This is a genomic window from Desulforadius tongensis, from assembly GCF_016907915.1.
Taxonomy (GTDB): Bacteria; Bacillota; Desulfotomaculia; order Desulfotomaculales; family Desulfohalotomaculaceae; genus Desulforadius; species Desulforadius tongensis.
Genome location: NZ_JAFBCW010000026.1, coordinates 1 through 41,837, shown reverse-complemented (window position 1 = coordinate 41,837; position 41,837 = coordinate 1). Strand labels below are relative to the sequence as shown.

General features: G+C 44.1%; 38 protein-coding genes and 9 tRNA genes. 35 read left to right on the top strand and 12 right to left on the bottom strand.

Translation table 11 applies throughout. The features are described from left to right. The first annotated feature begins 775 nt into the window (after positions 1 to 775). The 5 genes from JOC37_RS10305 to JOC37_RS10285 all read left to right on the top strand — a co-directional run bounded on the left by JOC37_RS10305 (position 776) and on the right by JOC37_RS10285 (position 7,925). Complete coding sequence (locus JOC37_RS10305) at positions 776 to 1,210, top strand: HD domain-containing protein (RefSeq protein WP_204618630.1); 435 nt, start codon at positions 776 to 778, stop codon at positions 1,208 to 1,210. 69 nt (positions 1,211 to 1,279) lie between these two features. Next, positions 1,280 to 3,148 (top strand): methyl-accepting chemotaxis protein, encoded by a 1,869-nt coding sequence (locus JOC37_RS10300; RefSeq protein ID WP_204618628.1) that lies wholly within the window; start codon positions 1,280 to 1,282, stop codon positions 3,146 to 3,148. A gap of 200 nt (positions 3,149 to 3,348) precedes the next feature. Beyond that, entirely contained in the window at positions 3,349 to 5,280 is a 1,932-nt protein-coding gene (locus JOC37_RS10295) for a [Fe-Fe] hydrogenase large subunit C-terminal domain-containing protein (protein ID WP_204618626.1), read from the top strand. 125 nt (positions 5,281 to 5,405) lie between these two features. Next, on the top strand, positions 5,406 to 6,473 hold the full coding sequence (locus JOC37_RS10290; protein WP_204618624.1) for a GerAB/ArcD/ProY family transporter: 1,068 nt from the start codon (positions 5,406 to 5,408) through the stop codon (positions 6,471 to 6,473). Between the two features lie 27 nt (positions 6,474 to 6,500). Continuing rightward, the gene (locus tag JOC37_RS10285) at positions 6,501 to 7,925 is read left to right on the top strand and encodes a tRNA nucleotidyltransferase/poly(A) polymerase-related protein (RefSeq protein ID WP_204618622.1); all 1,425 of its coding nucleotides are present in this window, start codon (positions 6,501 to 6,503) and stop codon (positions 7,923 to 7,925) included. A gap of 217 nt (positions 7,926 to 8,142) precedes the next feature. Here JOC37_RS10285 and JOC37_RS10280 read toward each other — a convergent pair whose 3' ends face one another. Beyond that, positions 8,143 to 8,400, bottom strand: coding sequence for a ribbon-helix-helix domain-containing protein (locus tag JOC37_RS10280; protein ID WP_204618620.1), 258 nt, complete (start codon positions 8,398 to 8,400; stop codon positions 8,143 to 8,145). Between the two features lie 187 nt (positions 8,401 to 8,587). On the opposite strand from JOC37_RS10280, the gene fni reads away from it, so the two are divergent. Then, positions 8,588 to 9,664: a type 2 isopentenyl-diphosphate Delta-isomerase gene (fni, locus tag JOC37_RS10275; RefSeq protein ID WP_204618619.1), complete on the top strand. Its 1,077-nt coding sequence runs from the start codon at positions 8,588 to 8,590 to the stop codon at positions 9,662 to 9,664. Positions 9,665 to 9,708: 44 nt separating this feature from the next. On the opposite strand, the gene fbp is transcribed toward fni, so the two are convergent. Next, positions 9,709 to 10,803 carry a fructose-1,6-bisphosphate aldolase/phosphatase gene (gene fbp, locus JOC37_RS10270; RefSeq protein ID WP_204618617.1) on the bottom strand — a complete coding sequence of 365 codons (1,095 nt, stop codon included), beginning with the start codon at positions 10,801 to 10,803 and terminating at the stop codon, positions 9,709 to 9,711. A gap of 170 nt (positions 10,804 to 10,973) precedes the next feature. On the opposite strand from fbp, the gene JOC37_RS10265 reads away from it, so the two are divergent. Continuing rightward, positions 10,974 to 11,822, top strand: a complete 849-nt coding sequence (locus tag JOC37_RS10265; RefSeq protein ID WP_204618615.1) for a DegV family protein — start codon at positions 10,974 to 10,976, stop codon at positions 11,820 to 11,822. A gap of 89 nt (positions 11,823 to 11,911) precedes the next feature. Here JOC37_RS10265 and JOC37_RS10260 read toward each other — a convergent pair whose 3' ends face one another. From JOC37_RS10260 to JOC37_RS10250, 3 genes are all read right to left on the bottom strand, one after another. Continuing rightward, positions 11,912 to 12,157, bottom strand: a complete 246-nt coding sequence (locus JOC37_RS10260; RefSeq protein WP_204618613.1) for a hypothetical protein — start codon at positions 12,155 to 12,157, stop codon at positions 11,912 to 11,914. Between the two features lie 155 nt (positions 12,158 to 12,312). Further along, entirely contained in the window at positions 12,313 to 12,969 is a 657-nt protein-coding gene (locus JOC37_RS10255; protein WP_204618611.1) for a hypothetical protein, read from the bottom strand. Between the two features lie 93 nt (positions 12,970 to 13,062). Next, positions 13,063 to 14,643 carry an ABC transporter substrate-binding protein gene (locus JOC37_RS10250; RefSeq protein WP_204618609.1) on the bottom strand — a complete coding sequence of 527 codons (1,581 nt, stop codon included), beginning with the start codon at positions 14,641 to 14,643 and terminating at the stop codon, positions 13,063 to 13,065. A 150-nt stretch (positions 14,644 to 14,793) separates the two neighbouring features. Here JOC37_RS10250 and JOC37_RS10245 point away from each other — a divergent pair, with 150 nt between their 5' ends. Continuing rightward, the gene (locus tag JOC37_RS10245; RefSeq protein WP_204618607.1) at positions 14,794 to 15,651 is read left to right on the top strand and encodes a TIM barrel protein; all 858 of its coding nucleotides are present in this window, start codon (positions 14,794 to 14,796) and stop codon (positions 15,649 to 15,651) included. Between the two features lie 59 nt (positions 15,652 to 15,710). Here JOC37_RS10245 and JOC37_RS10240 read toward each other — a convergent pair whose 3' ends face one another. Beyond that, positions 15,711 to 16,202: a general stress protein gene (locus JOC37_RS10240; RefSeq protein WP_204618605.1), complete on the bottom strand. Its 492-nt coding sequence runs from the start codon at positions 16,200 to 16,202 to the stop codon at positions 15,711 to 15,713. 162 nt (positions 16,203 to 16,364) lie between these two features. On the opposite strand from JOC37_RS10240, the gene JOC37_RS10235 reads away from it, so the two are divergent. From JOC37_RS10235 to JOC37_RS10200, 8 genes are all read left to right on the top strand, one after another. Then, positions 16,365 to 16,823, top strand: a complete 459-nt coding sequence (locus JOC37_RS10235; RefSeq protein WP_204618603.1) for a pyruvoyl-dependent arginine decarboxylase — start codon at positions 16,365 to 16,367, stop codon at positions 16,821 to 16,823. 13 nt (positions 16,824 to 16,836) lie between these two features. Continuing rightward, positions 16,837 to 17,688, top strand: coding sequence for a polyamine aminopropyltransferase (speE, locus tag JOC37_RS10230; protein ID WP_274380955.1), 852 nt, complete (start codon positions 16,837 to 16,839; stop codon positions 17,686 to 17,688). Positions 17,689 to 17,778: 90 nt separating this feature from the next. Further along, on the top strand, positions 17,779 to 18,645 hold the full coding sequence (gene speB, locus JOC37_RS10225; RefSeq protein ID WP_204618601.1) for an agmatinase: 867 nt from the start codon (positions 17,779 to 17,781) through the stop codon (positions 18,643 to 18,645). Between the two features lie 73 nt (positions 18,646 to 18,718). Further along, positions 18,719 to 18,794, top strand: a tRNA-Asp gene (locus JOC37_RS10220). Between the two features lie 4 nt (positions 18,795 to 18,798). After that, positions 18,799 to 18,874 (top strand) — tRNA-Phe (locus JOC37_RS10215). A 10-nt stretch (positions 18,875 to 18,884) separates the two neighbouring features. Continuing rightward, positions 18,885 to 18,959, top strand: a tRNA-Gly gene (locus tag JOC37_RS10210). Between the two features lie 235 nt (positions 18,960 to 19,194). Next, positions 19,195 to 19,283, top strand: a tRNA-Leu gene (locus JOC37_RS10205). Between the two features lie 9 nt (positions 19,284 to 19,292). Beyond that, positions 19,293 to 19,368: transfer RNA gene (locus JOC37_RS10200), tRNA-Cys, on the top strand. A gap of 66 nt (positions 19,369 to 19,434) precedes the next feature. Here the strand turns inward: JOC37_RS10200 and JOC37_RS10195 are convergent. Beyond that, positions 19,435 to 21,015: a methyl-accepting chemotaxis protein gene (locus tag JOC37_RS10195; protein ID WP_204618599.1), complete on the bottom strand. Its 1,581-nt coding sequence runs from the start codon at positions 21,013 to 21,015 to the stop codon at positions 19,435 to 19,437. A gap of 196 nt (positions 21,016 to 21,211) precedes the next feature. Here JOC37_RS10195 and JOC37_RS10190 point away from each other — a divergent pair, with 196 nt between their 5' ends. Next, the gene (locus JOC37_RS10190; protein WP_204618597.1) at positions 21,212 to 21,664 is read left to right on the top strand and encodes a hypothetical protein; all 453 of its coding nucleotides are present in this window, start codon (positions 21,212 to 21,214) and stop codon (positions 21,662 to 21,664) included. 99 nt (positions 21,665 to 21,763) lie between these two features. Here the strand turns inward: JOC37_RS10190 and JOC37_RS10185 are convergent, their stop codons facing one another. Then, on the bottom strand, positions 21,764 to 22,378 hold the full coding sequence (locus tag JOC37_RS10185) for a YigZ family protein (protein ID WP_204618595.1): 615 nt from the start codon (positions 22,376 to 22,378) through the stop codon (positions 21,764 to 21,766). Between the two features lie 133 nt (positions 22,379 to 22,511). On the opposite strand from JOC37_RS10185, the gene JOC37_RS10180 reads away from it, so the two are divergent. Beyond that, the gene (locus tag JOC37_RS10180) at positions 22,512 to 23,753 is read left to right on the top strand and encodes an HD domain-containing phosphohydrolase (RefSeq protein WP_204618593.1); all 1,242 of its coding nucleotides are present in this window, start codon (positions 22,512 to 22,514) and stop codon (positions 23,751 to 23,753) included. A gap of 285 nt (positions 23,754 to 24,038) precedes the next feature. Here JOC37_RS10180 and JOC37_RS10175 read toward each other — a convergent pair whose 3' ends face one another. After that, positions 24,039 to 24,443, bottom strand: a complete 405-nt coding sequence (locus JOC37_RS10175) for a RidA family protein (protein ID WP_204618591.1) — start codon at positions 24,441 to 24,443, stop codon at positions 24,039 to 24,041. 160 nt (positions 24,444 to 24,603) lie between these two features. Here JOC37_RS10175 and JOC37_RS10170 point away from each other — a divergent pair, with 160 nt between their 5' ends. From JOC37_RS10170 to JOC37_RS10130, 10 genes are all read left to right on the top strand, one after another. Next, positions 24,604 to 25,983: a tryptophanase gene (locus JOC37_RS10170; RefSeq protein WP_420797295.1), complete on the top strand. Its 1,380-nt coding sequence runs from the start codon at positions 24,604 to 24,606 to the stop codon at positions 25,981 to 25,983. A gap of 45 nt (positions 25,984 to 26,028) precedes the next feature. Continuing rightward, on the top strand, positions 26,029 to 27,348 hold the full coding sequence (locus JOC37_RS10165; RefSeq protein WP_204618587.1) for a sodium-dependent transporter: 1,320 nt from the start codon (positions 26,029 to 26,031) through the stop codon (positions 27,346 to 27,348). A 29-nt stretch (positions 27,349 to 27,377) separates the two neighbouring features. Further along, a complete protein-coding gene (locus JOC37_RS13500) occupies positions 27,378 to 27,512 on the top strand; it encodes a hypothetical protein (protein ID WP_274380954.1) in 135 nt (44 codons plus the stop codon). Between the two features lie 91 nt (positions 27,513 to 27,603). Then, positions 27,604 to 28,479 (top strand): Hsp33 family molecular chaperone HslO, encoded by an 876-nt coding sequence (gene hslO, locus JOC37_RS10160; RefSeq protein ID WP_204618585.1) that lies wholly within the window; start codon positions 27,604 to 27,606, stop codon positions 28,477 to 28,479. Between the two features lie 207 nt (positions 28,480 to 28,686). Next, positions 28,687 to 28,762 (top strand) — tRNA-Asp (locus JOC37_RS10155). 4 nt (positions 28,763 to 28,766) lie between these two features. Continuing rightward, a tRNA-Gly gene (locus tag JOC37_RS10150) sits at positions 28,767 to 28,841 on the top strand. A gap of 53 nt (positions 28,842 to 28,894) precedes the next feature. After that, positions 28,895 to 28,970, top strand: a tRNA-Asp gene (locus JOC37_RS10145). Between the two features lie 4 nt (positions 28,971 to 28,974). After that, positions 28,975 to 29,049, top strand: a tRNA-Gly gene (locus JOC37_RS10140). 82 nt (positions 29,050 to 29,131) lie between these two features. Further along, entirely contained in the window at positions 29,132 to 30,010 is an 879-nt protein-coding gene (locus tag JOC37_RS10135; protein ID WP_204618584.1) for an RluA family pseudouridine synthase, read from the top strand. Between the two features lie 21 nt (positions 30,011 to 30,031). After that, complete coding sequence (locus tag JOC37_RS10130; RefSeq protein ID WP_204618582.1) at positions 30,032 to 30,610, top strand: hypothetical protein; 579 nt, start codon at positions 30,032 to 30,034, stop codon at positions 30,608 to 30,610. Here JOC37_RS10130 and JOC37_RS10125 read toward each other — a convergent pair. Beyond that, a complete protein-coding gene (locus tag JOC37_RS10125; RefSeq protein WP_204618580.1) occupies positions 30,588 to 31,862 on the bottom strand; it encodes an ATP-binding protein in 1,275 nt (424 codons plus the stop codon). The genes JOC37_RS10130 and JOC37_RS10125 overlap by 23 nt on opposite strands. Positions 31,863 to 32,208: 346 nt before the next feature. Between JOC37_RS10125 and JOC37_RS10120 the strand changes: the two genes are divergently transcribed. The 7 genes from JOC37_RS10120 (at position 32,209) to trpB (ending at position 40,013) form a co-directional block, all read left to right on the top strand. Next, entirely contained in the window at positions 32,209 to 33,249 is a 1,041-nt protein-coding gene (locus tag JOC37_RS10120; RefSeq protein ID WP_204618578.1) for an extracellular solute-binding protein, read from the top strand. Positions 33,250 to 33,365: 116 nt separating this feature from the next. After that, on the top strand, positions 33,366 to 34,847 hold the full coding sequence (locus JOC37_RS10115; RefSeq protein ID WP_204618576.1) for an ABC transporter permease: 1,482 nt from the start codon (positions 33,366 to 33,368) through the stop codon (positions 34,845 to 34,847). An 11-nt stretch (positions 34,848 to 34,858) separates the two neighbouring features. Next, complete coding sequence (locus JOC37_RS10110; protein ID WP_204618574.1) at positions 34,859 to 35,890, top strand: ABC transporter ATP-binding protein; 1,032 nt, start codon at positions 34,859 to 34,861, stop codon at positions 35,888 to 35,890. 169 nt (positions 35,891 to 36,059) lie between these two features. Next, complete coding sequence (locus tag JOC37_RS10105) at positions 36,060 to 36,635, top strand: spore coat associated protein CotJA (RefSeq protein ID WP_238480870.1); 576 nt, start codon at positions 36,060 to 36,062, stop codon at positions 36,633 to 36,635. Positions 36,636 to 36,656: 21 nt separating this feature from the next. Next, positions 36,657 to 36,914, top strand: a complete 258-nt coding sequence (locus JOC37_RS10100; RefSeq protein ID WP_204618572.1) for a spore coat protein CotJB — start codon at positions 36,657 to 36,659, stop codon at positions 36,912 to 36,914. A gap of 14 nt (positions 36,915 to 36,928) precedes the next feature. After that, complete coding sequence (locus JOC37_RS10095) at positions 36,929 to 37,501, top strand: manganese catalase family protein (protein ID WP_204618570.1); 573 nt, start codon at positions 36,929 to 36,931, stop codon at positions 37,499 to 37,501. Between the two features lie 1,336 nt (positions 37,502 to 38,837). Further along, entirely contained in the window at positions 38,838 to 40,013 is a 1,176-nt protein-coding gene (gene trpB, locus JOC37_RS10090) for a tryptophan synthase subunit beta (RefSeq protein WP_204618568.1), read from the top strand. A gap of 51 nt (positions 40,014 to 40,064) precedes the next feature. Here the strand turns inward: trpB and JOC37_RS10085 are convergent, their stop codons facing one another. Next, positions 40,065 to 40,928 (bottom strand): helix-turn-helix domain-containing protein, encoded by an 864-nt coding sequence (locus tag JOC37_RS10085; protein WP_204618567.1) that lies wholly within the window; start codon positions 40,926 to 40,928, stop codon positions 40,065 to 40,067. 30 nt (positions 40,929 to 40,958) lie between these two features. Further along, a complete protein-coding gene (locus JOC37_RS10080) occupies positions 40,959 to 41,546 on the bottom strand; it encodes a hypothetical protein (RefSeq protein WP_204618565.1) in 588 nt (195 codons plus the stop codon). Between the last annotated feature and the right edge of the window lie 291 nt (positions 41,547 to 41,837).

Sequence of the window (41,837 nt, the reverse complement as noted above, 5' to 3'; positions counted from 1 at the left end):
TGTACGTCGTCTACGGTACGGCAATCCTTGGTCAGTTCTCTTATGGTTTTGTCCTGCAAGTTTTGCATAAATGGTCATCTCCTTTATTTGTAATTATTACCATTTACACAAAACTTTTTACATTCTATTCTTCCAATTTCATACTTTCTTTATCAATATCAGTTTTTCTTTCAACGTTAGCAGTTTCTTTCCTGTAACTGCTTCTTTTGGTGTATTTTTCTCTCCATCACTGTATCCTTCCATAACCAAAACAATCAGTACAGTTAACTTCCCAATCATAAACCTACAAGGAAAGACAGCAAAAATCTTCTGCAAGGTTGCTTAAAGTTCGCCCAAATAACCAACAATTATGCCTGGAATAATCGAAATTGTTAGTGCGACAGCCTATATAAATAGTTTGATCATTAGATATAAAATGTCCATAAAAAAATTACGCCTTTCCGCTTTACTAGACTATATCATATGAGAGAGGACGGGGGTTAATGATTTTAACAACTTATTTAATCTAACCTTGTTAAACAATGCTCTGATTTTAATATTAAAGATTTTAATTATGCATTCAGACAACCTGTTGTCTTCAGCTTTTGTTATAATGTTAAAAATAGATATAGTGAGGTGATAACTATTGAATATATAGCGCATTCAGAAAATAGTCAGGGAAAAGACACTCGCTATTGGACCGCTTAATAGCAGTGGCTGAACTTACATTGCAGTTTGCACAATCATTTGGGGTAAAAGTGCCGGGGCGGTATTTTCTCTGCCGTTTCTAGAAATATTGTCTTTTCCAATAATTGCCCAGCACGGTGGTCTGCCAGATCGATATGAACTGGTAGACTTAATTAATAAAAAGAAAGATGACAGTGCAGTTAAAAAATTGCTGCAGCTGGTATGCGAAAATATCCCTAATATAAAGCCTGCATACAAGCTGAATTTGCCGGAACACATCAAGAAATCTTACACTTCATTGGAATTATTTTTACGCATGCTGTTTTCTGCGCTGGTGGATGCTGACTGCTTGGATACCGAAGCCCACTTTGATACAGATAAATACAATAGAGGATTGAAACAAAGTGTCTGTGGTTTCATCTGGTGGAAGCGGGCCGGTAGCACCGGGGTAACCACCCCGGTGAGGATTGAAACACTATTCCAGTATTTACAATTAGCAGCAATTACCATCATAAGAACTGTTAACCGAAAGAGGATTTATTAGCTAAACGGAGAATAACTTCAATTCAAGAAAAATAGTTTTAATTCAAAATAATTATTGGGGGTTGCATAGATGGCTTACAACAGATTATCACTAAAGTATAAACTCCTGTTTTTAATGGTATTAATGTCAGCTATTCCATCGATAATAATTTTTTCTATCCTGTACCAAAAGGCCGAGTCCGGGTTAGAACGGGAACTTAATGCCCAGCTGGAAAGGGCTGTTTCAGCTGCTAACCGTCAATTGGAAGAAAAATCGAATGAATTGCTGAATTTGGCCCGGTGGTACGTTCAAGAACAAGAACTGACATCAGCATTTAAAAATAATGACCGGGCTTTGTTAGCGGAAAAGGCCAAACCAATTTATGAGCGGTTAAAAAGAGAACACCAGGTAGATGTTTTTGAATTTGGGGATAAAAAAGGGGTAGTATTTTTTAGGGCCCACAACCCCGGCAAGTTCGGTGATGACAAGAGCAGCAATGATTCTATCCGGGCATCCCTACAGGGGAAAGAGGCTGCAGGTTTGGAGTTCGGCAGCAGCGGCCTGGCGATGCGGGCTTTGGTACCCGTTAAATCAGAGGGAAGGGTTATCGGTACTTTTCAATTGGGGCTTGACAGCCGCTTTTTAAATGAAATTGAAGAGTCTGTTTCCGCTGGCGTGGCTTTATACAACCGGGATGTGCTTATCAGTACTTCCAGCGAAGAAAATAAAGATAAAATCGGTCGGTCCTTGGAAGATAAGTCCATTTATCAGCGGGTATCTAACGGAGAAACTGTCCGGACTGTGGAACAGAATTATATGAAGGTTTACATTCCTTTAAAAAATGCCACCGGTGAAAAAGTTATCGGCATGCTGGGTATTGAGGAGGATATATCATCCCTTCAGAAGATAAAAGAACGTTTTTGGTTGACTTCCATCACGGTTGTGGTTATTGCCATTCTTGTGGCTGTTGTTATTTCTGTTATCTTTAGCAGAAAAATTGCCGGCCAGGTACAGGCAGCAACTGAATTTGCTGAAGAGATCGCCCAGGGGAATTTAACTGTAGAACGGCTGAATAACAGCTCAAAGGACGAAATAGGTGTTCTCAGCAGTGCATTGAATAAAATGAAAGCCAACCTGGAAGAAATGGCCTTTAGTATTAATGAAAAGTCCAATAATTTATCGGCTTTTGCGGAAGAGCTTTCTGCCAACACCGAGGAGACTTCTGCCAATGCCAGTGAAATTTCGTCTATTATGACGGAAGTGGCCACCACCATGGAACAGGTGGCACAAAACAGTCAAACGATAAAGGAATCGGCAGATGAAACGGTTGGTGAAGCTGAAAAGGGCCAGCAAAATATGGCTGTAGTGCATGAGCAGATGAACGATATCAGCCGGTCAACCTACAACACTGCCGCTGTAATACAAGGGTTAAATAAAACCACCGCTAAAATCGGTGAGATTGTTTCCAGTATCACTCAAATTGCAGACCAAACAAATTTATTGGCCTTGAATGCTGCCATTGAAGCGGCCAGGGCGGGGGAACACGGTAAAGGCTTTGCAGTGGTGGCGGAGGAAGTTAGAAAACTGGCTGAAATGTCTTCCAAATCTACCACAGAGATTCAGGAACTGCTGAGCAGTGTTCAAGCAGAAAGTAATAAAGCCGGGGAGGTGATGAGAGAAACTGTAAACAAAGTGCAATCAGGTGTAGAAATAGTGAATAATACAGCCCAATCATTTGAACAGATAATTGACAAAGTTAAAATACTGGCAGATGAAATTGAAGAAATTGCCTCGGGAACCAAGCAGGTTTCCGCTGCCGTTCAAAATGCTACCGGAATAACAGAAGAATCCACCGCGGCCATGCAGGAAATTGCTTCTGCGGTAGAAACGTTAACCCAGTGGACAAATGAACTGCAGCAAATGGCTGCTCGGTTTCAAATTAATAGCGAGTATAAGTAGGGTTGCAGCCCGCCGCGGACACTGGTAAGTGAAACCCGGTGGGCTTTTAAATTTATATAACCCGTGAATAGCAGGGTATAATAGTAGGAATAAAAAGTTTTTATAGAAACTTTGTAGGAATTTGGAGATTGGTGTTTAATTTTAAAATGACTAAAATAACTCAAAATTTTGAATTTCAATGGGGGAGGACGGGGTTTTTAGTGATTGATGGTATTGTCTATACAGAAAAAGAAAAATGTAAGGAATGTTCTGCCTGTTTGCAGGTGTGTGAAACCAAATCCATTGCCTTTAATAATGGTGTAGGGGAAGTTATTAAAGAAAGCTGTATTAACTGCGGTCTGTGTACAACTGTTTGTTCAAAAGGAGCTAAAAAATATATCAAAGGTGTTGAAAATGTTAAGCAGCTTTTAAAAAGAGACCGCTGTGCCATTGTTCTGGCCCCTTCATATGTGATAGTGGCGGAGAAAAAATATCACTGTACCCCGGAACAGTTTTGTGCTGCACTGAAAAAATTGGGATTTAAACTGGTGTACGAATCTGCTTTTGGAGCCGATGTGGTTACCAAGGTTTACTTGGACTATATTGATAAGCAGATAAAAACAAAAGGAAAAGAAAATACCCATGTAATTACCAGCCCATGCCCGTCATTGATGAACTATATTGAAAAACATACACCGGAACTAATTGATGAATTTGCACCAATATTAAGCCCCATGGCAGCCCAGGCAGTGCTGGCCAGGCATTGGAACCAAGGCAGTATTAGTATTGTTGGTGCCAGCCCCTGTGTTGCCAAAAAATCAGAATTGTTGGATGAAAAGCTGGGGCTCTTTGATGAAGTGTTAACCTTTGAAGAATTAATAGAACTGATAGATGAGAGGAAAATTACACCCGCTGTTTTAAACGAAACAGAATTTGACGGTATACAGGCCTTTTACGGTGCCGGTTTCCCTATTTCCGGCGGCCTGACAAAGACACTGGAGTTGTTTTCCGATGCCCTGCAGATAAATCCCATTGGCAGTGATGTTTTAATTATAGAAGGTGAAAGCAGAACTATTGAGTTTTTAAACCATATGGCCGGGCGAAAAAAAGCCGGGAGTTTAAAGGGCTATCCTACCCTGATTGATATTTTGTACTGCGAGGGGTGTATTGTAGGTAAAGCCATGGGGGTTGAATGTGACCTGTTAGAAGCCAAAGGTATTGTAGCCGGCTACACCCAAAAACGTTTTGAAAAGGCCCAGCGGCAGGGCTTGCTTAGAAAGTATAAAGATTATAAGGTACTGGTCAAGAATACTGTGCAGGCCCCGGAGTTTCAAAAGTGGGTGCAGACGGTGGAAGAACTGATCAGCAGCAATAAATTTACCAGAACATGGGAGAACAGACTTTGTCATAAAAAAATCCCCTCTGAAAGTGAAATTAAAGCGATATTGGAGCAGGACGGTAAGTTTACCAAAGAGGATGAACTGAACTGCAGGGCCTGTGGGTACAGAACCTGCCGGGAACGGGCGATGGCGGTGTACAACGGTGAAAACACCCCGGGGGGCTGCATTATCTATCAAAAAGAATGGGCACAAAAAATGCGCGATGAGGCCGAGAAAACAAATAAAGTGCTGCTGGAGAATACCGAGTCCTTAATAACTGTTATTGATGAAATAGCCACAGGTAATCAAAGTAATGCCGAAATGAGTACTAAACTGCTTAATTACGTGGAAAGTCAAGCAGAAGAAATAAAACAATTGCGGAATAAACTGGCTTCGATAATAAAAATCTTTGATTATTTCACAGAAATTACCAACAGTATTTCGGAAATTACCGGGCAGACCAAGCTGCTCAGTTTTAATGCTCAAATTGAAGCAGCCCGGGCAGGTGAAGCCGGTAGGGGGTTTGCCGTGGTAGCGGAAGAAGTGGGCAAGCTGTCTGAGGATACCAGCGAGAAGCTTAAAAATGTAGAAGATTACCGCCGGAATGTGGCCGCAATACAAGCGGAGTTGAATCAGCTGATAGTTCAACTGACAAAAGAATCGGAGCAGGTGAGAGAATTGGCCAATTCCCAGGCGGCGGTGGCAGAGCAAATTGCTGCCTCTTCTGAGGAGTTATATGCCTCTGCAGAAAATTTAAAGACAATAACTAGATGACATCAAAGATAAAACTCTGCCTGAATGTGTACAGCCCTGTGGATTTTTTTCGCAGGGCTTAATTATTTAGTAGTATTCTGTTTGAATGCGGGAAATGACTAATATTTAGGAGGGTTTAAACGTCAATGATGCGAATTTCCCGGGTTCAATTAATAACGTTAGTAGCCAGCAGTGTTATTGCCAACGGGATTCTTTCCCTACCCCAGGTGGCTGCCGGTATTGGCGGGCCGGGGGGGTGGTTGGTGGTGGTGGCAGTTGGTCTTTACAGTGTAATTCAAATTTTATTTTTAGCGCTGGTATGCCGGCGTTTTCCCAACGTTAATTTTATTGATTTAACTAAAAAGGTGTTGGGGGGCTTTACCGGTACTATAATAGCAGTTCTGTTGATAATTTATTTTACCTTGTTGGCCAGCCTTGTAGCCAGGGGAGTAGCAAATGCGGGCAATACCACCGTTTATACCAGCACCCCTCCACTGGTATTGATGGGAGTAATGGTATTGATTTCTGTTTATGCGGTATATCATGGTTTGGAAGTGCTGGCCCGGGTTAACTTAATTTTATTTGTGATTAAGATGTTAATTTTTTTCCCTGTAATGCTGGTGATTTTACCGCAGGTGGACTGGGGAAATTTATTACCCCTGTGGGAGAGGGGAACGATTTCCTGGGTGGAAGGATTATTGAACATTCAATCTTCCTTTGCCGGGTTTATTATCTTTGCCTTTGCTTACCCGCACCTGCAGAACCCAAAAGGGGGAGTGCTGGCTGGGATTTATGCACTGGTATCTGTTACAATAGTTTATACAATTGTGACTGTATTGGCTATTTTAGTTTTCAGTTCCGAGGAAGTTGCCCGGATGAACTGGCCTGTTATTTTCTTAATTCGCGTAGTGGCAGTACCGGTTGATGCGCCGTATATGGCCTTTTGGGTAGCCAGTGCTTTTAGTGTTATATCTTCCAGTATTTTTATGGCCTGCTATACATTGGAAAAATTATTCAAACTGCGGGATTATAGATATTTTTTACCGCCCCTGGCAGTGATAGTGATAGCCGTGGCTTTAATACCGAAAAGTAATCTGGAAACAGCGACCTTTGCTGTAAACCTTGCTTATTTGGGAGCTTCCTTTGAGTGGGTATTACCCATGGTACTGCTGGTTATGGCGGTGATTGGTAATAAAAGAGAAACACCTGCCTAGTAATAACATTAATTTGGGGGAACTGTGGTGAAAAATTTAATGGCTATTTTACAAAACGCACTGGACGCGTATCAAGCCACCGGTTATGTTGTGGGGGGCTTTGTCCGGGATATGCTGCTGGGAAAAACCAGTGATGATATTGACATAGCCGTCAATAAAAATGTTTTGGAGGTAGCCCGTTCTGCAGCCGGTGCTTTGGGGGGCAGATACATACTGCTGGATGAAAAGAACAAGGCAGCCAGGGTAGTGGTTAAAAACAGAAAAGTTGTTCAAATAGACTTTACAGCCCTGAAGGGTAAAACCATTGAAGAAGACGCTGCCCGCCGGGACTTTACTATCAATGCAATGGCCATACCGGTTAACAAAACAATAACCCCAATGCAGATTATAGATCCCTTAAACGGCAGGGCAGATATACGGCAAAAAAATATTAAAATGACCGCTGAAAAAGCATTTTCAGATGATCCCCTGCGTGTTTTAAGAGCCTTTCGTTTAGCTGCCCGGCTGAATTTTAAAATAGATGATCTTACGTTAAGTGCCATGGCCGGCAGTGTGGATAAGCTGCGGCAGGTGAGCGGCGAAAGAATACTGGAAGAGTTAAGTAAAATACTGGAGAACAAAAACAGCTGCCAATATATTAAACTGGCTGATGATAAGGTGAATTTATGGAGCGTCCTATTTCCCCGGGTTGCAGAAATGAAAAATACGGCACAAAATTGTTATCACCGGGATAATGTGTGGGAGCACAGTTTAAAAACACTGCATTACTTAGAAAAAATAATTAACCAGGGGCAGCTGCCTAAAGATATACTGGAGGAAATAGAAAATAAATTAAACCGGAGCTTGGCAGCAAACCGGTCCCACTGGGTAATTCTAAAGCTGGCCTGCCTTTTACACGATGTGGGCAAAACAGCTGCTTCTACCCGGCAGGGCGGCAGAATAATCTTCTACCGGCACGAAAAAGAGGGAGTTCGTTACGCGGCCTCCTTTGCTGACCGGGTGCGGTTGAGCAATATAGAAAAGCGGGTTTTGACTTTACTGGTGGAAAATCATATGCGGCCGTTGGAGTTATTTAACCAATCCAAGGTTACCGGGGCAGCCCGATATCGTTTGTTTAAAAAACTGGATGGTTACATATACCACTGTCTCTTGCTGTCGCTGGCAGATGTCAGCAGCACCTATGCTTCCACCGGTAATTTTAATGGTTTAAAAGCCTACCGGGATTACATTATAAAGATGTTTAATTTAGTAATTAATCAGCGGGAAAAATACGTAAACCCGCCCAAGCTGGTGGACGGCAGTGATTTAAAACAGTACTTGGGTTTGCGCCCGTCTAAAAAAATCGGTCAGCTGCTGGATGAAATTACCGGGGCCCAAATTGACGGGGTGGTAAAAACCAGGGAAGAGGCCCTGCGGTATGCCCGGGAGATATTAATAAAATTAATGAAATAGAAGGCCGCTTCGTGGGAGGAAACGGCCTTTAAAAATTTGTCCTGGAATTCTTTTATTTACAATTTACAATATCTTTTAACGGATATTATATAATGCAACCGAACAGCTGTGACTTTCCCCATTTATCACCCCCCGTCTGTCTAGTAAAGATATATGTTGGCGGGCAGCGGTTTATACTGAAAATATATAATTAATGCTCAGGTTTTATATGTCAGGCTTACCTTTTATAACCTCCCAATTCCAGCAGGGAATGGTAATACTCCATTTCCTGGGACGGATTTTCTGCCGGGCTGGAAACGGTTTTGCTGCTTTTAATCAAAGTGCTGGAACTCATATCTTTGCGAATTAAAAAACGTATGTATTTGCTGCGGTTGGTTTCTTCAAAGGTGTTCCGGTTAATTTCGGCAATTCGTTGATCCAGATAATCAACCATCTCTGTGGGTAAGCTGATGGTAATGGTTTTGTGTTTTCTCATTAATTTCCTCCTTTCGTTTTGTTTGTAAAATGCCCTTACCGGTTCTTTACCTAAGTTATATGAAGGTATCCCACCGGAAAATAACCCTTATTATAAGAAAGGTAAATTATTTTTGAAATGACAAAGACTTGTTATTATAGTGCGGAAAAGATAAAATAGTTGCAGATTAAAGAAAGGGGTTCGCCGTTTGAGACAGTCCCGCAAAATTGACCATATTAAAAACGCCCTTAACAAACCCGACCTGGCAGAGGCGGGGTTTAAGGATGTGCACCTGCTGCACAAATCTATACCGGAAGTTAACTGGGATGAAATTGACACTTCGTGTATATTCCTGGGGAAAAGACTTGCAGCCCCGTTGGTGATTAACGCTATGACCGGCGGGCACCCCGCGGTGAAAGAAATAAATAAAAACTTGGCCAGGGCGGCCAGAGAAACGGGAGTGGCTATAGCCCTGGGTTCTCAAAAGGCTGCTTTGGAAAATACCGGTGTCATTGATACCTTTCAAGTGGTAAGAAAAGAAAATCCCGGTGGCGTGGTGATAGCCAATTTAAGTGCCCACTGCACAGTGGATGAAGCCCAAAGGGCAATAGAGATGGTAGAAGCAGATGCCCTCCAGCTGCATGTAAATGTTCCCCAGGAACTGGCCATGGCCGAAGGGGACAGGAACTTTCGCGGTATTGCTTCCAATATATCAGCCCTGGTGCGGCAGATAGACATTCCGGTAATTGTTAAAGAAGTGGGTTTTGGCATGTCTATGGAAACCGTTCAGCAAATTTATCAGGCCGGAGTAAGGATAGTTGACATCAGCGGGCGGGGAGGAACCAATTTTATTACCATTGAAGAAGAGCGCTGTAAGGAAAATTCCCGTCAATTTATGGGAGATGTCAGTGACTGGGGTATTACTACTGTAACCAGTATAGTAGAAGCTAAGGAACTGAATTTGCCCGTGAAAATAGTTGCATCGGGAGGGCTGCGTACCTCTTACGATATTAGTAAATCCATCGCTCTGGGTGCGGATTTAACCGGTATTTCCAGGCCCTTTTTACAAACCTTAATAGAACAGGGCAGTGAGGGTTTGGTTAATCATATACAACAGCTGATCAACGGTTTGCGTAGAATAATGATGATGTGTGGGGCGGCTGGTATTCAGGCACTGCAGCAGGTACCGGTTGTAATTACCGGTAACAGTGCCCAGTGGCTGAAGGCCAGGGGTATTGATATTGGTAAGTATGCCCGTAAAAATGAACTGCAGGTAAAAGACTAAAACAACAGGGGTTTTGGGGGCCCCTGTTGTTTTTAAATTAACATTTACCTTAAATCTTTAAACCTTTCTTTTAACTTTTCCAGTACCTGGGGCATGGTGGTGTATTCCATTTCATCCAGGTGCAGGCGGTGGGGTTCAAAGGGCCCCAGGCGGCGGATATAATTGGCCAGTTCGTTGGCCTTTTGACGAGCTAAATCGAAAGCGGTATCGGCAAAGAAATCCTGCGGGCCGTGCAGTTTGCCGTCTGCCAATTGAAAACCTAAGGCCACCACCCGGGGCGGACCGTCAAACCTGGTGGGTGCACAATCTTTAAGCCCCACCGGCATTAATGGCCCGCTGTGGGATCCCCGCATCCAACCGGATACCATGTGGGGGCTGGCGAAGGGTTCTAAAACTTCTCCCACTGCCGGCAGTCCGCTTTGGCAGCGTACTATCAGCACCGGGTCGTCCTTGCCCACGTAACGCCCGGCCATCAAATTAAGACGCTGGGTGGAAGAAGAGGCGGCAATTTCCCCGGTTTTTTTATGAAAGACCCGTTTAATGCAGTAATGTCCCGGTGCTCCGATGAGCACCAGCATGTCATAAATATCCTCCGGGGCGGAAAAAGTAACCTCGCGGTTTTTTATTAAATCTCTAACTTCAAATTCAAACCCGTCATGCATGTTGGGGTCAATAACCAGTCCGATGGTATTGAAGGGGTCGGCAAACATCTTGTATAAAGGTAAATTCCAAGCGCCCGGTTCAGTTTTATCAGCCATAAAAATGATAATGGGTTCACTCTTTCGTTCTTCAAACTGCATTTCTGCCACACCCGGTCCCATTCCCTTGATATTGCCGGAAAACGCGTCGGATAATAAATCCTGGCCGGCACCGTAGAGCTTCAGCTTACGGGCCACATCGGTGCAGGCAACAAAGGTATCCCATGCCAGTTGATGGATTTTCCCGGCATTGCACCCCAGTTGGTGAGTCATGATTAAATTTATGTCATCACCAACATGTGTAACATAATAATCAATTAATTCCGGTCGCCCGTCAAGCATGGCCTTAGCCTTGGCCAGCAGTTCCGGGTGTACGCTTGAGTGTCCCACGTATCCACCTACATCTGCTTTAATTACAGAAACGGTAATTTCCTTACCCATGCAGAACCTCCCTTGCCAGATTATACTATTATATATAATTACGTGCGGAATACTAAAAAATGACTGTCAGCAGCAGGGATAATTAAATGAATTTTTAAAATATTAAAATGACAAAGGAAAAAGAACTTTTATGTCGAAGTAATCCCTGTTTAATAAGGAGTGAATATATAATGTCTAAAATAGCTATTGTTACTGACAGTACCTGTGACATTGCAAAAGAACAAATAGAAAAATATGGAATTAAGCTGCTGCCCCTTAAAATTGTCTACCAAGACAGGCAGTATATTGACCGGGTAGAAATACAGCCCGAAGAGGTATATGAGAATTTTGAGCGGGAAATTCCCAAAACATCCATGCCTTCACCCGGTGAGGCCATTAGTTTGTTTGAAAAGCTAGCTCAAGAAGGTTTTACCGATGTGATATGCATACACATTTCCAGCGGCCTTAGTGGTACATACCAAATGGTTAAGTCTGTTGCCCGGCAGATGAAGGATATTATTAATATAGAAGTGATAGACTCCAAGGCTTTGTCCATGGGCATGGGTTTTTTAGTGCTGGAAGCCAAGAAACTGGTACAGTCAGGAATGGACTTCGATGAAGTGGTAGAAAGAGTGCGTAAATTGCAAAAGAAGATCAAAGTGTTTTTTGTGGTCAAAACCCTGGAATATTTAAGAAAAGGCGGCAGAATCGGTTACGTTGCCGGAACAATTGGTGAGATGTTAAATGTAAAGCCGATTATATCCATTAATGAAGAAGGTAAGTATTATACTTATGACAAAGTTAGAGGCAGAAAACGATCCCTCAATAAGATAGTAGAAATTGTTAAAGAGTATGCTAAAGGCAAAAAGCTGAAATTTGCTGTTATGCACGGCGGTGCTTTAGAAGAGGCAAAAAGTGTATTAGACAAACTGCAGCTGCCTAACCTGGATTTAGCAGCCTTTGGACAGATCGGCCCGTCAATGATAGTACACACCGGTCCCGGTTTGATTGGTGTTGTTTTTTATGAAGACGACGAATAAAACAAGCGGTTATATGCACGATGAGCATCAATTTCCCGATTGCCGTTTCGAACCTTGAAAAAACCGGAGTATACCCCGGTTTTTTTTCGTTATGATACCTTTGGCACCTTTTCAGGTACCTGTTTTTGACGCTTGTTAATTGTATCTTCGGCATAATCAGTGGCAATTAAATACAGGCTGACCCATAAATCGTGTTCATTACTTTTGCCTTTCAGTTCGTTGGCCACGTCCTTAAATTTTTTTTCCACCCGGTCCTTAAACATAGAAAATTCCGATAAAAAATCAATGATGTCCTTTTGATTATATGCTGCTCCCTCACGTAAAGCCTTGGCCACAGTGTTCACCCCCTTGTAAACTATCTGTTCAAAGTTATTAACCATATTATAAATTTTCAGTAAAATTTTGTTAAGGGGTGTGAATTGTCAGATACATACCAGTTTTGAAGATATGTGCTGAAATAACAGCAAACGGGGCCGGGGCCCCGTTTGTGCTACTGTCGATACTGCTGTCCGAATTGTAAACCATAGCCGGTGGTGCCAAATTGATTGGTACCAATTTGGCCGTACTGCTGTTGGCTCCACTGGCCGTAAGGCTGCTGCTGCACTGCCAGTTGATTGTACTGGCTGAAAGGCTTTTGCTGCTGTTGCTGCTGATTGAATTGCTGCTGTTGGTTCCACTGGCCGTAGGGCTGCTGCTGCACTGCCAGTTGATTATACTGGCTGAAAGGCTTTTGCTGCTGTTGCTGCTGGCTGAATTGCTGCTGTTGTCCCCACTGACTGTAAGGCTGCTGCTGGTTAAATTGCTGTTGGTTCCACTGGCTGTAAGGCTGCTGTTGCTGCTGCGTTCCCGGTTGGTTGTACTGGCCGAAGGGCTGCTGCTGGCCAACTTGCTGCTGCTGTCCTAACTGCTGGGTTATTTGTTGGGTTTGACTGGCCAGCTGGCTTAGGCTTTGGTTGGCCTGCTGGCATATTTGATTGATTTGCTGCAGCTTTTGGCTGGCGGTTCCTTCCATTTGCCCCATCTGCTGAAGCTGCTGGGCGTTGTTCTGCTCCGTTTGAGACAATTGGCTGGCCATTTGAGAAATACTGTTTAAATTTTGGCGCAGGCTGTTCAACTGCTGCTGTACCTGCTGCATTTGTTGTTGCATGCTGCTACCTCCCTAAATTTAAAATGATTGGTATAGCTAACAATATTATGTGTTAATGGAAAGAGTATATAAGCGCCATTTATTGGTAAATTATCAGGATTTATATATCCCGTACAGGTAGTATCCACCGGTGGGCTGGAGCTTGAAGTTTTTAACATTTTTTGTGATCAGTGCGCTGTCATAACCGTAATTAAATAAAATCCAGGGTGCGTCTTGTAAAATGATTTGCTGGGCATGGTAATATATGCGCTGCCTCAATTTGGGATCTGTAACCTGACGGGCGCTGGCCAGCATTCTGTCCACCTGGGGGTTGGAATACCCGGCCGGGTTCAAACCCCGTTTAATTTGTGGTGTGGTTAATAAAGTATACAAAAAATTGTCCGGATCCCCGTTATCTCCTACCCAACCGTATAAAAAACAATCTCCCTCCCGGCGTTTTAAAGCCCTTTTGTACTCCGGCCAGGGATAAACTTTAATCTTAACATTAATACCGGCCAACGCCAGTTGCTTTTTTATGGCCTGGGCCAGTTTTTCGCCCCCTGCCGGGTTATAAGGTCTTGGACCTTGATAAGTAATTAAAGTTAAATTCATGCCGCCGGCATAGCCGTTTTGCTCCAACAGTTTTTTACATTCATCAATATTGTAGGGATACTGGGTCAGTTTTTTACTGTGCCCCGGTATGCCTGCAGGAATATAACTTTCCGCCGGGAGAATGGAACCGTTGTATAATTCCTGCACCAGCTTTTCACGGTTAACGGCCATGGTCACGGCCCGGCGCAGGCGGCTGGAATTAAATGGTGCTTTATCTGTATAAAACCCTAAATAATTGATGGAAGCACTGGTTTGCTGTACCGGTACTGTATTTTTTAACTGCTTGGCAGAAAGCTTTGGTAAATAAATGTTGTCCACAATATCAACCCTGCCGGTGGCCAGTTTTTTTAACCTTTCCCGGTTATCCGCTTCCGCTTGAAACAGTACTTTTTTAATGAACGGCGCCTGTTTCCAGTGGTTTTCATTGGCCGTCAGCACCAACCGTTCATCCTGCCACTTCTGCAGCTGAAAAGGACCGGTGCCCACCGGGCTGCGGCCGAAATCCAGCCCCAATTTCTTAACAGCGGTGGGGCTGACCATGGGTGCAGCCCAGGGCATGGCTAAATTCTGCAAAAAAGGCGCGTAAGGATACTTTAATACAAACTTAACTGTGTAATCGTTTAAAACTTCAACCTTGTCCACCATACCAAAAACCATTTCCGAATAGGGCATAATTTCCTTTCCGGCCATAACCCGCTCCACAGAAAACTTTACAGCTTGGGCATTAAAAGGCGTATTGTCGTGAAATTTAACCCCGCGGCGCAGGTGGAATATCCATACCCTGCCATCCTGCTCCACCTGCCACCCGGTGGCCAGGGCTGGTTCCACTTCCACAGAACCGGGCTTGTATTTAACCAGCCCTTCAAAGATGTTATTAATTATCTTTGCCGATTGCGGGTCTGCTGCCATGGCGGGGTCCAGGGTAATCCACTGCCGGTCTGTTAAAATAATCAGGCTGTCTTGGGCTGTATTTTTAGCCGGCGGCGCGGTGGTATTAACAACACCGTTTTTTTCCAGGGCAGCAATAAAAAAGAGAAAAGCCAGCAGCAAAACTAACCGGCGCAGCCATTTTATTTTTAACATAAGCCAACCTCCCGGATGTTTTAGGTTTTACAATATATATTATTCCAATTTCTACCTATTACCTGCCGGCGGTGATAATATTACAAAAACATTGTTATTTTTACCATTATTACGTTATGATATAAGAATAACAGTTTGGAGGTTTTTAACATGGCTATAAAATTTGGTGCAGCCGGAAATTCAGATTCCTTTTATGAACAGGGGAATAAAAGTTCTTTAAAAATGCCGGCCTGGCTGGCGGAAATGGGATTGACCGCTTACGAGTACCAGTGTTCCCGGGGAGTACGAATAAAAGAAGACTTTGCCCGCCGGCTGGGGGAAGAAGCCCGGGCTAATAATATAACTTTAAGCATTCATGCGCCGTATTATATAAACCTGAGCACAGAAGACCCTCAAATAAAAGAAAAAACCAAAGGACACATATTAAAATCCCTGCGGGCGGCTCTCTGGATGGGTGCCACCACTGTGGTGCTGCACCCCGGCGGCACGGGAAAAGACCGGGAAGCAAGTTACCGGCGGGCTAAATCCACCTTGGCGGAAGTGTTAAAAGAAGCGGCAGAGGAAGGGCTGGGGCATATAAAAGTGGCCCCGGAGACAATGGGTAAAGTTAACCAAATGGGCTCACTGGATGAAATTTTAGATCTCTGTACAGTGGCAGATAATGTGGTACCCTGTGTGGATTTTGGCCATTTACATGCTGTAACCCAGGGCAGCCTAACTGATAAAGAAAGTTTTGCCGGAGTGCTGGATAAAATAAGTGCTGTTTTAGGAGAACAAGCTCTGAAAAACCTGCATATTCATTTTAGCCCCATAGAGTTTACCAAGGGAGGGGAAAAGAAACATCGTACCACATTGGAAACGGATTTTGGCCCCCATTTTACTCCGCTGGCGGAATTAATAATTGAAAGAAACATGGAACCGGTAATAATCTGCGAATCCAGCGGCCGCCAGGCGGAAGATGCCCTTGTGTATAAAAGAATTTACGATGAGATAAAGAGAAAACGGTGAGCGTTTACCAATGGTGCTGAAAACATAAGCCGGGATTTTTCCCGGCTTTAAATAAAACCTTACCCGTGCACCTCTACCTTTTCACCTTCATACCTGCGCAGCGTTTCTGCTGCCTGGTTTACCCGGCTTTGGTCAGTTTGAACCGCCACCAAAGTGTGTCCCTGTTTAACCTTTTCTTCGTATTCCCTACTTTCAGCTGCCGGGATGCCGAAGTCAATCAGTCCCCCTGCCAGGCCGCCGGTTGCGGCACCGGACAGCATACCGGCCAACGGGCCTGCTGCCAGCAGTGGTCCAAGGCCTGGGATGGCCAGTGCCCCGGCACCCACTGCCAAACCGGCCAGTGCTCCCAGGGCGCCGCCGGTGGTAGCACCGTCACCAACGCTGTCACCGCCGGTGAATTGACCGTTATCTAAAGCCCCTTCATCCTGCCTATGTTCCTCTTCCTTTGCCACTACAGAAATTTCCTGGTCAAAACCCTGCTGGCGCAGTTCATTTACTGCTCTTTCAGCCTGCTCCCTGTTGGGGAAAGTACCTACTACAGTTTTACTCATAAACAACCTCCTCTATGGGTAATTTAAAATAAATTTCATAAATTATATTGCCACGCTAAAGCTTTAACTATTCCGTACAAAAAACAGTTTATTTTTTTACATCATCTGATATAATATGATGGTGGTTTCATAGAAAATTGGTATAAGAGAGGGGTTTTTCCAATGCTGCCTACACCAAAAAAATATTTTGTAACCGCTGCTAGCGCAGAAGGGCGCAGTAAATTAACTGCCTTTGACAATGCACTTCTCAAAGCGAAAATTGGCAATGTTAACCTGTTGCGTGTCAGCAGTATTTTGCCCCCCAGTGCAGAATACGATCCAGATTTGGTGCTGCCACCCGGTTCCCTGGTACCCACTGCTTACGGTTATATTATCAGCGATGTACCCGGTGAAACCATTGCTGCTGCGGTGGGTGTGGGGCTTTCTAAAGATACCTTTGGTGTGATTATGGAATTCTCAGGTAAGTGCACCAGAGAAGAAGCCAGCAGGGCCATTGAGAACATGCTGAAAGAAGCCTTTGAAACCAGGGGTATGGAGCTGGTGGATATGAAAATTACGGCGGTGGAGCACAAGGTAGAAAAGATAGGCTGCTGCCTGGCGGCAGTACCGCTTTGGTATTAAAGGAGGTATTTAATTGTTCGATCAAAAAAAACATGTTTTTGATTTGTGGGCCACTGAAGATCAAACACCAACCATGCGCTTAAGCTTGCAGGCTGCCCGTACCCTGCATACCGAGCAAACACCCTATCAACACCTGGCAGTGGTTGATACACTGCCCTTTGGGCGGGTGCTGTTTTTAGACGGAATTATTCAAACCACGATTAAAGATGAGTTTGTTTACCATGAAATGATTACTCACCCGGCTTTAAACACCCATGGTAATCCCAAACAAGCCCTGGTTATCGGTGGTGGCGATGGTGGTACCATTAGAGAAATAATTAAATATCCTACCATAGAAAAGGCAACCCTGGTAGAGATTGATGCCAGAGTGGTGGAAAATGCCCGGGAATACCTGCCGGAAATCAGCTGTGCCTTGGACGATCCAAAGGTGGAAGTTCGTTATGAAGATGGCATAAAACACGTGCAGGAACGTAAAAACACTTACGACATAATATGTGTAGATTCCACCGACCCCATTGGCCCGGCGGTGGGGTTATTTGCCAAGGAATTTTACCAAAACATTTATGAAGCGCTAACTGAAGACGGAATTTTTGTAGCTCAAACCGAATCTCCCTGGTTTAACCAGGAATTAATTCGGAGAGTACACAAAGATATATCCAGTATCTTTCCCATTACCCGGGTAATGCTGGCCTTTATTCCTTCTTATCCCGGCGGCATGTGGACATTTACCATGGGTTCCAAAAAGCACGATCCGCTGGAGTTTGTGGCGGACAAGTTTCCCGGTTATGAAACCCGTTATTACACTCCGGAAATTCATAAAGCGGCATTCCAACTGCCGCCCTTTGTACAAGAGCTGCTGAAATAAAAATCAAGTTTGGGCCCTTGGGGGGCCCAAACTAGCAATAATTATTAATTGAGCAGTTTAAAAAGTTACAGCTAAAAGGAGAGATTTTATATGCTGCCGCTGGTGGAAAAATGTACAGATTTTATGGGTAGCACATCCAATTATCAAGAGGCCTCGCTGGTACTGCTGGGTGCCCCCATGGACTTTACCACCAGTTTTCGTCCCGGTACCCGCCAGGGCCCGCAGCAAATCCGGGCGGTATCTTACGGCTTGGAAGAATACAGCGTTTACCTGGATAAAGATTTAGCAGATTATAAATATTTTGATGCCGGTGACGTTGCCATACCCTTTGGGCATGTTGCCGAAAGCTTAAGACGAATTGGGGAGACGATTGGTCAGGTAATGGATGACGGTAAACTGCCCCTTTTAATGGGGGGCGAACACCTGGTAAGTCTGCCCGCTGTTGAGCAGGCAGCCAAAAGGTATGATCGTTTGGCGCTGCTGCATTTTGATGCCCATGCCGACCTGCGGGAAGACTACCTGGGTGAGACATATTCCCATGCCACCGTAATACGCCGGGCCATTGATTTTGTCGGTGGGGAGAATGTGTATCAATTTGGTATCCGCTCCGGCACCAGGGAAGAGTTTGCCTTTGCTCGGCAGCATACCCACATGTACATAGATCAACTGCTGGAACCTTTGAGCAGGGTGCTGCCAGAACTGCAAAATCGTCCTGTTTATGTAACACTGGATATTGATGTTGTGGATCCGGCTTATGCACCGGGTACCGGCACACCGGAACCGGGCGGCTGTACTGCTGGGGAAATAATAAGGGCTGTGCATATGCTAAAGGGTTTAAATCTGGTGGGCTTTGACTTGGTAGAAGTAAGCCCGGTGTACGACCAATCGGAACGTACCGCGCTGCTGGCAGCTAAACTGGTGCGGGAAATAATACTGCAGTTTGGCAGCAAAAAATAAAATATTACTAATTGACAAGTAATCTTACTTTTTGTATACTAATGTATGTCAGCGATGATGCTGGCAGTGAAGCGGAGCTGTGGTGTAGTGGTTAACATGCCGGCCTGTCAAGCCGGAGATCGCGGGTTCAAGTCCCGTCAGCTCCGCCATCTTGCCACGGTAGCTCAGTCGGTAGAGCAGAGGACTGAAAATCCTCGTGTCGGCGGTTCGATTCCGTCCCGTGGCACCATTAAAAATATGCGGAAGTAGCTCAGTGGTAGAGCATCGCCTTGCCAAGGCGAGGGCCGCGGGTTCGAATCCCGTCTTCCGCTCCATTAAAAACTACCTAATACAAGGTAGTTTTTTTATCCCCCCTTAACAGATACAAAAAAAATACCCGGCAGGGGCCGGGGGATGGCTATTAATGCTGACAGCAACTATTCTAGCACTATCGACAAAAATCGTCAATAATTTTGATTTTACAAAACCTTTTATTAGCTAAAAATTCTACTTGACTAAAGAGAAAATTTTTGTTAAACTAAATACTGCTTGGTGGCTGATAAATTTCCTGCCGGAGTGGCGGAATTGGCAGACGCACAGGACTTAAAATCCTGGGGTGAGCAATCACCGTATCGGTTCAAGTCCGATCTCCGGCACCATCTAAATCTGGCGACGTAGCCAAGTGGCTAAGGCGGAGGACTGCAAATCCTTTATTCCCCGGTTCGAATCCGGGCGTCGCCTCCATTAAAAAACCTTCAGCATGCTGAAGGTTTTTTTGCATTTAATAACATTTTAAAGCGGTACCGTTAATCATTTATTTATGGCATATTCAGAAACAAAGGTGTTCAGCTCTTCGGCAATTTTGGTTAGGCTTTGAGCGGCAGAAGCTACCTGCTGCATAGCCTCGCTGCTCTGCTCGGTGGATTGGGCCAGGTCTTGAATACCAGCATTGTTTTGTTCAGACACCTGAGCCATCTTGTGGGCCATATCGGTGCTGATATGGGCCTGCTCTAAAATTTCTTCCACTGCCCTGCCGGACACTTCAATGGCTTCGACTCCTTCTTCCACTTCAATGGTTCCCCGGGCCATGGCATCTGCGGCCAGTGTGGTTTCCAGCTGAATTTGTTTAATTATTTCTTCAATGCTGCCGGCAGCAGAAGATGACTGCTCCGCCAGTTTTCTAACCTCATCGGCCACCACTGCAAACCCCCGGCCGTGTTCTCCCGCCCTGGCAGCTTCAATGGCGGCATTTAAAGCCAACATGTTGGTTTGTTCTGCAATATTGTTGATGGTATCAATTATTTGGCCGATCTCTGCTGATTTATTGTTCAAACTTCTTACAGTTTCAGCCCCTTTATTAACGGTGGATTTAATACTATTAATTTTGGTCACTATATTCTTTCTGTTATCCATAATCCTTTCGGCAGCTGCTTTAACTTTTTCTGCTGCCTGCAGTGCCATACCTGCGCTGGCGGACTCCTGTTCTGCTGAAGCAGCTAATTGGGCAGATGTTGAAGATATAGACTGTATGGAAGCGGAAACCTCTTCGCTGACGGCGGACAGCTGCTGCCCCTGGGAGGACAGGCTGTGGGCATAATCCGACATTTTGGTCATTATTTCTTTTAATTTGCCGGTCATGCTGTTAAAGGCGTGACCCAGCCGGCCCAGCTCATCCCCTGTGTTTTCATCTATCTGTACATCCAAGCTGCCGGCTTCAATTCGTTCTACACAGTTAATTAGCGAAGCTATTGGTGTAGTGATGATTTTTTTGGTAAAGAAAATCAGTGCCAGGATGCCCAAAACCACAAGAACGGCGGAACCGAAAATAATATATTTTAAAGCGTAATTGATCATGGCATTTTCAAATTCTTTGGAAGCTCCCACATACCAAATACCGATAATATTGCCGCTGCTGTCCCTTATCGGTGTATAAGCCGTTTGGTAAATTTTGCCTACAACATTGGCTTCGCCGTAATAATCTTTACCCTTTTTTAAAACCGTTTCCGCCACTAAGTCTGAAACGGTGGTGCCCACGGCACGGCTGCCGTCATCTTTTATAACATTGGTGGTAATGCGGGTGCTGCCCAGAAAAATAGTTACCGTGTCACCGGTTAACTGGCCGATTTTGTCTACAACAGCATAGTTTTTGTTCATCAGAATGTCGCCTTTATAAAGCTTGTCTCCTTCAACATGCCAAGGACCTGGATACCATTCATCAATTAATTCTTTCCCCATGGCCAGGTCGCTCTTTGCTTTTTCCATGGCCGCGATGCTTGTTTCCTTTTTGATGACGCTGTACATTAAGATACCCATGGTCCCGGAGAAAGCGAGCATTACGCCGAGAAACAAAACTCCGAATTTAAACTTTAATCCACCATAGCTTTTTACCATGGCTTCATCACCTCCCGGTTGTAATTTAAACATTATATATATATTACAATATATAGAAATAGTGTGTAAATAAATTTATATCAAAACATTCAGACAAATATCCCGTCCCGGTCATTATTACACATAACAGCAAAAAGGATTATTTAGTATTAAGTTGAATATATAGTTTAGTACTCAGTGAGGTGGGTGAAGCAGCATGTTTGAACCAACACGTTTTGACGTACTGAAAGAAATGGTACAAAACAATAAAATAAAGATTAAATTAGACCGGCGCAAGAGTATTGAACACTACAATGAAAAAATTTATAAAGGAGAAATAAAATTATCCAAGTTCCTGCTCAGATTGCGCACATTGTCCACCATGGCCGGTTATTCTTTAATTATCGGCCTGTACTGCATATTTTTTGTGAGCCCGTGGCTGTACGGCCTGTTAATTACAATTTCAGCAGTGTATGTGCGCTATATGGTGTGGAAGTATCTGAAAAACACAGCCATCAATTACACCCGGGAGGAGATACTTAAATCCGAGGAAAATTTAAAAGACCTCTACCAAAAATCTGCTTTTGTACTGCAGAACACAGAGACGGGTAAGATTGCCCGGCACCCGGAAAAGTGGACGGTGGTACTGCCCCAAAAAACGGCAAATTGATAAAGCAAGGGCTTGATTACCCAAGCCCTTACAGGGTGGTTGGCCTTGGCGGAGAGGCGGGCAATCTTTTTCATGTTCTGGCAGGGATGCGGTGCACAGTTATATGTAAGATAACGGCCCTTCCTCAATATTAATTTGTGCAGCGGTGGCCTCGATTAGCTTTTGAGTTAAACTCTTTGCGGCATCGGGCAGCAGGTAAAACTGCATTTTGACCTGCTGGAGGTACTGGATATGGAGTTGTTTTGCCCCGGCATTTTCCACCTCGCGTTTTACCAAGCCTATCCAGTGATAGTCCATGGTGATGTTCAACTGCCGGTGCAGTAGTTTTTCTACTATTCCCGCTGTTTCAATACCCTTTACCGCCGCTTCTGAATACGCCCGCACTAAACCACCGGCGCCAAGCATTATTCCCCCGAAATACCTGGTAACCACCAGTGCCGTTTTAGACAATCCTTTGCGGTTGATTACTTCTAATACCGGCCTGCCGGCCGTACCGCTGGGCTCGCCGTCATCGCTGAAACGCTGAACCTGCTCGTTGATGACATAAGCAAACACATTGTGGGTGGCGGTACTGTGTTCAGTGCGAATTTGTTCTATAAATGCATTGGCTTCATCCTCATTATCAACCGGGGAAGCAGATGTGATAAAACGAGACTTTTTAATGATAATTTCTGTTTGAACCGGCTGTTGTAAAGTTAAATAGCTGTTTTTCATATTCTTTTCCCTCCCAGTAAATATTAAAATACTTAAGTTTATTAAAGCAAGGGTAAACTTCCAGCCCCGGCAGTATTCCGCAACAAGATAAATAACATAAATTGTTATTAACCCCAATAGAGGTGGGAATTTGGTGAAAGATTTGAATATCGATTATTATAAACTGTTATTTGCCCTGTCCACAGCCTTGGATTTTACCGGAAAGGGATTAATGAAACACCATATCAGAGTTGCTTTAATAGCCCAGCAAATAGCCCGGAAAATAGGGCTTAATGAAAATGAAACCAGTGAAGTGGTTTGCGCTTCGCTATTGCATGATATTGGAACCATTAACTTTACTGAAAAGGCCAGGTTGGTGGATTTTGAAGTTCAAAACACTTATGACCACTGTATGCGCGGTGAGCGGCTTGTAAATTCTTCACCGCTGCTCAAGCCTCTATCTGTGGTTATACTTTGCCATCATGACCGGTGGGATGGTAAAAATAAAACCGGGCTGGCCGGGGAAAGCATACCTTTGGCCAGCAGGATAATTCACCTGGCCGACCGGGTAGACGTGTTAATTGACAGCGGCCGGTACATACTGCAGCAGAGGGATGAAATTATAAAAAAAATTACTTCTCTGGCCGGGGTTTTTTTTGATCCCCAGCTTGTACTGGCACTGGTGGACCTGGCCCGGAGGGAGAGTTTCTGGCTGGATTTAACCGGCGGTAATTATGAAAGAATACTGCTCAGCCGGATTAAGCCGGGCAGAAAAAATGTCAGCATGGAGGAACTTTTAAGTGTCGGTGAGGTTTTTGCCCGGGTAATTGACGGCAAGAGCCGCTTTACTCATGTGCATTCCCGGTTGGTATCCCTGGTGGCCGGGGAGATGGCCGAATTGGCCGGTTTTTCCCGCGATCACTGCCGGGCCATGCGGGTGGCTGGGCTGCTGCACGATTTGGGAAAACTGGCGGTGCCGGAATCAATATTGGAAAAACCCGGCCGGTTGACGCCAGAAGAGTACAATATTATAAAATGCCATACCTATTACACCTATCGTATTTTAGAAATGGTGGAAGGGTTTGAGGAAATAAACCTGTGGGCTTCCTATCATCACGAATGTTTAAATGGCAGGGGTTATCCCTTTGGCATAGATGGTAAAAAATTAAGTGCAGAATCCAGAATAATGGCTGTCAGCGACATTTTTTCCGCCCTGGTGGAGGACAGGCCCTACCGGTTGGGTTTGTCCCGGCATAAAGTAGAACAAATATTACTGGAAAAAGTTAAAGCGGGGGATTTAGATGCTAAATGGGTGAACCTGCTTTTGGAAAACTATAATCAATTGCATGAACTTAAAGAAGCCTGCAGTATGGATATCAATAAAACAAGGTGCTAAAAGGCCCTATGGTACAAATATATACCATAGGGCCTTTTTAAGTTACCCTGAAAAATGCTGCGGTTCTAAGCTGGTGGCTTTTGTAACGTTCGCTTAAATTCCTTCGCCGGCCAAACTTAGCGCTCGGTCTGCCGGCTGCGCACACGTTCCCGGCATATTCGCCTTCCCTGGCTCAAATGCCGGTGCCGCACTTCCTGTGCGGCCCCTGCCTCCACCGGCATCCCTCCCTTAGTTTGGCAGCGGCTCATCCATAAACGCTCACTTGTACAAAAGGCCACCTGCTTTTCATCCTCTGCTGGGGTGTTCCGGTGGAATAAAGGCCACAGCTTCAATTTCTACCAAAACATCCTTCGGCAGCCGGGCCACTTCCACACAGGCCCGGGCCGGTGGGGATTCCCTAAAATACTGGCTGTAAACCTCATTAAGTTCACTAAACTGATCCATGTTTTTAATAAATACCGTTGTTTTAACTACGTTTTTTAGCGAACATCCGGCTTGTTTTAAAATTGCTTCTACATTTTTTAAAGATTGGTGGGTCTGTGCCTGGATGGTGTTGGCGATATTACCGCTGGCGGGATCAACCGGCAGCTGTCCGGATACAAATACCATTGAGCCAAATTTAACGGCTTGGGAGTAAGGTCCGATGGCGGCCGGGGCCTGGTCAGTTTGAATTATTTTGTGCTCGTGCATAATTGTTTTACCTCCCATAATCTTAATAATTTAATGTTAATATTTACACTTGTTTTGAAGATTATTAAACGCTTTTGTTCAATAAAATGCATTGGAAGTGAGCGCTGGGGAATTATAATAATAAATTCTTCTTTTAACAGGAGGGAGCAGCGTGAGTGAAATTAGACCTATACCGGAACCTTTTAGAATTAAAATGGTAGAACCAATCAAGAGAATATCCCGCCGGGAGAGGGAAGCCGCTTTGGAGCGAGCGGGATATAACTTATTTTTATTAAGAGGAGAAGAAGTGTACATTGACCTCTTAACAGACAGCGGTACCGGTGCCATGAGTGATTACCAGTGGGCCGGCCTGATGCAGGGAGACGAGGCTTATTCCGGCAGCAGAAACTTTTACAATCTTAAAAATGCTGTTAAAGATATTTTTGGCTACAATTTTACCATTCCCACTCACCAGGGTAGGGGTGCGGAGCAGGTTTTGTTTCCCATTTTAATTAAAAAACCGGGACAGTATGTAATAAGCAATATGCACTTTGATACAACCAAAGCCCATGTGGAATTGGCCGGCGGCCGGGCTGTAAACATGGTAATTGAAGATGCCTTTGACACTGAGAAATACCATCCATTTAAGGGTGATTTTGATTTAGAAAAATTAGAAGCTTTTATTAATGAACAAGGTGCAGAAAAAATTGCCTTTATCGTAATTACCATTACCTGTAATAGTGCCGGTGGACAGCCTGTATCCATGAATAATATTAGAAAAGTAAGTGAAATTGCCAAAAAATACAATATAAGGATATTTATAGATGCGGCTAGATTTGCTGAAAATGCTTTCTTTATAAAAGAGAGAGAAGAGGGTTATGCCGATAAATCCATTAAGGAAATAATCAAGGAAATGTTCAGCTATGTTGAAGGTTTTACCATGAGTGCTAAAAAGGATGCCATTGTTAACATTGGTGGACTTTTAGGTATAAAAGAAGATGAGGAACTATATAACCAAGCCTGCTCCCGGGTGGTGCCGATGGAAGGTTTTGTAACCTATGGGGGACTGGCGGGAAGAGATATGGAAGCGCTGGCCAGGGGACTTTATGAAGGGATTGATTACCAATACCTTGAGTACAGAATTGGACATGTTAAATATTTGGGAGAAAGGCTGAGGGAAGGGGGAATTCCTATTCAATACCCCACCGGCGGCCATGCTGTATTTGTAGATGCTAAAAAAATTCTCCCTCATATACCGTACTATCAATTTCCGGCCCAGGCGTTGGCAAACGAGCTGTACCTGGATGCTGGGGTACGGGGCGTAGAGATTGGTTCATTTTTGCTGGGCAGAGACCCTGATACCGGTGAAAACCTGGAATCACCGCTGGAATTACTGAGACTGACTATTCCCCGCCGGGTATACACCTACACCCATTTGGATATAGTTGCAGACGGATTAATAAACATTAAAGAAAAGGCCGGCACTTTAAAAGGCCTGGAGTTTACCTATGAGCCTAAAATTTTAAGACACTTCACTGCCAGGTTAAGGCCTGTTCAGTAAGGAACCAGCAAAGGTAACTGCTTAACCGGGAAAAGAGGGGATAATATGACTGAAGAGCGTGAAACTTGGTCTGGTAAAACGGGATTTATATTGGCCTGTATTGGCGCTGCCATGGGTTTGGGCAGTATCTGGATGTTTCCCTGGCGGATAGGGCAATTTGGTGGGGCCGCCTTTTTGGTTCCTTACCTGGTTTTTACTTTTGTGCTGGGCGTAACGGGATTGATGGGGGAATTTGCCTTTGGTAGAAGCCAGCAAAAGGGGGCCATTGGTTCTTACGAAAAGGTGTTTGAAGAAAGGGGCATGAAAGGCAGCACCGGTGCGGCGCTGGGAATTATTCCGGTGCTGGGGGTCAGCGGGGTATTTGTGTTCTACCTTATTGTAGTGGGGTGGATACTCAAATACCTGGTGCTGTCCATTACCGGGGCCTTTAACACCATGGATATACCAGCCTTTTTTGGCACTTTTGCCGGAAAACCGGAAAGCATTTTGTGGCATTTTATAGCGCTGGTGGTAACCCTGGTTATTATCAGAATGGGAGTTAAAGATGGTATTGAAACGGCAAATAAATATATGATGCCGGCCCTGTTTATAATTTTAGCTATCTTGATGGTTAGATCTTTAACTCTTCCCGGTTCCCAGGAAGGAGTAAGTTTCTTATTTGTACCGGATTGGTCCTACTTGGGTAAGCCCATTACCTGGGTTATGGCACTGGGACAGGCCTTTTTCACCGTTTCCCTGGGGGGTGCTGCCATGCTGGTTTATGGCAGCTACTTAAAAGAAAGTGAAGACATACCTTCATCGGCGCTGAACACAGCATTTTACACCACCATAGCATCATTACTTGCGGCGCTGGTAACTATTCCGGCAGCCTTTGCCTTTAACCTTGATGTTCAGGCCGGTCCCCCGCTGCTTTTTATTACAGTGCCCTTTATATTTAAAATGATGCCCGGAGGGTATATCTTTGGTATTCTGTTCTTTGTTGCAGTTGTATTTGCTGCCCTTTCCTCAGCCCTTAATTTAATGGAAGTACCGGTAGAGGCAATAATAGATCGTACCGGGTGGGGCAGAACTAAAAGTGCTTTTATTGTAACAATTGTAGGATTCCTTATTGGTATACCCCTGGATATTAACCTGAATCTCTTTGGCAGCTTTGCAGATGTGGTTACCATTTACATCGTTCCCTTTGGGGCGGTATTGTCTGCGATAGTTTTCTTCTGGATTTATGGGGCAAAGAGAGCCAGAGAACAGGTGAACAAAGGTGCGGCCAGGCCCCTGGGGGAGTGGTGGGAAGTGTTGGCAAAATACATCTTCACCGGAGTGGCTGTTTTTATACTGGTAATGGGTATCGTTATGGGAGGTATTTAAAAATATAAAATCATTGAGGAGGAATTAAAATGGCTAAAAGAACGCAAGATAATAAAGCTTTGGGGCAGGGAAAGACGGTTGAGCTGATGGGAGAAAAGTACAATCGAAAAACCGAAAACCTTAGACATACATCCCCGGCAATGTCCTGCGGTTCAATCCCCTGAACAACACAGGCCAAGGCAGAACACAAAGCTGCCTTGGCTTTTTTATTTTTTTACACCAGTGGTATAATGTAGCGGAAAGGATGTGAGAATTATGCAGGATTATTTGATAAAAGCTGTGGGCAGTGACGAGCAATTTAGAGTCTATGCCTGTGTTTCCACTAATTTAGTTGAAGAGGCCCGCCGGCGTCATAACACCTGGCCCATTGCCACCTCTGCCCTGGGACGTACAATGACCGCCGCGCTGCTGCTGGGGGCCAACATGAAAGGGGAAGACCTAATAACCATCAGGGTACTGGGGGATGGGCCGCTGGGGGCCATAGTGGTTACAGCTGATGCCCGTGGCAATGTGCGGGGTTATGTACAGAATCCCCAGGTACACCTGCCCAGTGTAAAGGGGAAACTGGCAGTGGGGGCTGCCGTTGGTAAGGGAACGCTGTCTATCAGCAGAGATTTGGGCCTTAAAGAGCCCTTCACCGGAACGGTGCAGCTGGTATCGGGAGAAATAGGAGAAGACTTGGCCGCCTATTTATTAAAGTCTGAACAGACCCCGTCGGCTGTGTCACTGGGTGTGCTGGTGGAAACAGATAACAGTGTACGGGCGGCGGGAGGATTAATACTGCAGCTTATGCCCGGGGCAGGGGAAGATGTGCTGCAGAAATTAGAACAGGGCTTAGCATCAATGCCCCCCGTGAGCAGTCTTGTTGACCGGGGTGCCACACCGGAGGATATGGTTGACATGCTGACTAAAGAACTTTCGGTTAAGGTGCTGGATAAATCCCCGGTGCAATTTTCCTGCAGCTGCAGCCGGGAAAGGTTGGAAAGGGTTTTAATCAGCATGGGCAGGGAAGAACTTACCAGCATGATAGAAGAACAGGGAGAGGCAGAACTGCAGTGCCATTTTTGTGCTCAAAAGTACCATTTCAGTAAAAGTGACTTGCAAAAGATATTGGCCGAGGCTGAAAAGTAAGCAAAAACAGGAACGGTTTTGTGATAGGGGTAAGGCCACAGCGAACTGCTGTGGCCTTACCCGGTGAATGCAGATTAATATTTCCCGGGTTTTATCCGGAGAACTAAGAAAAAAATTATTAATGTGTTAAAAAAACTGTTGACTTTTAGTTCTAAATAGTGTAAATTAATAGTTGCCGCTGGAACAGCACAACTGATTAAACAATGTGGAGCTGTGGTGTAGTGGTTAACATGCCGGCCTGTCAAGCCGGAGATCGCGGGTTCAAGTCCCGTCAGCTCCGCCATCATGCGGAAGTAGCTCAGTGGTAGAGCATCGCCTTGCCAAGGCGAGGGCCGCGGGTTCGAATCCCGTCTTCCGCTCCAGTTGATTTTTTGGTTAAGATAATGTAAAATGAAAAGGTAATTGACTTGAAGGTGGAGCTGTGGTGTAGTGGTTAACATGCCGGCCTGTCAAGCCGGAGATCGCGGGTTCAAGTCCCGTCAGCTCCGCCACCGTGCGGAAGTAGCTCAGTGGTAGAGCATCGCCTTGCCAAGGCGAGGGCCGCGGGTTCGAATCCCGTCTTCCGCTCCAGTAAGACCAGGGTAGGAAAGCCTGGTCTTTTTTGTTATGTATTGACAATTATAAGTTATAATTATTTTTCGAGGTGAAAATTTTGAAAATAACCCACAGGGTTACCGAGGATCAATCAGGGTACAGTGCAGAAAAACTGCTGCGCAAAAAACTGGGTTTTTCTCAGACTATGATACGCCGGTTAAAGAGATGCTCCGGTGTATGTTTAAACGGCCGGCCCGTTTACCTGAAACAGCGGCTGAAAGAAGGAGACATATTAAGTATTGACATTCAATTAACCCCAAATACCGGTATCGAACCCCAGCCCATACCCATGGACATTATTTACGAAGACCGGCACCTGCTGGTGGTGAATAAGCCCCCGCATATGCTGGTACACCCGTTAAAGCACGAACCCTACAATACGCTGGCCAATGCAGTGCTGCACCATTACCGTAAAAACAATATTGAAGGAACTTTTCACCCGGTATCACGTTTAGACCGGAACACCTCCGGCCTGGTGGTGATAGCAAAGCATCCTTATGCCGGGTTCCGCCTGTCACAGCAGCTGCACAGCATTGATTTTCAACGGGAGTATTTGGCGGTGGTGCACGGCATGTTAAAGCAGCTGCAGGCTGTAATTGCCCTGCCCATTGCACGCTGCCGGGACAGTAAAATAAAACACACGGTGGACTGCGGTGGAAGAAAAGCGGTAACCCGCTATCAAGTGGAGAAGTATTGTGGGAATAACACGGTGGTAAAGCTGCAGTTAGAAACGGGGCGTACCCACCAAATAAGAGTACATATGAGCCACATTGGACATCCGCTGCTGGGGGACAGCCTTTACGGGGGACTGAATGAGGGGATAAACAGGCAGGCCCTGCACTGTTACCGGGTAAGTTTAACTCACCCGGTAACTGGTGCATTACTTTCATTACAATCGCCACTGCCGCGGGATATACAAAACCTGCTTAATTATTGATGGCTGTGATATAATAAAACCATGACTAAAAAGACTGTGGACTATAAGAAATTATACAACCTTACTGGTGATGTTACCCCGCTGCAGGGTGACTGCGGGAATTTGTGCCGCAGCATATGCTGTCAACCGGACAAAGAAAACACATTGGGGATGTACCTTTTTCCCGGGGAAGAAGTGATGTTTACCGGGAAAGAAGATTGGTTGCGGTGGGAACGGCGTCACCCGGTGGAAGACGAATTCCCACCTTCATGGAGTTACCCGGTGTATTTCGTGCGCTGTACCAAACCCTGCCCCAGGGAAAAAAGGCCGCTCAGCTGCCGTTTATTTCCCCTTGCACCTCACCTGCTGGGAGATGATACCCTGCTGTTGATTTACGAAACACTGCCATTACCCTATTCCTGCCCGCTGATAACAGAGAAAATACCATTAAGAAAGGACTTTATAAAGGCAGTGGCCCAGTGCTGGCAGGAATTATTGAAAGATCAGCGAATTTATGACCTGGTGAAAATGGATTCCAAAGAACGGGAACAGGAAGATCACCGGCCGTATATTGTATGGGAAGGTACGATAAAAAAGATTAAAGCTGTTGATGCTGATTAAGTCGATGAAATTCACTGCCTGTCAAATAATCAATAAACTGCCTTGCCGTCCTGCCTGAACGGCCGCTGTGATTTAGTGCCCATTGCAGTGCCCGCCTGTGCAGTTCTTCTTTTTTAATTCTTAACCCCCGCTGTTTTGCCAATCCTTCCACTATTTCCAAATATTGTTTTTGACCCGGGGCCGAAAAGGTTACCACCAGGCCGAAGCGGTCGGATAGAGAAAGTTTTTCCTGCATGGTGTCTGCTGCGTGTACATCATCCTGCTGACGTTCACTAAAACTTTCTCTAATCAAATGCCGCCGGTTAGAGGTGGCATATATCAGAACATTTTTGGGCCTGGCTTCTACGCCGCCTTCTAGTACGGCCTTTAAAGTTTTGTACTCCACTTCGAAATCCTCAAAGGATAAATCATCAACAAACAAAATAAAATACTGGGCGCGATTACTTAATTTATTAATAATGACCGGGAAATCGGACAGGTATTGTTTGGGTATTTCTATTAGGCGTAAGCCTTTTTCTCCGTATGCATTTGCCAATGCCTTTACAGTGGATGATTTACCGGTACCGCGGTCGCCGTATAATAGAACATTGTTGGCTGTTTTCCCGGATAAAAATGCTTCTGTATTGTCCAGCACCGTTTGTCTTTCACGCTGGTAGCCGATGAGGTCTGTAAGTTTAACCGGGTCGGGGCTGTTTACTCCTACAATGCTGCACCGTTCTCCATCCCAACGTAAAGTATGATAACGGCCGAATATGCCCGCTCCCGCTGCAGAGTAGTAGTCTATTAAAGAGTGAACACAATTTTCCCAGCTTTTGGCTGCAACCAGGGATTGGATTATTTTTTTAGTAAAACTAAAAATTTGTTCTGATTTATTATTTTCAGTAAACATTTCATCCCAAGGTACCGGTGATGCTATATCCAATTGGAACAAGTGATGTAAAATCTGCAGATCATGTTCAGCTGCTCTGTACAGCGATGGGCTGATGTGCCGGCCGAAGGCGGCCTGGCGGGTAAAGGGGTTATCGTGATATAAAATTAAATTTAAAAGATGATTTTGCCAGCCGTTTTTTACAAATAAAAAATTTTTTTCTGCGGCCAGTGTCAGTTTATAATATAACTCTCCATAGGCACTTTCTTTATTGCTGCTGCCGGAATCTAAAAAGTTAAGCATTGCCTGCATAACGCTGTCCTCCAGTAATTGACGAAAGACAGTGAGCTTTTTAACTTCACTGCTCAATCTGCTGCTGTTCATAGTGTCATGTCACTCCCAAAATTATTACTTTCCATATTAGTATTTTCATCATAATATGAACCCCTGCAGGGGTCAATTAGGATGGTTAAGTTATAAGAAGCAGTTCAATGTTTCTTAATTTAAGTGCTGGTTAAATTAATCCGTTCAGTGATATATGCAGGTAAAAAAGTTTATTTTGATATTATTTCCGTTGTTATGGCGGGGTTAATAAGGCTTCTGGCTTTAAAATGCATACCGGTTTATTTGCGAACTAAGCTGCTAAAACGGCATCCCATTGACAATGATAACCGTTATCATTATACTGATAACAGTTATCAATTATATGACAGCTAAGGGGGATGCACAAATGAAAAAAGCAAAGGGTTTAATTTTATTTTTAGTCATGTCTATGCTGCTGCTCATTGCGGTGGGATGCGGTGAACAGCTGCAGGGGAAAACGAAAGAAGCCGGTGAGTTGGTGGTTTACTCGGCCAGGAAAGAAAAGTTTGTTAAGCCATTACTGGATGCCTTTGAGGCTGAAACAGGAATTAAGGTCAAGCTGCTGACCGGTGATGAGGCTTCGGTAAACAAAATTTTAGAAGAGATGAATAACCCGCAGGCAGACATCTTTTTCTCCAATGATACAGGGGCTATGGAATACTTAAGGCTCCAGGGGGCATTAGCGCCAAATGATTCAAAGGCCCTAGAGGTAATTGATGCTAAGTTCAGAGCTGACGACGGCTCGTGGGTGGGATTGTCAGCTCGCTCCCGGGTTTTGATGTATAACAAGGATTTAATTACTGAGGAAGAAATGCCAAAGAGACTGGAAGAGATAGCTGATCCTAAATGGAAGGGACAATTTGCCATTACCCGTGGTGGTAACGGTTCTATGGTGGCTCACGTGGCCGCGCTAAGGGCTGTTTGGGGCGATGAAAAAACCAAAAAATGGTTGTCAGATATTGCAGAGAATGCCGGTGCAATTACAAAAGGACATACCGATATTAGGAAGGCAGTTGGTGCCGGGGAATTTAAGTTTGGTTTAGTAAACAACTATTATTACCACCAGCAGCTGTATGAAGATAAGGATAACAATGTAGGGGTTATATATCCCGATCAGGATGGAATGGGTGTATTTGTTAATGCGGCCGGGGTAGCGTTGATAAAAGGTGGGCCCAATATGGATAATGCTAAGAAATTTATTGATTTCCTTTTGCAGCCGGAACAAATGAAAGTGTTTGCTTATAACAGTAAAGAAGTGCCTTTACACCCGGATGTTGAAGCAATACCGGAGGCCAAGAAAATTAATGAATATAAAATAATGGATATGCCGCTGAAGGAAATTGGACCTGTTTGGAACGACGCTAAACAACTAATTGAAGAATCGGGTTTGGCCCTTGAAATTAAATAATACAGAGAAAGGAGCGGCAGGAAGGCCCAAAAACATTGGGCCTTCCTGCATCTGACATGATTGGAAAAAAGGCTGCACCAATGTTGTACCTGGGCACTTCAGTCATAGGGGCGGCAATGTTTATACCCATCCTATATGTAATTGTTAGGGCCGCCCAGAGTGGCATTGAGCGCTGGATGAGGCTGTTAGATACCAGGGTGCCGGAATTGTTGTGGAGTACTTTGACTATGACATTGACAGTAACCCTTATGGCCGGCATTATTGGGGTGGTTTTGGCCTGGTTGGTAAACCGGACCGATCTGCCTGGCAGAAGGTTTTGGAGTTGGGTTTTGGCTTTACCGCTGGTTATTCCGCCCTATGTGGGAGCAATCAGTTACATAATTATATTTGGCCCCAGGGGGTTACTGCATGACTGGTTGGGAAACCCGCTGTTCGATTTATTTACCTTTGGTCCCACAGCATTTGTTTTAACTGGATTTACCTACCCGTATGTGTATTTAATTGTCAGTGCTGCCCTAAAAAGAATGAATACAAATTTTGAAGAAGCAGCTCGCTGCTGCGGTCTGAACGCTGGAAAAACTTTTTTAAAAGTAATTCTGCCTGCTTTACGACCTGCCATTGGTGCCGGAAGCATTTTAGTGGCACTGTATATATTGTCTGATTTTGGTGCAGTGGCAATGATGCGTTATCCCACTTTTACCGCAGCTATTTACTTTCAAATGGGAAGTTTTGATCGTTCCGGGGCAGCTATCTTAAGTTTTATATTAATAGCCATAACGCTGGTGTTTCTCTGGTTGGAAAGTAAATCAAGAGAAAAAATGAAATTTTACCAAACGGAGAGAAATTATCGTACCGGCAAAATATATGGTTTGGGCAGGTGGAAATGGCCTGCTTTGGTTTTGGTCAATTTAGCAGTTTTTAGTTTTGTAGTACTGCCTTTGGGGGTAATTGCATACTGGGGTTGGATAGGAATTGCCAAAGGAGTACTGGATGTTCAATTCTTCCGGTATATGTGGAATAGTTTTTCCATATCCGCACTGGCAGCGGTAATTTGCATGCTGCTTTCACTGCCATTAATTTATTTGAAATCCAGATATCCATCCCGGTTAAGTTTAATAGTGGATAAAATAAGCTATGCCGGTTATGCTTTGCCCGGCGTTATTGTAGCCCTAGGGGTGGTATTTGTTTACATAAAATATATACCTTTTCTTTATGGGACGGCGGCTATGTTAATTACTGCGTATATTTTGCGTTTTTTACCCCAGGCCATGCAGGCCGGGGATTCGGCAATGAGTCTTATATCTCCCCGGTTGGATGAAGCAGCGCTAAGCCTGGGCAAACGGCCCTGGCAGGTAATTATTCAGGTGATAATACCTTTAGTAAAACCGGGGGTATTGGCCGGCGGGGCTTTGGTATTTGTCAGTTCAATTAAAGAACTGCCGGCTACTCTTTTGTTAAGGCCGGCGGGATTGGATACTTTGGCGGTACGAATTTGGATTGAGGCCAGCGAGGGTTTTTATGAACTGGCAGCCCCCAGTGCGCTGCTGATACTGCTGGTGTCTATCCTGCCGCTGCGGTGGGTATTGAGTAAATATTAGGTGGTGTGATAATGAGTGTAATAAAGATGGATAATGTTACAAAACGATATAACGGCAGCCCAAAGCCCGCGGTAAAATACTTTAGCGTTATGGTGGAAAAAGGTGAAATTTTAGCCTTGTTGGGGCCCAGTGGGTGTGGTAAAACTACTACTCTGCGCTTAATTGCCGGGTTTGAGACACTGGATGAAGGTGCAATTTATATCAACGGTAAGGTTGTGTCTTCTAAGGATGTTTACATTCCAGTGGAGAAAAGGGGCATAGGAATGGTTTTTCAGGATTATGCTCTGTTTCCTCATTTAACGGTTGGTGAGAATATAATTTTTGGTTTAAAGCAGGGCAAACAAAAGCGTAAAGAAAGATTGCAGCAGCTTCTTGAACTGGTAAATTTAGAGGGTTATGAAAACCGTTTTCCCCACCAGTTATCCGGGGGGCAGCAGCAGAGGGTTGCACTGGCCAGGGCGCTGGCAAGGGACCCGGTTGTGTTATTGATGGATGAACCCTTTAGCAATCTGGATGCCGAACTTAGGTATGAAATGAGAGAAGAGATAAAGCAGATAGTAAAATCTACCGGGGTTACCACTGTTTTAGTTACCCACGATCAGCAGGATGCACTGTCTGTGGCAGATAAGATGGTGATTATGAACCAGGGAGTTATTGAACAGTATGGTACTCCTTATGAAATCTATCATAACCCCATAAGCAAATTTGTGGCTGGATTTTTAGTTAAGTCTAACTTACTGCCGGCAAAAGTGCAGAATAATATTCTGGAAACGCCCTTAGGTAAATTCCCGTTACCGGGGGAATGTAAAGCCCAACATGGCTGGCTGTCTATTGGCAGGGACCAGATAATTATTGAAGAGCAGGGTAAATTTAATGCTCAAGTGGCTGCCTGTAATTTTGCAGGACAATATACCGAAGTACGACTAAAAGTTGACGGTTTAAGCGGGGAATTGATTTGCTATCAAAGTGCTTCGGTTCCACTATACGTTAATCAATGGGTAAGATTTAGTGTTAAAAGTTATCAATATATTGCCGGTGGTTAAACATTGACATTTTCTATTTTCGAATCCTCAATTTGAGGATTTTTTTATTGGTGGACTTTTTAAAGGGGCTGTTTGGGCTTAACTATTTTGTTGAAAGAGAATATTTGCTGCATGTGGCAAATGATGGCATTGGTTCATAGTATATAAAAAAGTCGAAGGAGGTTGCATTATGAAGATTATCTTCAAACCCGGACCAAACGGGGATAAAGAAGAGCATTTTAAAAAGCCTAAAGCAGCCCCGGAACCCCCCGCAGCAGAACCGGTACAGCTTGAACCGGTGAAAGAAGAACAAGCTGAAAAAATGACAGAAACGGATCAAGAAATAAAGTCAAATGACGAGCAGATGAATACAGAACCACAGGAAGCAAAAGAACAATGTTACCCTGGCTGCCCAGAATATCCAGATTACCCGGATCATTGCCCGGGATGTCCTGATTACCCTGAGCACCCCGGCTGCCCGGAATATCCTGACTACCCTGATTACCCGGATGACCCCTGCCAGGGCCCCGGTTATAAGTGTGCGCCTTACCCCTATCCCGGTTACTACTATCCATTGCAGTGCCTGGGTTATGCGCACATTCCCTGGCAGGTATACGGGCGCACCTATTCACCGTGTGAAGCACAGAAAAAGGGAACGCTTTTCCCAGAACTGTACAGTCCTTATTACCCCGACAGAAAACCTCCGGTGGTACCTATACCGTACTGTAATAAAAGACCGCCAATGCTGCGTAAAAAGCAGCGCTAAATAAGGAGGGAATGCTGCGTTATGCATATGAGATGTAAGGAACTGCTCAGCGAACTTATGGAGTGGAGTTTTGTTCAGTTAGAATTAGGGCTTTATTTAGATACCCATCCGGAAGATCTTGAGGCTTATAATGACTATATAAATGCTTGTGATAAAGTTAATCATTTAAAACGGGAATATGAAGCATACTGTGGAGCGCTAAGTGTCTGCGGTTATACCCCGGTACAGTACCCCTGGGGATGGATTGAAACGCCCTGGCCATGGGAAATTGAATACTAGGAGGGACTTACCCTATGTGGATATATGAGAAAAAACTACAATACCCCATCCGGGTAAGTAAACCCGATGTGAAAATGGCTAAATATTTACTTACCCAATATGGCGGGCCGGACGGTGAACTGTCTGCCGCCTTGCGCTATATGAACCAGCGCTACAGCATGCCGACAAAAAAAGCTAAAGGGCTGCTTACCGACATTGGGACCGAAGAACTGGCTCACCTGGAAATGATTGCTACCATGATATATAAACTGCTTAAAGATGTACCACTGGAAGTTTTAAAACGGGAAGGCTTAGGTGGGCACTATGCAGTGCACAACAGTGCTTTATTTTACGTGGATCCCAACGGGGTACCTTGGACCGCTACCTATATTCAGGCCCAGGGGGACCCGGTGTCCGATTTAACTGAAGATATGGCAGCGGAACAAAAAGCCCGCCAGGCCTACGAACAGCTAATTCAACTTACCGACGACCCGCTGTTAAAAGATGGTTTGAGATTTTTGAGAGAGAGAGAAGTGGTGCACTTCCAGCGCTTTGGCGAAGCATTGAACGATGTACAGGGATTTTTGAACAGTAAAAAATATTACTAATTTAATGCAAAAATCTATTTTAAAACGCAAAAAATTTTCCGTCGACCTGCAATAGCGAGAAAAACTTCCGGGGGCGACGGAAAATTTTATTATTTTTTACTGGTGTGGGAAGGTATTTGGCCAATTATTCAAGAATTTGCTGTATAAAAGGCATATTTTCAGAATTTTTGGCTAAAGAAACGCCCTGAAATGGCCGAATTTTAACAATTAATAAAGAAAAAATGGGTTTGTAGTCATTTTTTTGTTAAAGAAGGTGACTTTAAATGAAAGGGAAATATCTAAAATGTAAATTGGGAAGGTGATGTTTTTTAATGGAATTATTTAATATTTCGCTTTTATGGCAATTATTTAATATTCTCACGATTATTTTACTGATATTCCTTTTATACAGCATATATCGGAAAGTAATAAATGGACTAAAACTTCGACGCAAGCGAGAAGAAGCGATAATAGATAAATTGGATGAACTAATTAATTTAAATAAGAAAATATTTGAACAGTTATCTAAAGATAAATCTTAGAATATAGTGGTGCGCTTCCGGTGTTTTTCCCCAAGAAAGGAAGGATTTGGTTTTTAAATGAATTTTATTTTAGATAACCCAAGTAAATATTTATACTTGCTCACCTTTTTATATTTTATTTTTACTCCTCATTTTTACGGCATGAACAACGAAAAAAAGAATATATTTTTCAATATATTAAGCAAAACACAGCTAATATCTATATTTTTTTTATTAATAATATCATCAATAAATATCAGCAATAATTTTAATTTGGTTGATGTATCTTATTTGTATTTTATAATAACTGTAAATATAGTGATTGCTTTAGCTGTTTTTTACTTCCGGTTAGATAACTTTATAGATAATATATTTAAAAGATACATTGGAAAAAATTTATTCATAAAGTAATGGTTGTTCTTTATATGATAATATTGTTTACATATTTATTTTTCCCTAAATTCAATTTTATAACAAAATATACACCTACTATAATTATAATATTATTTTCATTAAATCTTCTTAGTATAAAATATATAGATAAAAAATAAATGTAATTAATTAGGAAGGTTATTTAAAGGGTTCACTTCGCCGACTGAAAACGCAGACTGAAATTTGTGAAAGAAGAGCGTTAAAAAAGCAGCGGCCAAAACTTAACCCGGCAGGTTTATGGTTGGAACTGGAAGTTTAGGTTGTTTAATCCAGACTGCAGGATCATTAGGGTTTTATTTGTTTTGGTAAATTAATTAACTATTGTCAATTTCCTTTGCTGATGTTATAATGACGACAATCTACTCTAGCTGAGGTTAGAATTAGAAAGGCAAGGAGGAGAAGAGATGAGCAGCTTAAAAGGTTTTTATGGTGATTTTGGGGGTTCCTATGTCCCTGAAGAACTGGGTAGCGTACTGGGTGATCTGGAGGCGGCGTTTCTCCGCTTTAAAGATGACCCAGATTTTATTGCCGAGCTTAACTATTATTTTAAGGAGTATGTAGGGCGGCCCAGTCCCTTATACTTTGCAGAGCGGTTAACTAAAAAACTGGGTGGTGCCAAAATATATCTCAAAAGAGAAGACCTCAACCACACCGGCTCGCATAAAATTAATAATGTGATGGGCCAGGTGCTGCTGGCCAGAAAAATGGGCGCTAAAAGAGTGATTGCTGAAACCGGAGCCGGGCAGCATGGTGTAGCCACGGCTACGGGCTGTGCCATGTTTAATATGGAATGTGTTATATACATGGGTGAAGAAGATACCAAGCGCCAGGCTCTCAATGTGTTCCGCATGGAACTGCTGGGGGCTAAAGTGGTTTCGGTAACCACGGGCACCCGTACTTTAAAGGATGCGGTGGATGCAGCACTGGAGGATTTAGTGGCCAATGCCGACCATACCTATTACATGCTGGGTTCTGCTGTGGGACCGCACCCTTATCCGGCGATTGTAAGGCATTTTCAATCGGTGATTGGTAACGAGGTTAAAACTCAGATATTAGAAAAGGAAAATCGCCTGCCGGACTACCTGGTGGCCTGTGTGGGCGGCGGCAGTAATGCCATTGGTTTGTTTCATCCCTTTGTTGAAGATAAAGAAGTTAAAATTATTGGTGTTGAACCGGGGGGGCAGGGGTTAGAAACGGGCAGGCATGCTGCGCCCTTGTGTGCCGGTAAACCGGGAATACTGCACGGCTTTAAATGCTATGTAATGCAGGATGAAAATGGCGAACCACTGCCTACCCATTCCATTGCCGCCGGCTTGGATTATCCCGGGGTGGGACCGGAGCACAGTTACCTCAAGGCCACCGGCAGGGCAGATTATGTGGCTATTAATGACGATGAGGCGCTGGAAGCATTTAAAGAATTATCTCGTACAGAAGGTATAATTCCGGCATTGGAAAGTGCCCATGCGGTGGCCCAAGCAATTAAAATGGCACCGGGTTTACCCAGGGATCAGATTATTGTTGTAAACGTATCCGGTCGTGGTGACAAAGATGTTGATCAGGTATTTCACATGTTAAAATAAATAACATTAGCCCTACCAGCACGGTAGGGCTAATGTTATTTATAATGAACTTTATGTGTTTATAAAAGACCTATCATTGATATAATTTAAGAACTTCTCCAGTTCCTCAACCACTTCGTTTAGGGGTATGGCTTTAGCTTCCGGTTCTAAAACCGGTCTGCCAAAGGTAGTGCCCATTTCGTAACGAGAGGCTTTAAACTTTATAGGTATGTCCTGGTTTTTAAACCATTTTCTAGCTACGGTATAGGGGGTGTGAAAACAAAAACGATGTTCGGCATACTCCAGCACAAACTCATATAAACTGTAAAAGTGATCGTCTTTGGTACACCGGGAACATCCCCCGGTGGCGCGGGCATAATCACCATAGCTTAACCGCTGTCTACGAGCTTTCTTTTTACAAGCGGGACATAACTGCACTCTTTGACCGCCTTGGACATAATAAACTTTTAAGCCATCATCTGCATTATAATTTTCAACAAAACACTTTAGTACCTGTTCTTTTAAATCATATAAATAATTAATACCAGCTTTGGCGTAATGATTTAAATGAAACAGGTAGTATGAAGCCCGCATTAAGCGGCCGATTCGTTCCGGAGCCAGGTCCAGTGATGCTAAAAATTCATCCTTTTGAGACTTGATGCTTTGAACAGAATACCTTCTGTTGGCTCGTAATGCTGCTGCCTGTTTGGCCCCTACCTGGGCATTTTCTTCTGAGTACCAGCGTCTTAAAATACGGGGCATTTCAGGCAGCAGTTTTTTCACCAGCGCCGGTTTAAATAGATGCATTTTACCGTGTTTCATTTGAGCTATTTCTTCCACTTCCAGGTAACCTTCGCTGGTTAGCCTGCGCAATTTACTGGGGGTGATTCCAAGGGTTTTGCACACCTCGGCAGTGGTCAGCAGCTGCTGTGACATTATACCGCCCCCTTATAGCTCTTTTTTAATTTATTTCAGTGCTGCTATCTTCGCTTTAGCCTGCTGAAGTGCCCCTTCAAAGCGCTGGTTAAGGCTGCTCATAACCTTCCTCAATTCATTTTGGAATTCCGGTTGATTTTCTAAATTAATTTCAACTGCTCCGCCATATTGGGCTTCCAACTGCTGTTTGGCAGCCATAAATTGCTGGTGGAGTTGGGCACGAACTGTGGCTTTAGCTTGTTCCGCCGCCTGTTGATAATAATTAAAAAGGTATTCTAACTCGCCGATAATATGGTTTAACCCTTCTAGATCTTCCTTGATGTAAGTAAAACCTGCTAATGCTTTTTTACTTAATTGTTTTGCGTTTTCATTTTCCGGTAATGTAATATTTTTAAGCAGTGTTTCTTCTATACCCTGTTTAACGTAGGAACGGATATCATCCGGAACTTGTGCCAGCTCAGCAGCGAGGTCTGTATTTTTAATCAAGAAGCTGCCGGCCAGGCTGTTTCCCCGGGGTTTATACTCCATCAGTTTTAATTCTTCTGTTGATACTTGGCGAAATTTTTCTGAGCGTTCCAGTGCCTTTTCCAGTGCCGTTTTAATTTTTCCTTCAGACATATAACAGCCTGGTTTCTAAAACCTATCAAAAGCTACAAAAGTTAAGCAATGATAGAGTTTTTCACCCGTTCCGACTAAAACGGGCGGCAGCGTCACAGGCTTCAACTGCTAGGTCATACCCTTTCGGATATGCAAAGGGTGGGCCATTCCAAAGAATGTCCCGCCGTTGAACGCGAGGTTCAGCCGTACTACCCTAAGAGAGGTGTTACCTCTACCTGAAATAGTTTTCCGTCTCTGCGCCCGACTTTCACTGCGTGTCTTTGCGACACTTCATCGACGAAAAATCTAAAA

What these genes read in the sequence shown, in the direction of transcription:
- JOC37_RS10240 (WP_204618605.1), bottom strand. Translation starts at nt 16,202, where the DNA reads ATGAGTAAAACTGTAGTAGGTACTTTCCCCAACAGGGAGCAGGCTGAA.
- JOC37_RS10280 (WP_204618620.1), bottom strand. Translation starts at nt 8,400, where the DNA reads ATGAGAAAACACAAAACCATTACCATCAGCTTACCCACAGAGATGGTT.
- JOC37_RS10300 (WP_204618628.1), top strand. Translation starts at nt 1,280, where the DNA reads ATGGCTTACAACAGATTATCACTAAAGTATAAACTCCTGTTTTTAATG.
- fbp (WP_204618617.1), bottom strand. Translation starts at nt 10,803, where the DNA reads ATGGGTAAGGAAATTACCGTTTCTGTAATTAAAGCAGATGTAGGTGGA.
- hslO (WP_204618585.1), top strand. Translation starts at nt 27,604, where the DNA reads ATGCAGGATTATTTGATAAAAGCTGTGGGCAGTGACGAGCAATTTAGA.
- JOC37_RS10130 (WP_204618582.1), top strand. Translation starts at nt 30,032, where the DNA reads ATGACTAAAAAGACTGTGGACTATAAGAAATTATACAACCTTACTGGT.
- JOC37_RS10100 (WP_204618572.1), top strand. Translation starts at nt 36,657, where the DNA reads ATGCATATGAGATGTAAGGAACTGCTCAGCGAACTTATGGAGTGGAGT.
- JOC37_RS10120 (WP_204618578.1), top strand. Translation starts at nt 32,209, where the DNA reads ATGAAAAAAGCAAAGGGTTTAATTTTATTTTTAGTCATGTCTATGCTG.
- speB (WP_204618601.1), top strand. Translation starts at nt 17,779, where the DNA reads ATGCTGCCGCTGGTGGAAAAATGTACAGATTTTATGGGTAGCACATCC.
- JOC37_RS10110 (WP_204618574.1), top strand. Translation starts at nt 34,859, where the DNA reads ATGAGTGTAATAAAGATGGATAATGTTACAAAACGATATAACGGCAGC.
- JOC37_RS10115 (WP_204618576.1), top strand. Translation starts at nt 33,366, where the DNA reads ATGTTTATACCCATCCTATATGTAATTGTTAGGGCCGCCCAGAGTGGC.
- JOC37_RS10245 (WP_204618607.1), top strand. Translation starts at nt 14,794, where the DNA reads ATGGCTATAAAATTTGGTGCAGCCGGAAATTCAGATTCCTTTTATGAA.
- JOC37_RS10235 (WP_204618603.1), top strand. Translation starts at nt 16,365, where the DNA reads ATGCTGCCTACACCAAAAAAATATTTTGTAACCGCTGCTAGCGCAGAA.
- JOC37_RS10265 (WP_204618615.1), top strand. Translation starts at nt 10,974, where the DNA reads ATGTCTAAAATAGCTATTGTTACTGACAGTACCTGTGACATTGCAAAA.
- JOC37_RS10185 (WP_204618595.1), bottom strand. Translation starts at nt 22,378, where the DNA reads ATGAAAAACAGCTATTTAACTTTACAACAGCCGGTTCAAACAGAAATT.
- JOC37_RS10255 (WP_204618611.1), bottom strand. Translation starts at nt 12,969, where the DNA reads ATGCAACAACAAATGCAGCAGGTACAGCAGCAGTTGAACAGCCTGCGC.
- JOC37_RS10290 (WP_204618624.1), top strand. Translation starts at nt 5,406, where the DNA reads ATGATGCGAATTTCCCGGGTTCAATTAATAACGTTAGTAGCCAGCAGT.
- JOC37_RS10175 (WP_204618591.1), bottom strand. Translation starts at nt 24,443, where the DNA reads ATGCACGAGCACAAAATAATTCAAACTGACCAGGCCCCGGCCGCCATC.
- JOC37_RS10195 (WP_204618599.1), bottom strand. Translation starts at nt 21,015, where the DNA reads ATGGTAAAAAGCTATGGTGGATTAAAGTTTAAATTCGGAGTTTTGTTT.
- JOC37_RS10095 (WP_204618570.1), top strand. Translation starts at nt 36,929, where the DNA reads ATGTGGATATATGAGAAAAAACTACAATACCCCATCCGGGTAAGTAAA.
- JOC37_RS13500 (WP_274380954.1), top strand. Translation starts at nt 27,378, where the DNA reads ATGGCTAAAAGAACGCAAGATAATAAAGCTTTGGGGCAGGGAAAGACG.
- JOC37_RS10105 (WP_238480870.1), top strand. Translation starts at nt 36,060, where the DNA reads ATGAAGATTATCTTCAAACCCGGACCAAACGGGGATAAAGAAGAGCAT.
- JOC37_RS10190 (WP_204618597.1), top strand. Translation starts at nt 21,212, where the DNA reads ATGTTTGAACCAACACGTTTTGACGTACTGAAAGAAATGGTACAAAAC.
- JOC37_RS10250 (WP_204618609.1), bottom strand. Translation starts at nt 14,643, where the DNA reads ATGTTAAAAATAAAATGGCTGCGCCGGTTAGTTTTGCTGCTGGCTTTT.
- JOC37_RS10125 (WP_204618580.1), bottom strand. Translation starts at nt 31,862, where the DNA reads ATGAACAGCAGCAGATTGAGCAGTGAAGTTAAAAAGCTCACTGTCTTT.
- JOC37_RS10080 (WP_204618565.1), bottom strand. Translation starts at nt 41,546, where the DNA reads ATGTCTGAAGGAAAAATTAAAACGGCACTGGAAAAGGCACTGGAACGC.
- JOC37_RS10165 (WP_204618587.1), top strand. Translation starts at nt 26,029, where the DNA reads ATGACTGAAGAGCGTGAAACTTGGTCTGGTAAAACGGGATTTATATTG.
- trpB (WP_204618568.1), top strand. Translation starts at nt 38,838, where the DNA reads ATGAGCAGCTTAAAAGGTTTTTATGGTGATTTTGGGGGTTCCTATGTC.
- JOC37_RS10085 (WP_204618567.1), bottom strand. Translation starts at nt 40,928, where the DNA reads ATGTCACAGCAGCTGCTGACCACTGCCGAGGTGTGCAAAACCCTTGGA.